We start from the raw sequence: 40,748 nt of genomic DNA on the forward strand, positions 1-40,748 counted from the left end.
CGAAAACCTCCCAGTCGGCATCTTCCAACGCCTGTAATGCGGCAATCCGATCAGTATTGAGGCGCTGACGCTGACGCTGGACCATTTTGCGATACGCCCCATTGGCCAGGAGACTGGCCAGCACCGCCTCGTTGAAGCTCGAGGAGCCCATGCTGCTGATCATCTTGACCCGCGCCAGACGCGCAATCAGCGAGGGTTCGGCGTACACGAACCCGACGCGCAGCGAGCTGCTGAGCGTCTTGGAAAAACTGCCGATATAGATCACTCGCTCATCGAGTGCCGCCAGGCGTGTGCCGTTACCATTGTGCAGGTCGGCGTAGACATCGTCTTCGATCACGCGCACATCGTGGGCGTTGCACAACTGCAGGATCTGTTGCGCCACGCCCAGTGTCAGACAGGAGCCGGTGGGATTGTGGTGATGGCTGTTGATGAACATCGCGACCGGCCGGAATTGCCTCAACAGCGTCTCCAGTGCCTGAGGATCAGGCCCGCTCGGGGTGCGACGCACTTCCAGCAATTGCACGCCATGCAGGCGCAACAGCTCGAACAACGGCGCGTACCCGGGGCTTTCGACTACGACGCAATCCCCGGACTTGAATAGCGTGCGTACGAGCAGATCAAGCGCGTGGCTGGCACCGGAAGTCGTCAGGGCCTGTTCTTCCCGGGCCTGGACGCCGATCAGCCTGAGGCGCTTGACGATCTGCTCGCGCAGCGCCGGCAGCCCCAGCGGGCTGCTGTAATTGAACAGGCTCGCCATGTCGGTACGGGCCACCTCACGGATCGCGTAACTCAGGTCATCGGACTCCCGCCAGCTTTGCGGCAAGCCACCTTCGCCGAGCTTCAAACAGTTTTCTGCCGGCCCGCAGTCAATTCCGAGCAACCCGCTGCCGTGCGCGGCCACCATGAATCCGGCGCCCTGGCGCGAGGCCAGAATGCCTTGCGCCACCAAGCGCTCGCAGGCCTCCGCCACACACGACTGACTGAGCAGATTGGCGCGCGCAATCTGCCTGACGGAGGGCAGCCGCGTGCTCGGCGCCACACCACTTCGCGAGATCCACTCGGTCATGCCATCAACAATCTGCTGTACGACCGGCACCATTGCCTGTCGGTCAATTCTCAATTCCATGAGCACGCAAACTCCTGTCCGTTTTGCTGGCGGCAGTAAATCACAGCCACGTCCTGCAGGCTGTGCGACAACGCCGTCAAAAGCGACCGTTCTAACCGCTTGATACAAATTGTTTAATGGTTTCACGGAACTGACAGGCAACAACGAGAAAACCCGCACGAAGGCGGGTTTTCCTGGGACTTGCGGCAAGACGTCAGAAAGCAGTGACGCCGCCATCCACGGCCAGGGAATGACCGGTGGTGAACGCCGCACCATCACTGCACAGATACAGCACGGCGCTGGCGATTTCCTCGACTTTGCCGATGCGTCCCACCGGGTGCATCGCATTGGCGAACTCGCCTTTCTTCGGGTCGGCCTCGTAGGCGCGGCGGAACATATCGGTGTCGATCACTGCCGGGCATACGGCGTTGACGCGAATTTTCTTCTTCGCATATTCGATCGCCGCCGATTTGGTCAGGCCGATCACTGCGTGTTTCGACGCCGCATAAATGCTCATCTTCGGCGCCGCACCAAGCCCCGCCACCGACGCGGTGTTGACGATCGCCCCGCCGCCCTGAGCGAGCAACAACGGCAACTGGTACTTCATGCACAACCACACACCTTTGACGTTGACGCCCATGATCGCGTCGAACTCGTCCATCGAGCCGTCGGCCAGTTTGCCTTGCTCGATTTCGATCCCGGCATTGTTGAAGGCGTAGTCCAGGCGACCGTAAGTATTGATCACCTCGTCCATCAGATTCTTCACTTCGCTTTCGACGGTAACGTTGCAGCGCACGAAGGTCGCTTCGCCACCGGCTGTACGAATCAGCGCCACCGTCCCCTCGCCCCCTGCCGCATCCAGATCGGCCACCACCACTTTCAAGCCTTCGGCGGCGAATGCCTGGGCGGTCGCCCGGCCGATACCGTTGGCCGCTCCGGTGACTACGACCACCTGGCCGGAAAACGTCATGCTCATTGTTATGTCCTCGAAGGGAGAGATGCAGGAGGTATTTGCAGAGTCGCAGCATAGCCACCGGGGCGCGCCCCACGTCAGCACTATCAGAAGGCTGTTTATGCCTTCATCCGTCGCAGTGATAAAACCTGTCGGGGGACTATCACTGCACTGGATCATTGCGCATTCGCCGCATCAGCCAACCTTGCAGCATTGGCGTCGAGGGTCTATCAACAAGGCTTCATTCAGTTCGAGTGCCTGCCATGACCAGCCAGACCAATCGCCAGTTCCTCCTCGCCAAACGCCCGGTGGGCGCGGCGACCCGTGAGACGTTTACTTATCAGGAAGTCCCGGTCGGCGAGCCGGGCGCAGGCCAGATACTGGTGAAAAACCAATACCTGTCCCTCGACCCGGCCATGCGCGGCTGGATGAACGAAGGCAAGTCCTACATCCCGCCGGTGGCGATTGGCGAAGTCATGCGCGCCTTGGGTGTAGGCCAGGTCATCGCTTCGAACAACCCGGGCTTTGCCGTCGGGGACTACGTCAACGGCGCCCTCGGCGTGCAGGATTATTTCCTTGGCGAACCCAGAGGTTTCTACAAAGTCGATCCGAAACTGGCGCCGCTGCCGGTGTATCTGTCGGCCCTTGGCATGACCGGCATGACCGCCTACTTCGCCCTGCTCGACGTGGGCGCACCGAAGGCTGGCGACACCGTGGTGCTGTCAGGGGCTGCGGGTGCGGTGGGCAGCATTGCCGGGCAGATCGCCAAGATCAAAGGTTGCCGGGTCGTCGGTATCGCCGGTGGTGCCGACAAGTGCAAATACCTGATCGATGAACTGGGCTTCGACGGCGCCATCGACTACAAGCACGAGGACGTACTGGCCGGACTCAAGCGCGAGTGCCCGAAAGGGGTGGACGTGTACTTCGATAACGTCGGTGGCGAAATCCTCGACGCAGTGCTCAGCCGCCTGGCCCCGAAAGCCCGGGTGGTGATCTGCGGCGCCATCAGCCAGTACAACAACAAGGAAGCCGTCAAAGGCCCGGCCAACTACCTGTCACTGCTGGTCAACCGCGCACGTATGGAAGGCTTTGTGGTGATGGACTACGCCGCACAGTACGCCAGCGCCGCACAGGAAATGGCCGGCTGGATGGCCAAGGGGCAGCTCAAGAGCAAGGAAGACATCGTCGAAGGTCTGCAGACCTTTCCGGAGACACTGATGAAGTTGTTCAGCGGGGAGAATTTCGGCAAGTTGGTGCTGAAGGTCTGAAACTTAACTCGACAACACCCTAAAACCATTGTGGGAGCGGGCTTGCTCGCGAAGAGGCCGTGTCAGTCGATATCAATTTCGACTGAACCACCGCATTCGCGAGCAAGCCCGCTCCCACATTGTTGGATCTTGCGTGTTTGATCAGGCCAGTTCGGCCACAACCGAAGCCAGTGCCTTGGCCGGATCCGCCGCTTGGCTGATCGGACGGCCGATCACCAGATAATCGGAACCGGCATCCAGCGCCTGACGTGGCGTCAGGATACGGCGCTGGTCATCTTGCGCACTGCCCGCCGGACGAATCCCCGGGGTCACCAATTGCAGCGACGGGTGCGCCGACTTCAATGCGGTGGCTTCCAGCGCCGAGCACACCAGACCGTCCATCCCGGCCTTCTCGGCCAGCGCCGCCAGACGCAGCACTTGCTCCTGCGGTTCGATATCCAGACCGATACCGGCCAGGTCTTCACGCTCCATGCTGGTCAGCACGGTCACGCCGATCAGCAGCGGTTGCGGGCCGCTGCGCTTGTCCAGCTCTTCACGGCAGGCCGCCATCATGCGCAGGCCACCGGAGCAATGCACGTTGACCATCCACACGCCCATCTCGGCCGCGGCTTTCACGGCCATCGCAGTGGTGTTGGGGATGTCATGGAATTTCAGGTCGAGGAACACCTCGAAGCCTTTGTCACGCAAGGTGCCGACGATTTCCGCGGCGCAACTGGTGAACAGCTCCTTGCCCACTTTGACCCGGCACAGTTTCGGGTCCAACTGGTCGGCCAGCTTCAGTGCGGCGTCACGGGTAGGGAAATCCAGGGCGACGATGATAGGAGTCTGGCAGGCGGACATGGATGGGCTCTCAGGCAAGTCGAAATCGGCGCGCATTGTAGCGGAACCGGCGGCGGCGCGGCACCCGATGATCGGTAAATCGTCGCCGCTGGCGTGATCAGCTTAGCCTGCGGCGTTATTGTGTCGAATGCGATACACAACCGACACGCCGCCAACAAGCGTGCGCGCTAGCCTCGCCAGCCGCAACACGTCCTTACATCAGCACTTCCCGCTTTACGGCCGGACGCCTATGCTGAAACCACCACCTCGCGCCCATCTTGTGGTTGGCGGGCCTACAGGCAGATGAACAGCCCCATGCACAACACCCAAACGACCGTGATTGATGAGCAGAAAGACGACAAGCGCTGGAGCATCCGCGCGCTGATCGTCGACGACGATGTGCCGATTCGCGAGCTGATGATCGACTACCTGGCCCGCTTCAACATCCACGCCAGCGGCGTCACCGACGGCGCGGCCATGCGCCAGGCGATGCAGGCCGAGCATTTCGACGTGGTGGTCCTCGACCTGATGTTGCCCGGCGAAGACGGCCTGTCGCTGTGCCGCTGGCTGCGCGCCGAATCGGACATCCCGATCCTGATGCTCACCGCCCGCTGCGAACCCACCGACCGCATCATCGGCCTCGAACTGGGCGCCGACGACTACATGGCCAAACCGTTCGAACCTCGGGAACTGGTGGCGCGGATTCAGACCATCCTGCGCCGGGTACGTGACGATCGCACCGAACAACGGGCCAACATCCGTTTCGACAACTGGCGCCTGAACAGCGTCCTGCGCCAGCTGATCGCCGACGATGGCCTGGTGGTGCCGCTGTCCAACGCCGAATTCCGCCTGCTCTGGGTCTTCATCGAACGCCCGCGCCGCGTTCTCAGCCGCGAACAACTGCTGGACGCCGCCCGTGGCCGCTCGATCGAAGCGTTCGACCGCAGCATCGATTTGCTGGTGTCGCGCCTGCGGCAAAAACTCGGCGACGACCCGAAAGCCCCACAGTTGATCAAAACCGTGCGCGGTGAAGGTTACCTGTTCGACGCACGAGACATCGGCTGATGCGAGGGCGCTTCGACACGCTGTTCGGCCGCCTGTTTGGCATGCTGTTCGTGGCGATCGTCCTGGCGCACCTGCTGGCCTTTGCCTGGTTTCATCACTATGGCCCCCCCCCACCGCCGCCCCCGCCGGAGTTTGCCGAGGGCGTCGACGGCCAACGGCCACCGCCGGATCCACGTTTCGCCCATCGCCCGCCGCGTCCGTGGTTCGGCGGCCCGCTGGTGCCGCTGACCTTCCAGTTCATCTCGTTGATGATCGCCGCGTGGTACGGCGCCAAACTGCTCAGCCGGCCGATCCAGCGCCTGAGCGACGCCGCCGAACGCCTCAGCGAAAACCTCGACAGCCCGCCGCTGGACGAGTCCGGCCCGCGTGAAGCCCGACAAGCCGCGAACACCTTCAACCTGATGCAACAACGCATTCGTGAACAGGTGCAGCAGCGAGCACGCATGCTCGGCGCCGTCTCCCACGACCTGCGCACGCCGCTGTCGCGGTTGAAGCTGCGCCTGGAACAGATCGACGACGAAAAACTGCAAGGCCAGATGCGCCAAGACCTCAACGACATGATCGGCATGCTCGACGCCACCCTCACCTACCTGCACGAACAGCGCACCAGCGAAGCGTTGCAGTTGATGGACGTGCAGGCGCTGGTCGAATCGCTGTGCGAAAACGCTCAGGATCAGGGCGCCGACGTTGACGTCAGCGGCCATTGCGCACCGCTGCAGGTGCAGCCGATGGCGCTGCGCTCGTGCATCAACAACCTGATGGACAACGCCCTGCGCTATGCAGGGCAGGCGCGCATCGAATTGCAGGATCAACGCGAGCAACTGCTGATCCGCGTGATCGACCACGGCCCGGGGATTGCCGAAGACAAACGCGAGGCGGTGTTCGAACCGTTCTATCGCCTGGAAGGCTCACGCAACCGCAACTCCGGCGGCGTCGGCCTGGGCATGACCATCGCCCGCGAGGCAGCGCAGCGTTTGGGTGGCCAGTTGAATCTGGAAGAAACCCCGGGTGGCGGCCTGACCGCAATCATCCGCCTGCCGCGCTCCTGAGAAACACACATATCCCCCGTGGGAGCGGGCTTGCTCGCGAAAGCGGTGTGTCAGTCGACTTCTGTGTTGAATGATCGGCCGCCTTCGCGAGCAAGCCCGCTCCCACAGGTTTCAGTGGTGTTCACTCCATCGTGTATACCCACCGGTACAAATCCCAAATACCCAGGACAACTTGCCCCTTGAGTCTGCACAAGCCGGTATGCGAACCGGTTTGACAGTCCAAGGAGTGAGCCCATGATCGGTAGCGTCAGCAACTACACGAGCTATACCAGCACCAGCAGCACCACCCAGAACGCCCGCAGCCAGCAATTGCAAAAGGAACTGTTCGCCAAACTCGACAGCAACGGCGACGGCGCGGTGGATCAGGACGAACTGAAAAGTGCCCTGTCGCAGAAATCCGACGATGGCGTGCTGATCAACCTAAGCAAGCAATTCGGCGATCTGGACAGCGACGATAGCGGCAGCCTCAGCGCCGAAGAAATGACCGCGATGGCACCCCCGCCGCCTCAGGATCAAGCCCCCAACACCGACCTCGCCGACGCCCTGATCAGCGCCCTCGACACCGATGGCGACGGCGCCATCAGCAGCGACGAACTGAGCACCGGCCTGACCAGCGCAGGCAGCAGCGCCGACAGCAACCAAATATTCTCGGCCCTGGACAAGAACAAGGACGGCACCGTCAGCCAGGACGAACTCTCCGCCAGCCTGACCCCACCTCCGCCCCCGCAACAAGCCTCCAGCGACGCACTGTTCAGCCAACTGGATGCCGATGGTGATGGCAACATCAGCGCTACCGAACTGAGCAGTGCCCTGCAGACCAGCGATAACACCTCGACAACCAGCACCGACACCAGCGCCGCGCTGCTCAAGGTGTTGGATAGCGACAGCAGCGGTGGCGTGAGCAGCGACGAACTGAAAGCGGCGCTACAGACAGGTCGGGAACGCCCGCCCGAAGAACATACCGCCAGCACCCAGACCACCAGCGAAGCGCTGAACCGGATGATTGCCAACTTGAGCAAACAATACTCGCTCGACAATGCCGCGCCGGTGGGCAAATACCTGAATGTGGCGACCTGAGATGATGTCGTGATGGATGATCGTTTCCATGCAGCGGTGTGGGAACGATCATTTGGGTGTGGCCGTGAGAGGCTGGTTGCCTGATATGCCTCTTCGCGAGCAGGCTCACTCCTACAATTGGATCGAGTACAGGCAGTTAGAGGTTGGTTGGCTGTAAGGCCGCCATCGCGAGCAGGCTCGCTCCCACAGTGGATTGGGTGCAGGCAGTTGGAGATTGGTCGGCTGTAAGGCCGCCATCGCTGGCAAGCCAGCTCCCACAGGGATTGAAGGCATTCAGTTGGAAATTGGTCGGCTGTAAGGCCGCCATCGCCAGCAGGCTGGCTCCTACAGAAAAGCAAAAGCCGACCACATGCTTTTCACCACTCAACAGGATGAGCGCAAGCTCGGCTGCAGCTCTTGATCTTGCCGTGCCGGCCCCTTCGGCAGGCTGAGTGGAGGGGTTCATCCGGGGGGTGGGAGCGCAGCGACCGTTTGGCGCAGCCAAACACATCGAGAGGAGGTGCAGCGAAGCAAACCGGAGGCGATGCCCCCGGATGAATCCCGCAACGAAGGAACCCGAGCCTAAGCGAGGGCCGTACGCCGGGGCCAAGCCTTTTGGTTACTTTTCGGCGTCTGGAAAAGTGACTCGCCGTAAGGGCGAAACCGCCAGCCGCCACACCCAAACCAACGGATATGCCCACAACCCCAAAAAAGCCAAGGCACCTAAACCCGAGCCTGACTCTTACTCCAATCCGTCAACAAACTATAGGCCACCGCCAACAACGTAGGCCCAATAAACAACCCGATAAACCCAAACGCAATCAACCCGCCAAACACCCCAAGCAACACAATCACCAACGGCAGATTCCCACCGCGGCTGATCAGATAAGGCTTCAACACGTTATCCACGCCACTGATGATGAACGTCCCCCAGATCCCGAGAAACACCGCCATCCCATACTCACCCTTCCACGCCAGCCAGGCTGTGGCCGGAATCCACACCAAGGGTGGCCCCATCGGAATCAGACTCAACAGAAAGGTCACGATCCCCAGCACCAGAGCCCCCGGAACCCCGGCAATCAGAAACCCGATCAACGCCAGAATCGCCTGCGCCGCCGCCGTACCGATCACCCCGTTGACCACCCGCTGCACCGTACCGGCCACTAACTCGATGTAGTACCCGGCCCGCTCACCGATCAGCCGCTGCAGCAGGCTGTGAACGAACGCCGCCAATCGCGGCCCGTCGCGATAGAAAAAGAACACGAAGACAATGCTCAGGGTCAGCTCAAGGATGCCGCCACCGATCTGTGCACTGCGCGCCAGCAACCAGTTACCCACCTGCCCCAGGTAGGGCTTGATCGATACCATCAGCGCCGCACCCTGCTCATCAATGCTGTTCCAGAGGCCCACCAGACGTTCGCCCACCAACGGGATAGTCCCGAGCCAGACCGGCGCCTCAGGCAGACCGTCGACCTGCACGTCCTTGATGAAGACCGTGGCGTCGCGTACGTGATCGGCCAGGTTGAACCCCAGCCACACCAGCGGCGCCGCCACCAGCAACATCCAGCCCAGAGTCAGAATGGCTGCGGCCAGCGATTCGCGGCCATTGAGCCAACGGGTCAACAGGCGCATCAGCGGCCAACTGGCAAAGGCCAGTACCGCGCCCCAGAACAGCGCCGACCAGAACGGCGCCATCACCCACAGGCTGGCACCGAACAGCACCAGCAGGAGGATTTGCACCAACAGCCGATCGTTATTGAGCATGTAAAGTCTCGAAGAATTCAGTTCGTCAAAGAGTAGGCGAACACGCCACGCGCGCACGCCCGGTGCAGCTTATCGCAACAGATCGATGCGCAGGCCAGAGCCGTCGGCGCTCCCCGTCTCCATCCGCGCCGCGCGCACACCCTGGCCGATCAGCGCCTGACGCCAGGCCTCGGCCTTGGGTCCGGCAATCGTCACGCGCTGGGTGGTGTCGAGGTTCAAGCCACGGGAAATCAGCCGTAGCCAGGTGTCATCCGGATCGCCGGTCAGCTTGGGAAAGTCCAGCTCACCGGTGCTTTTGAGCTGTCGCAGCAACGTGGCCGACGTCGGCAGCAACTCGCCCAACGGTGCGCCCGCTTCAAACTGTTCGACATGCAGGTAGGCTTTGCGATTGCCGCGGGTGATGCTGTAGAGCGCCACCAGGGTGTTGTCCTTCGGCGCGGCCAGACGCAACAGCAGATAGGCCTGTTGCTCATCGGCGCCGTACAGCTTGGAATTGCCGAACACTTCATTGGCCCACAGGCTGCTTTCGCCGCAGTCGCGGGCCTGACACCAGAACAACAACTCGGCGTCCTGCTTTTGCAGGGCTTCGCGAGCCGCGGTGAAGGCTTCGGTGGCGGAATGCTCCGGGGGTAACTCATAGGTGACCGAGGTGGTCTGGCCACGCGCCGTGACCTGGCCGTCAAAGCGTAACTGGCCGCTGATCTTGCGGATCGAGCCCAGCGGATAGATCCGCTCAAGCTCCACGGGAGGGCGATAGTCGACGATCTGCGCATCGGCCAGACGCGGCACGATCTGCAGATCCTGGCTGCCGGGCACGTCGGCGGCGAACGAAACGGAACTGAAGCAGCACAGCGCCAACAGACTGAGTGACCGCATAGTCAGGCTCATCGGATCGGCATGGCTTGGCGGGTCGGGTTCGCAGCGGTATAGAAATCCATCGTGGTTGTCTCCCATTTCAACCCGCCCAGCCTCGACAGTTGCCCGGTGCAAGTCAAGGAATGGCGAAGAAGCGATTGAAACAGTCTGCGACAAGGTCGGCACCGGACTCATCGTTCAGGTGCAAATGGTGCCCGCCCGCCAGCTGTTCCTGGCTAAAGGGTAGACGCTCCAGCAACTCCGGATGTTTGGCCAGCATGCCGTCGGCGGCCACCACCAGTTGCGCCGGGCAGGTGATGCGCTGGACGAAGGCCATTGCCTGCTCCTGAGTCAGGCGCAGCGGTGATGGCAGGGTCAGGCGATTGTCGGTGCGCCAGGTATAACCGCCGGGCACCGGCATCAGGCCGCGTTGCGCCAACAGTTCAGCGGCTTCGCGGCTGACCGCCACCAGGCCCTTCATCCGCGCTTCGATAGCACGATCGAGGGTGTTGTAGACCGGCTTGCGCTTCTCGCGCAGATCCAGCTGCGCTTGCAGGGCCATGCCCATGCGCTCGGCGGCATTTTCGCCTTTGTCCGTAGGAGGAATCACCCCGTCGATCAACGCCAGGTGAGTGATGCGCTCCGGCAACGAACCGGCCAGCACCAGCGAAACGATCGCGCCCATCGAATGCCCGAGCAGGCCGAAACGCTTCCAGCCCAGTTGCTCGGCGACCTGCAACACGTCGTGGGCGTAATCCCACAGCGCATAACCGGCGCCATTCGGTCGATGCCCGGAATGCCCATGCCCGGCCATGTCCAGCGCGATGATGCGCAAACCTTTGAGCTTGGGCGCCAGGCGCGCGAAGCTGTTGGCGTTGTCGAGCCAGCCATGCAGGGCAATCACCGGCAGGCCGTCCTCGGGACCGAACAAGTGCGCCGCCAGTTCGATATGCGGCAGGCTCAGGCGCACTTCTTCGAAGGTCGGGTTCATGCGCAATCCTTCTGTTGGCGGCGCTCCCAGCGCGTAAACAGCTCTTTGAGCAGGCGTGCCGTGTCTTGCGGACGCTCGAGCGGGAACATGTGCCCGCCGGGCATGCTCAGCGCTTCACCCTGCGGCAGGCGCCCGACGAATCGGGTGTGATGACGCATGACCACGCGGCTCTTGTGGCCACGCACCACGGCCAGCGGCACCTGCAATTGGCGCGTGCGGCCCGGACTGGTGTGCGGCACGCCGCGATAGATACTGATTTCGGTGGCGGGGTCGAAGCGCAGACGCAGCTTGTCGCCGACCGCATGCAGCCCGTGTTGCAGGTAGGCATCGAAACATTCCGGATCGAAACCGCGAAACAGCGTCTTGCCGGCAAAATAGCTGCGCGCACTGTCGAGGTCGGCGAATTCTTCGCGCCGGCCCAACGTACGTCCGGCCGGGGTCAGTTTGTCGATGAAGCCGAAACGCTTGGCAGCGCGGATCACCCACTGATCGGTGCGGGTCAGTACCGGCGAGTCGAGCATGACCACACCGCGATACAACTCAGGGCAGCGCAACGCCGCGTGCAGGTGCAACACGCCACCAAACGAATGGCCGACGCCCCACACCGGTTGATCCTGCTGCTGTAAATGGTGGATCAACTCGTCGACCAGGTTGTACCAGTTGTCGTCCGCCGGGAAACGCGGGTCATGGGCATGCTGTTCCAGATGCGCGACCCGATACTCGGGCGCCAGCGCCGCGAACAACTTGCCATAGGTGCCCGAGGGAAACCCGTTGGCGTGGGCGAAAAAGATCGGTTGCGACATGCCGGTAAATCCATGAGCGGAAAACATGCCGCTGATTGTCCGCAAGACCGCGCCCCACAGCAATGACCGTAACTGCCAGGAATGATGACAGTCCGGTCATGGCTATGGGCACATCGAACCTCAGCGCGCCGGCGGCTGCTCGCCCAATGGCACCACCGCCATGGTCAACCGCGACACACAACTGGCCTTGCCTTCATCACTGGTCAGGCGGATATCCCAGACGTGGGTGGTGCGACCGATGTGAATTGGCGTGGCCACTGCAGTCACCCGCCCGCTGCGCAAGCCGCGCAAATGGTTGGCGTTGATCTCCAGCCCCACGCAGTAGAACTTGCTCGCATCGATGCACAGGTAACTGGCCATCGAGCCAACGGTTTCCGCCAGCACCACCGAGGCGCCGCCATGCAGCAGACCGTAGGGTTGATGGGTGCGGTGGTCGATGACCATGCTCGCCGTCAGCGACGCTTCGTCGAAGGCTTCAAACCGGATATCCAGCACTTCGCCGATGGTGTTTTTCTGGATTGCATTCAACTGCTCGATGTTCGGAGTGGTGCGCCACAAGGTCATCGCAGGCTTCCTTTGTTGTTTTGATCGTCGCTCAATCCTGCCACAGCACCGCCTCACTGCGCGCGCTCCATTCCTCAAACCGCGCACCGTAGGTGTCTTCGATGACGTTGCGCTTGATCTTCAACGTCGGTGTAAGAAAGCCGTTCTCCACCGCCCAGCTGTCCTTGACCACCACCAGCCGCCGCAGACGCTCGTGCTTGTCGAGCCCGGCGTTGACCTCTTCCAGCAGCTTTTCCAGACTCGAATGCAGACTGCCCCGCGCTTCCTCCTGATTGACCACCGACAGTACACACAAGCCCAGCGGCGCACTCAGACCATCGCCAACCACGCAGACCTGCTCGATTCGCGAATGCACCGCCAGACGGTTTTCAATTGGCGCCGGGGCCACATATTTGCCTTTGCTGGTCTTGAAGATTTCCTTGAGTCGCCCGGTCAGGCGCAAGCGGCCCTCGGCATCCTGTTCGCCCTTGTCGCCAGTACGCAGAAAGCCGTCCTCGGTCAGGGTTTCGGCGGTTTTCTGCGGTTCCTTGAAATAGCCGAGCATGTTTGCCTGACTGCGCACCTGCACCTCTCCGGACTCGTCGATCCGCACCTCGACCTCCGGGCACGGCTTGCCGATCCAACCCTGTTTGTACTGGCCCGGCAGGCAGATGTGCGAGTAGCCACAACTCTCGGTCATGCCGTAGACCTCCAGCACATCGAGGCCGAGTTTCTGATACCAGTCGAGCAGGGTCTGCGGCACCGGTGCCGCGCCGGACAGCGCCACGCGCAAGGCATCCAGCCCCAGACCCGCCAACACCTTGCTCCCGACCCGTTTGCCAATGAATGGCAGACCAAGGAGGAAATCCAGGCGTTTAGCCGGAATCTTGCCGTACACCCCCATCTGGAATTTGGTCCAGATTCTCGGCACGCCGAACATCGCGGTAGGTCGTGCACGCTTGAGGTCGGTGATAAAGGTGTCGAGACTTTCGGCAAAGAACACGGTTTGCCCGGTGTAGATCGACGCCAGCTCGACGAACATCCGTTCGGCGACATGACACAGCGGCAGGTAGGACAGCAGCCGGTCATGCTCATTGAGCCCGAACAACCGGGTGCCGTGGGTCGTGGCGAAACCGAGATTGGCGAAGCTATGCATCACGCCTTTGGGCTGGCCGGTGGTGCCGGAGGTGTAAATGATCGTCGCCAGTTGCTCGGCAGCCGGGCGCGGATCGTCCTGGATCGGCGAGCTGCGTTGCAGGTCGTCCCAACTGAAAGCGAAGTCGCCCGGCGGATGCAGCGGCAGACTGATGGTTGGCAAATCCGCCGGTACACCGGTCGACATGCCCGGCCAGTCATCGAGTTTGCCGATGAACGCCAGCACGCTTTCCGAATGCGTCAGAACCTGATTCACCGAGTCTGCCGTGAGGTTGGGATACAGCGGCACCGAGACGTGCCCGGCCATCCAGATCGCCAGGTCGGCGATGATCCAGTGCGCGCAGTTTTTCGAGATCAGCGCGATGTGGCTGCCTTGCGGCAATTCCCGCGCGCGCAGCCAGTGCGCGGCGCAACGGGCCTGATGACCGACATCGGCCCAGGTCAGGGTCTCGACCTGCCCGCCGCCGATGGGCTGCACCAGAAAACGCTGGCGCGGGTGCCGGGCCTCACGCTCGTAAAACACGTCCAGCGGCAAACGGAATGCGGCAGACATGCGACTCGCTCCTGTTTTTTTGGTCTGGAGCAAGCGTAGTCAACCAAGCAAGTGCTTGGTTGGAAAATTCCAACAAATAATTTCAGCTGAAAATGAGGGCCCTGTGGGAGCGGGCTTGCTCGCGAATGCGGTCTATCAGTGACATTTACAGTGACTGACACAGCGCATTCGCGAGCAAGCCCGCTCCCACAAGGAATCAGCGTCAGGGATGCTTGAGGCTGTTGAGGGTCATCGAGCCGATCAGCAGTTCAGGGCTTTCCAGCTCAGCCAGACCAGCAGTGCCGACCTTCTCCGGCGGATACCCGGCGCCATGCTGCAGATAGCTCAGCAGATTGCCCACCAACGGGTTGTGACTGACCAGCAGCACATCACTCACCGACACCAGTTGATCCGCCACCTTGTCCGGATCGTTCTCCGGCGTCAGCCAGCCGACCGTGCGAATCTCCGGCTCGAAACCCAGGGCTTCGCGGACAATCTGTGCGGTCTGTTGCGCACGCAGGTAAGGACTGGCGTAGATCGCCGTGAGCGGCTGACCAATCAGCCGGGCCGCACTCTTCAAGGCTTCTTGACGACCGTGATCGGTCAGTTCCCGCTCGGAGTCAGGGCACGAGCCATAAGGCACCGCTTCACCGTGACGCAACACCCAGAGTTTCATAGCTTGGGTTCCTCATCGCGGGCCGGGTGCGGCGCTGGCGGCACGGCGTGCGGTGCTTCGCCTTCAGGAGTACGCGGGGTTGGCCAGTCGGCGAACGGCCAGGGTTTCTGGTCGCTGTGAAAGCTGCCGAAACGGCCGATCTGCGCCAAAAACTGACTCAGGCTGTCGCCGAAATTCATCAGGCCGGCGCTCGGCGCGCCATAAATCAAACGATAGATCAGTTGCACCAGCACCACGGCGCCGAGGATGAACTGCGCCACTTGCCAGACCAGCACATAGACGATCATCCACAGCACCCGCAGGAGAATGGATTCGTACTTGGCTTCGGTTTTCGGATCGTTCATGGCTCGCTTCCTGTTGAATCAGTTGAAACCGCTGGTGGAAATAAAGTCGACGTCGGTTTTCGGCTCGGCCCGCATCAGTAGACCGATCACCTGCTCCAGCGTGCGCCCCTCAAACAGGATCGCATGCAGCCCGGCGACCAGCGGCATGTACACGCCCACCTCCTGGGACTTGGCCTTGAGCACCTTCAGGGTGTTCACGCCTTCGGCCACTTCGCCCAGGCGCGACACTGCTTCGTCAAGGCTCAAGCCCTGACCGAGGGCAAACCCGACCTGATAGTTGCGGCTCTTCGGCGACGAGCAGGTCACGATCAAATCCCCTACCCCGGCCAGACCGAGGAAAGTCATCGGGTTGGCGCCCTGATTCACTGCAAAACGCGTCATCTCGGCCAGTGCGCGGGTGATCAGCATGCTCTTGGTGTTCTCGCCCATCTCCAGCGCCACCGCCATGCCGGCGATGATTGCGTAGACGTTTTTCAGTGCGCCGCCCAGCTCGACGCCGAATCGGTCAGCACTGGCGTAAACGCGGAAGGTGCGACCGTGCAGCGCCGCCTGCACCTGTTTGCACAAATCTTCGTCCTCGCTGGCGACCACGGTGGCGGTCAGCGCATGCTCGGCGATCTCCCGCGCCAGGTTCGGCCCGGACAGCACGCCAATGCGCGCCTGCGGGGCGATTTCTTCGAGGATCTGGCTCATCAGTTTGAAAGTGTGGGCTTCGATGCCCTTGGTCAGGCTGACCAGCATCTTGCCGCTCAGGCGCTCGGCGTGGGCGGCCAGTACCGTGCGCAATGCGCTCGAGGGCAGCGCAACGAAGCACAGCTCGCAGGCGTCGAGGGTTTCCTGCAGATCAGTGACGGCAGTCACCCCCGGCAGAATCTTGATGCCCTTGAGGTAACGCGGGTTCTCGCGGTTGACCCGGATGGCCTCGGCCTGCTCGGGGTCACGCATCCACTGCCGGACTTGATGGCCGTTCTCGGCCAAGAGATTAGCCACGGCGGTACCAAAACTTCCGCCTCCCAGGACCGCAATCGGGCGCTGTTCAGTCATATGCAATCCGTTAATCCATACCAGTGGCGATGCCGGCATTATACGGGGCGACCGAAGCGCGGCCAGCCCCTGCGTCAATTACCGGCACTTGTAGGAAGAAGACCAATAAAACCGAGGAAAATGCCCGCATCGTGACTGGAAAAGTCACTGTCCTCGGTTAACATGCGCGCCAATTCTTTGTGATCAAGGCTGTGTTGTGTCTTTTGCCTCTGCCCCTTCGCGTTCGTCGCTGTTGCTGGCGCTGTTGTTCAGCCCGGTGTTGCAGGCGGACGACCTGTTTGTCGACAGCGAAACGCTGCCGCAGGTGCTGACGGCCACGCGCCTGAAACAGACGCCGGCGGAAGTGCCGGGGAGCATGACCGTCATCGACAGTGAGCTGATCAGTGCCAGTGGCGCGCGGGACATCAGCGAGTTGCTGCGACTGGTGCCGGGGATGATGGTCGGCAACATCAGCGGCAATCAGGCGGCGGTCAACTATCACGGGACCAATGCCAGCGAAGCGCGGCGCATGCAGGTGCTGATCGATGGCCGCTCGGTGTACCGCGCAGGCCTGGCCACGGTGGATTGGAGCGACATTCCGGTGGCCATGGAAGACATCGAACGCATCGAGGTTTTTCGGGGGCCGAACACCGTCAGCTACGGCGCCAACGCGCTGATGGCGGTGGTCAACATCATCACCCGCAACCCGGCGGACAGCCACGGCACGCGCCTGAAGGTCACCCGAGGCCAGCGCGGCATCAACGACTTCTATGCCAGCCAGGGCACGGGGTGGAATGGCGGCGATCTGCGTCTGTCGCTGTCCGGCCAGGAAGACGATGGCTTCGACAGCGACCGCACCGGCGCCGATTACCGTGACAGCCGCCGCTTGAACCGCTTCAGCCTCGCCGTCAGCCAGACCTTGAGCGACAACCAGAGCCTCGACTGGCAGATCAACGCGAAGGACGGCAGTAACCAGCGGCCCTACACCTACCGCCCGGTGTTCTCGGGGATTACCGCTGCCGGGAACAATTCCGACGTGATCGCCAAGGACTACGCCGGCTCGCTGCGCTGGAATCTCGACATCAATCCCGAGCATAGCCTTTATATACAAGGTTCGGCCCAGCACTGGGATCGCCAGCAGGTGTGGCGCGCCTGTGATGCCGAAGTGTCGTTCAGCCCGCAGCTGACGCAGCTGTGGCAACTCAATCCGAACTACACCGAACGCCTGGCGCGCAACATCACCCGTTTCACCGGCCCCGGCCCGGAAGCCGGAACGCCACAGGAAATGGCCCTGGCCAATCAGGTGCTCGACCAATGGCGCAACGGTGCCAGCCAGACCCTGTGTGGCGACATCGACCAAAGTGCCCGCGAGTCGCGCTACGATCTGGAATTGCAGGACACCCTCAGCCTGTCCGACAGCCTGCGGCTGGTCAGCGGCATGAACTATCGTTATGACCGGGCCGATTCCGAAACCTACTTCAACGGCACACTGGACGACACCACCTGGCGCGCGTTCGGCCAACTGGAGTGGCGCGCCAGCGAACATTGGCTGTTGCAGGGCGGCGCAATGTTCGAAAACACCCAACTGATCGGCAGTTCGCTGACGCCCAGATTTGCGGTCAATTATCTGATCAACCCGCGCCATGGCCTGCGTGCGGTGTACTCGGAGGCGATCCGTTCGCCGGACATGTTCGAGAACAACGTCAACTGGAGCTATCAGGTGAGTAACCTGCGGCCCTCGGCCTACGGTCAGTCCTCGGCGCGCTACTTCGTCAAGACCCGTGGCCCGGGCGATCTCGATCAGGAACACATGCGCTCGCGCGAACTGGGCTACAACGGCTATTTCGCCGAGCTGGGGCTGGCCGTGGACGTGAAGCTGTTCTACGACGAAATCACCGGGATGATCAGCGAGCCGCTGCGCAACAACCAATACATCGCCAGCAACGCCAACAGCTCACGCTTTCGCGGCACCGAAACCCAGCTCGACTGGCGCCTGAGCATGATCGACCGCCTGCGCTTCACCTACGCCTTCGTCGACGCCGAAGCGAGCAATCCGCTGGATCAGCAATTCACCTCGCGCAACAGCGGTTCTGCCGGCTGGCTGCGCGATTGGGGCCACGGCTGGAACAGCGCCCTGTTCTATTACGGCGACAACGCGCTCAATGGCTACCGCTTCGAACGGGTCGACACGCGCATCGCCAAACGCCTCCCGCTGGGCAAGGCGCAACTGCAACTGGCCGGCGTGCTGCAACAACGGCTCGACAACGAACCGACCACTTTCGTCGACAACAATTACGACGAACGCCGGGTGCTGTACTTCAGCGCCGAGCTGGAGTTCTAAGGTGCGCTTCGGCACGGCAAACAAGACACCAACCCTGGGCCACTGGCTGGCCGGTGCGTGTCTGTTTTTGACCGCGTGGTTGCACGGGGTGGCGGTGCAGGCCGCCGACATTCTGTTGACCGGAGCCGAAGAAAGTCCGGGTGTGCAGGCCTTCGTCCAGGCGTTGAGCGAGCTGCGCCCCACCGACAACGTACGTTTCCAGCCCCTGGCCAGCCTGCCGGCACCGGGCAAGTTGCCGGCCAATCTGCGGATGATTCTGCTCGACCTGCCCAGCCTCGACTGGCGTCTGAAAGAGTCTCAGGGGCCGGCGACGCTGGTGTTGCGCATCAGTCGCCTGCAAGCCCGGCAACGCCTCGGTGCCGCACAACCGCCGCACTTGAGTCTGCTCTGGAGCGACCCGCCGCTGGGCCGCCAACTGCAATTGATTCGGCGGATTCTGCCGCAGGTGCGGCGGGTTGGCGTGCTGTTCGACCAGCACAGCGAATTTCTGCTCAAGGAGCTGCACCAGGCTGCTGCGCCGCTGAACCTGCAAATCGTCAGCCAGCGTTGGGACAACACCCAGGACAGTCGCCCGTTGCAAACCGTGCTGAGAAACAGTGACGTGTTGCTGGGCCTCGACGATCCCGATCTGTACAACCCGAAAACCGCGAAAAACCTGCTGCTCAGCAGCTACTCCCGGCAAGTGGCGCTGATCGGGCCGAACGCGGCGTTCGTGCGTGCCGGCAGCCTCGCCAGTACTTACAGCGATCAGCCCGACTGGCTGGCGATCCTTGACCGGTTGCTCGATCGCCCCCCGGCAACGTGGCCGCGCACGCTCTACCCCGATCGTTTCAAAGTCTCAAGTAATGTGCAGGTCGCTCGTTCCCTCGGTATCGAGCCAATCGATGAAGCGTCTGTTGCCCGCCAGTTGGCTGAAGGAGAAAGCCACCCATGAATCTGCGTCGCCGCTGGGACATCAACACCCGCACGCAATTGATCAGCCTCGGCCCGGCCCTGCTGCTCACGCTGCTGCTGATCAGTTTCTTTACCTTCGTGCGGATTCAGGATTTGCGTCAGGAGCTCAATCACACCGGGCAACTGATCGCCAATCAACTGGCGCCCGCCACCGAGTACGGGGTGATTTCCGGCAACAACGAAGTGCTGGAAAGCCTGCTCAAGGCGACTCTCGCAACACCGAACGTACGCTTTCTGGAAGTGCAGGACAGCGCCAACCGGATTCTGGCCTACGTTGAACAAGCCGCCGACGCGCACAACCGCCCGCATCAGGTCGAGGTGTTCCAGGCCCCGGTGCGCCTGCAACGAATCGCCCTCAACAGCGATTTTTTCCACGACGCCAAAGCCAGCAACAACGTGACCAGCGAGGATTACCTGGGCCGGGTAATCGTCGGTCTGTCCAACGATGCCTTCAGTCAGCGCCAACAGGAAATTCTGCTCAAGGCCGGGATTCTGGCGTTGTTCGCCCTGCTCTTCACCTTTGTTCTGGCGCGGCGTCTGGCCGGCAGTCTGTCGGCGCCGATCCGCGATATCGGCAACGCGGTCAAGGCGATTCAGCAAGGCGATTACAAGACCCCGCTGCCGATCGTCGATGACACCGAGTTGGGCGCCCTGTCGCAGCACATCAACAACCTCGCCCAGGCACTGGAGCAGGCCAGCCGCGAACAGCATCAGGCGATGGCGCAACTGATCCAGACCCGTGAAGAAGCGGAAAAGGCCAACAACGCCAAATCCGATTTTCTGGCGATGATGAGCCATGAACTGCGCACACCGATGAACGGAGTGCTGGGCATGTTGCAGTTGCTGGAAACCACCGACATGACCGAGGAGCAGATCGAGTACGCGGCGCTCGCATCCGAGTCCACCGAACACCTGCTGAAAGTCATCAACGACATTCTCGACTTCTCGCGGATCGAACGCTCGGAGCTGGAGCTTGAGCACATTCCGTTCAACCTCGCCGACCTGATCGGTGCTTGCGCCCAGTCGTTCCAGCACAGCGCGGTGCAACGTGGCCTCGCCCTGAACCTGCAGATTCCCGAGGACATGCGCGACTTGCAGGTGCAGGGCGACCCGACGCGGATCCGGCAGATTCTGGTCAATCTGGTGGGCAACGCCTTGAAGTTCACCGAGCGTGGCCGGGTCAGCATCGAGGCACAGTGGCAGTCGCTGGATCACGAGTTGCTGTGGTTCACCTGTTCGGTGCGCGACAGCGGCATCGGCATTTCGTCTGAGAGTCTGGAATTGATGTTCAACGCCTTCCAGCAGGCCGACAGTTCGATTTCCCGGCGCTATGGCGGCACCGGTCTCGGTTTGCCGATCGCCCGCACCCTGGCCGAACGCATGGGCGGCACGTTGCGGGCGCAAAGCGAAGAAGGCCTGGGTTCGGTGTTCACCCTGGAAATCCCTCTGGCGCTATATAAGCAGACGCTGCCGACACTGGCGGCGCCGCGCGCGGCCAATGGCAACGGGCATGGCGAGGGGCGCAATGTGTTGCTGGTGGAGGACAATCCGGTCAACCAGACCGTCATCGAAGCGATGCTGCGCAGCCTGGGCTTTACCGTCAGCGTCGCCACCGATGGCGCGCAAGCGGTGCGCAGCGCTGAAGGCAATGATTTCGAAGTGATTCTGATGGATTGCCGGCTGCCGATCATCGACGGCTACGAGGCGACCCGGCAGATCCGCCAACTGCCCGGACGCCGCGAGGTGCCGATCATCGCGCTGACCGCCAACGCGTTGCAGGGCGACCGCGAAACTTGCCTTTCGGCGGGCATGAACGATTATCTGGCCAAGCCGTTCAAACGCAATGACCTACAACAGATTCTGCAGCGCTGGGTGCAGTAGTGACGGTTTTTCGACCATCTGCGACTGGCGTGAAAAGCGAAAGTGCGGCAGTCTTAGGCACCCGAACGAGCCTCAAAAGAGGCTTGAATAAAAATTTCAGTGCACAAGTGTACATTCATGTCCTTGGTGCTGTGACTTTCACCACAACGCAATAGTCTATGAGTAGGCTGCCGGTACGAGGCATGAACGCGTCGATCGGCCGGGAAGATTTGCCCCACCTGCCGCATGGGATTATTGAGGAGCTCGCATGACCAAACAAAACGCCTTTACTCGGGAAGACCTGCTGCGCTGCAGTCGCGGTGAGCTGTTCGGCCCAGGTAACGCGCAACTGCCCGCCCCGAACATGCTGATGGTCGATCGCATCACCCTGATCAGCGAAGAAGGCGGCAAGTACGGCAAAGGTGAATTGGTCGCCGAGCTGGATATCAACCCTGACCTGTGGTTCTTCGCGTGCCACTTCGAGGGCGATCCGGTGATGCCGGGCTGCCTGGGTCTGGACGCCATGTGGCAACTGGTCGGCTTCTTCCTCGGCTGGCAAGGCCTGCCGGGCCGTGGTCGTGCGCTGGGTTCGGGCGAAGTGAAATTCTTCGGCCAGGTCCTGCCGACCGCCAAGAAAGTCACCTACAACATCCATATCAAACGCGTCCTCAAGGGCAAGCTGAACCTGGCCATCGCCGATGGTTCGGTGACTGTCGACGGTCGCGAAATCTACACCGCCGAAGGCCTTCGCGTCGGCGTTTTCACCTCCACTGACAACTTCTAAGGGTTATTCGCATGCGCCGCGTCGTTATCACTGGTCTGGGCATTGTTTCGTGCCTGGGCAATGACAAAGAGACCGTCTCCGCTAACCTGCGTGCAAGCCGCCCTGGCATCCGGTTCAACCCGGAATATGCTGAAATGGGTCTGCGTAGCCAGGTTTCCGGCTCCATCGACCTCAACCTTGAAGAACTGATCGATCGCAAGATCTATCGTTTCGTCGGCCACGCAGCGGCTTACGCCTACCTGGCCATGAAAGACGCCATTGCTGACTCCGGCCTGACCGAAGAGCAAGTGTCCAACCCGCGTACCGGCCTGATCGCCGGCTCCGGCGGCGCGTCGACCCTGAACCAGATGGAAGCGCTGGACATCCTGCGCGAGAAAGGCGTGAAGCGCGTCGGCCCATACCGTGTAACGCGGACCATGAGCAGCACCGTTTCCGCGTGCCTGGCCACACCGTTCAAGATCAAGGGCCTGAACTACTCCATCGCCTCTGCCTGCGCCACCAGTGCTCACTGCATCGGTACCGCCATGGAACAGATCCAGATGGGCAAGCAGGACATCGTCTTCGCCGGTGGCGGTGAAGAAGAGCACTGGAGCCAGTCGTTCCTGTTCGACGCGATGGGCGCCCTGTCCAGCAAGCGCAACGACACCCCGGAACAAGCTTCCCGCGCCTACGACGCCGACCGTGACGGTTTCGTCATCGCTGGCGGTGGCGGTATGGTCGTGGTTGAAGAGCTGGAACACGCGCTGGCCCGTGGCGCCAAGATCTACGCCGAAATCGTTGGCTACGGCGCAACGTCCGACGGCTACGACATGGTTGCCCCAAGTGGCGAAGGCGCGATCCGCTGCATGCAGATGGCAATGTCCACCGTCGACACCCCGATCGACTACCTGAACACCCACGGCACCTCGACTCCGGTCGGCGACGTCGCGGAAATGAAAGGTGTGCGTGAAGTGTTCGGCGACAAGGCGCCAGCGATCAGCTCGACCAAGAGCCTGTCCGGTCACTCCCTGGGCGCCGCCGGCGTTCACGAAGCGATCTACTGCATGCTGATGATGGAAGGCAACTTCATCGCCGGTTCCGCCAACATCGACGAGCTGGACCCTGAAGTGGCCGATCTGCCGGTGCTGACCAAGACCCGCGAGAACGCCACCATCAACACCGTGATGAGCAACAGCTTCGGCTTCGGCGGCACCAACGCCACGCTGGTGCTGAAGCGCTGGGAAGGCAAGTAATTCCCCGCTGCTGAGCTCCACATGAAAACGCCCCGACTGGTTCGGGGCGTTTTTTTTTGGCCGGTTTGAAACCAGCAGCCACAGCGCAAAACCCTGTGGGAGCGGGCTTGCTCGCGAAAGCGTCGTGTCAGTCGACATCAGTCTGTCTGACATACCGCCTTCGCGAGCAAGCCCGCTCCCACAGAGGATGTCAGTGCGCCTGAAAATGAAACTTCTGTCATGCAACTTCCCGCCCTGCGACCGAATGTCGCGGATTTAGCGGGCTGTAGCACTGTTGCAAAAACCGCAACAACACCTTGCACAAATCAAGCGTTTACTTAGCAAGCTAACAAATCATATAAAAGAGTCCTGCACACGCCTTGCTGCAGATAACTTGAGATTTGGAGCTAGCAGATGACTGTAAAAGTAACTGAACGCGACGATTCACACATGTCCCATGAAGGCGTAGCCGCCGGTGTACGGATCTGGGATGTGCATCAACAAGACTTGCTGGTCGGCATGTTCCACAACGAGATCGACGCCCACAACTACAAGGCCGAACTCGAACTGCAAGAACAGCAACGGGATCTGAAATCCGCTTAGGCGAATATTGAACCTGTGGCGAGGGAGCTTGCTCCCTCGCCACAGTTTGGGTTGTTACAGCTTTATCGGTTTACCACATCAGATCATCAGGGATCTGGTAGGCCGCGTACGGATCATCCTCGGCTGCGACCTCTTCGGTCTGCACGTTGAGCTGCACAATGCGCTGCGGATCACGCTCCTGGATCTTCAGGGCCGCTTCACGGGGGATCACTTCGTAGCCGCCGGCATGGTGCACGATCGCCAGCGAACCATTGCTGAGCTTGTTGCGCATCAGCGTGTTGACGCAAATGCGCTTGACCTTCTTGTCGTCAACGAAGTTGTAGTAGTCCTCGGTATTGAGCTTCGGCAGACGCGTCACTTCGATCAACTGCTTGACCTGCGCGGCACGGGCCTTGGCCTCGGCCTTCTCCTGCTGCTGACGGTTCAGCTCCTGGTCGCGCTTGACCTTCTCGGCCATGGCTTCCTGAGCGGCGCGTTGCTGCGAATCATCCAGCTCGGCCTGCCCCTTGTGGGCCAGACGCTGTTGCTTCTGCTTGTCTTTGCTGACCTGCTTGGCCTGCTTTTGGTTGACCAGGCCTGCTTTGAGCAACTGGTCGCGAAGGGAAAGGCTCATTAATGCTTACTCACTTGGGCAACGGCTCAGCCGCAGCTGGGCACATTCTTTTCCTGGCGTTTGGCTTCACCCCACAGGGCATCCAACTCTTCGAGGGTGCAATCTTCCATGGGACGACGGGTGTCGCGCAATGCCTGTTCGATAAATCGGAAACGTCGTTCGAACTTGGCGTTGGCACCGCGCAGTGCGGTTTCCGGATCGACCTTGAGATGCCGGGCCAGATTGACCACGGAAAACAGCAGATCACCGATCTCGTCAGCCACCGCGTCGGGATCGTTTTCGGACATGGCTTCGAGCACTTCATCGAGCTCTTCGCGCACCTTGTCCAATACCGGTAGCGCATCCGGCCAGTCGAAGCCGACCTGCCCGGCACGTTTTTGCAACTTGGCCGAACGCGACAGTGCCGGCAACGCGGCAGGCACGTCATCGAGCAGTGACAGCTGCTCGGGCGCGGCGGATTTCTCGGCGCGTTCTTCGGCCTTGATCTCTTCCCAGCGCTGCTTGACCTGTTCTTCATTCAGCCGTGGCACATCCAGCGGCGCGTACAGATCGCCGGTGGGGAACACGTGCGGATGACGGCGGATCAGCTTGCGAGTGATGCTGTCGATCACTCCGGCAAATTCGAAGCGCCCTTCTTCCCGGGCCAACTGGCTGTAATAGACCACCTGGAACAGAAGATCACCCAGCTCGCCCTGCAAGTGATCGAAGTCGCCGCGTTCAATGGCGTCAGCCACTTCATAGGCTTCTTCGAGGGTATGCGGGACGATGGTCGCGTAGGTTTGCTTGATGTCCCACGGGCAACCGAACTGCGGGTCGCGCAGGCGGTTCATCAGGTGGAGCAGGTCTTCAAGTGAATACATCTGTCATGCCTCTACACAAAACCAATGTGGGAGCGGGCTTGCTCGCGAATGCGGTGTGTCATTCAGCGTAAATATCGACTGACACGCCCTCTTCGCGAGCAAGCCCGCTCCCACATTCGAACGAAGCCATCTTCACGGAGTACGGTTACGCCGCGTCTCGATGATGTTCGGCAACTGCGAAATCCGTCCCAGCAAGCGCCCCAGCGCATCCAGCCCGGGAATCTCGATGGTCAGCGACATCAGCGCGGTGTTGTCTTCCTTGTTCGAGCGGGTGTTGACCGCCAGCACGTTGATCCGCTCGTTGAGCAGCACCTGCGAGACGTCACGCAGCAGACCGGAACGGTCGTAGGCGCGGATGACGATGTCCACCGGATAGGTGAGCACCGGCACCGGGCCCCAGCTGACCTGGATGATCCGCTCCGGCTCGCGCCCGGCCAGTTGCAGCACCGAGGCACAGTCCTGACGGTGAATGCTCACGCCGCGACCCTGAGTGATGTAGCCGACGATCGCGTCGCCCGGCAGCGGCTGGCAGCAGCCAGCCATTTGCGTCATCAGGTTGCCGACGCCCTGGATCTGGATATCGCCGCGCTTGCCCGGTTTGTAACCGGTGGCCTTGCGCGGGATCAGCTCCAGCTGTTCGTTGCCGCGTTCCGGCTCGACCAGTTGCTGCGCCAGGTTGACCAGTTGCGCCAGACGCAGGTCGCCGGCACCGAGGGCGGCGAACATGTCTTCGGCGGTTTTCATGTTGGCCTTTTCGGCCAGCTTGTCGAAATCCACCGCCGGCAGACCGAGGCGATTGAGTTCGCGTTCGATCAGGGTTTTACCGGCCGCAACGTTCTGGTCACGGGCCTGCAACTTGAACCAGTGAACGATCTTCGCCCGCGCCCGCGAGGTGGTGACGTAGCCCAGGTTCGGGTTCAGCCAGTCGCGGCTCGGCGTACCGTGCTTGCTGGTGATGATCTCGACCTGCTCACCGGTCTGCAGGCTGTAGTTGAGCGGCACAATGCGCCCATTGATCTTCGCGCCACGGCAGTTGTGACCGATTTCAGTGTGCACGCGGTAGGCGAAGTCCAGCGGCGTCGCGCCTTTCGGCAAATCGATGGCGTGACCGTCGGGGGTGAAGATGTACACCCGATCCGGTTCGATATCGACCCGCAACTGTTCGGCCAGGCCACCGATATCGCCCAGCTCTTCGTGCCACTCGAGCACCTGCCGCAGCCAGGAGATTTTCTCTTCGTAGTGGTTGGAACCGGACTTGACGTCAGTGCCCTTGTAGCGCCAGTGCGCGCAGACGCCGAGCTCGGCCTCTTCGTGCATCGAGTGCGTACGGATCTGCACTTCGAGGACCTTGCCTTCCGGGCCGATTACCGCCGTGTGCAGCGAGCGGTAGCCGTTCTCTTTCGGGTTGGCGATGTAGTCGTCGAATTCTTTCGGGATGTGCCGCCACAGGGTGTGGACGATACCGAGCGCGGTGTAGCAGTCGCGCATTTCCGGCACCAGCACGCGCACGGCGCGCACGTCGTAGATCTGGCTGAATTCCAGTCCCTTGCGCTGCATTTTGCGCCAGATCGAATAGATGTGCTTGGCGCGGCCGCTGATGTCGGCGTCGACGCCGGTGGCCTGCAATTCGTCCTTGAGCTGGGTCATCACGTCGGCGATGAACCGCTCACGGTCCAGCCGCCGCTCGTGGAGCAGCTTGGCGATCTGTTTGTATTGATCGGGTTCCAGGTAACGGAAGGACAAGTCCTCCAGTTCCCACTTGATATGACCGATGCCGAGTCGGTGCGCGAGCGGCGCATAGATGTCGAAGACTTCCCGGGCGACGCGGTTGCGCTTTTCGTCGTCAGCGGTTTTCACCGCGCGGATTGCGCAGGTACGTTCGGCCAGTTTGATCAGCGCGACGCGAACGTCGTCGACCATTGCCACCAGCATCTTGCGCAGGTTTTCCACCTGGCCCTGGGTGCCCATCACCATCGACTGGCGCGGGCTGAGGCTGGCACTGATTGCCGCCATGCGCTGCACGCCGTCGATCAGTTTGGCCACGACGGGACCGAAGCGCTGGCTGACCGCCGCGAGTTCGATCTGGCCTTCGCGGACGCCGCGATACAGCACCGCCGCGACCAGCGAGTCCTGGTCGAGCTTGAGGTCGGCGAGGATCTCGGCGATCTCAAGTCCCGTACTGAAACTGCCGCTGCCCTCGGCCCACAGATTCTTCGCGGCGTTGGACTGCTGTTCGGCCTCGCGAGCGAACTCGCAGGCTTCTTTCAAGGCTTCGCGATCCAGCGCCATGTCGACACTGACCGCGTGATCGAGCCAAGCCTCGAGATTGATACTGCCGTCAGTGTTGATCGGCTGGTGTGCTCTCACCTGTACCATGCTGCTTTACCTTCCCTACGACGCAGATTCAATGCGTCAAATCGCTGACCCCCAATGCCCGGATGCGCTCGCGGGGCTAAAGCGAGCGCCGCCCGGACAGGTCAGACGGATTCAGACGAGCCATCCTGGCTCGCTTCAAATAACGCCATGGCCTCGACATGCGCCGTCTGAGGAAACATATCGAGAATCCCGGCACGTTTTAACCGGTAGCCCTGCTTGATCAATTCGACCGTATCGCGCGCCAGAGTTGCAGGGTTGCACGACACATACACCAACCGTTTGGCACCCAGGGTCGCGAGCTTGCGCACCACCTCGAAAGCACCGTCACGCGGTGGGTCCAAGAGTACCGCAGAAAAGCCGTTTCCGATCCACTGAGCATCGGTCAAAGGCTGGGATAAATCGGCTTGAAAAAACTTTGTGTTATGCAAATTGTTACTAGCGGCGTTGGCAGCGGCACGGTCGACCATGGTCTGCACGCCCTCCACCGCCACCACTTCACGCACGCTTTTGGCCAGTGGCAAGGCGAAGTTGCCCAGACCGCAGAACAGGTCGAGCACGCGCTCGTCACCGGTCGGCTTCAGCCAGTCCAGCGCCTGCGCGACCATCGCCTCATTGACCCCGGCGTTGACCTGGATGAAATCCCCCGGCCGCCAGGCCAGATCCAGATCCCACTGCTCCAGGCGATAGCCCAGCGCCTGCGTGGCATCCACCGGCTGCGGCTCGCCTTCACCATGCAGCCACAGTTGTGCTGCATGGAACTGGCAGAAATCCTTGAGGATCGTCAGGTCGGCTTCGGACAGTGGCGCCATGTGTCGCAGCAACACCGCCAGCGATGAACCACTGAACAACTCGACATGCCCCAGCGCCTGCGGTTTGCTCAAACGACGGAGCATCTCCGGCAAACGGGTCATGATCGGTTGCAAGGGCTGTACCAGCACCGGGCATTCGTTGATGGCGACGATGTCCTGGCTGCCGGCGGCGCGGAAACCCACTTCGAGTTTCTTCGCCTTCATGTCCCAACGCACGGCGATCCGCGCGCGGCGGCGATAGCCGAACTCCGGGCCGGTCAAAGGCGCCGCCCATTCTTCAGGTTCGACCCCGGCGACCTTCGACAGTTGCTCGGCGAGCATGCGCTGTTTCAGGGCAAGCTGTTCGGCGTGGGGCAAGTGTTGAACACTGCAACCGCCGCAGCGACCGGCATGCTGACACGCTGCCGGGCGACGCAACTCGCTGGCCTTGAACACGCGTTCGGTGCGCGCCTCGACCACTTTGCCGTGGGTGCCGAGCACCCGCGCCTCGACTTCTTCACCCGCGAGGGCGCCGAGGACGAACCAGGTCTTGCCTTCGAAAAACGCGATGCCGCGACCGTCATTGGCCAGGCGCTCGATGTTCAAGCGCTGTTTTTTGCCGGTCGGGATTTGCGCGGCCTTGCTGCCGCCGGTGGGCTGGAAGCGCAGGCCTCTCTCGTGCTTGGCCATCAGTTGGGCGCGTCGAAAATGCCGGTCGACAGATAACGGTCGCCACGGTCGCAGATGATCGCGACGATCACCGCGTTTTCAACTTCCTTGGACAGGCGCAGCATCGCTGCCACCGCACCGCCCGAGGACACGCCACAAAAGATGCCTTCTTCGCGGGCCAGACGCCGGGTGACGTCCTCGGCTTCGCTTTGCGCCATGTCGACAATGCGGTCGACGCGGTCGGCCTGATAGATCTTCGGCAGGTATTCCTGCGGCCAGCGGCGGATGCCCGGAATGGCCGAGCCTTCCATCGGTTGCAGGCCGATGATCTGCACGCTGTCGCTCTGCTCTTTCAAGTAGCGCGAGACGCCCATGATGGTGCCGGTGGTGCCCATCGAACTGACGAAATGGGTGATGGTGCCCTGGGTCTGACGCCAGATTTCCGGGCCGGTGGTGGTGTAGTGCGCCTCGGGATTATCGCCGTTGGCGAACTGATCGAGCACCTTGCCACGGCCTTCGGCTTCCATGCGCTGGGCGAGATCACGAGCGCCTTCCATGCCCTCTTCCTGACTGACCAGAATCAGTTCGGCACCGTAAGCGGTCATCGCCGCCTTGCGCTCGGCGCTGGAGTTGTCCGGCATGATCAGGATCATCTTGTAACCCTTGATCGCGGCGGCCATGGCCAGGGCGATCCCGGTGTTGCCCGAGGTCGCTTCGATCAGCGTGTCACCCGCGTGGATCTGCCCGCGCAGTTCGGCACGGGTGATCATCGACAGCGCCGGACGATCCTTGACCGAACCCGCCGGGTTGTTCCCTTCGAGCTTGAGCAATAGGGTGTTGCTGGTGGCACCGGGCAGGCGCTGCAAACGCACCAGCGGAGTGTTGCCGACGCAATCGGCGATGGTTGGGTACTGCAGGGTCATGGCGTATTCGCAATCCAGACGTGCGGGGGCGCCTATCATACCGGCAAACGTTCGCAGGCCATATCACGCAAAGTATGGTGCTTATGGTTTCTGGGAATAAGCAGATGAATGTCGCACCGGTGGTGCGACTTTTGAGTTCAGCGGTGAATCGAAGGGCCCCTTCGCGAGCAAGCCCGCTCCCACAGAAGGTCACGGTGTTGGTTATACAATCTGCGGACGACACACATCCACTGTGGGAGCGGGCTTGCTCGCGAAGGCGTCAGCTGTCACGCCGCCGTCATCGGCAATCAGCCGAAAATTCAAGCGCAACCCTGCCCCACCATTCTCCGCCCACAACATCCCACCCTGCCTTTGCACCGCATTCCTCGCAATGCTCAACCCCAGCCCAAACCCGCCATCCCCCGGGCGCGAGCCGTCGAGGCGGGTGAACGGCGAGAAGATCCGTTCCAGATCCGCTTCCGCCACGCCGCCGCCCTGATCTTCCAGCCACAGATGCCAGTAATCGCCGTCACGCCGTCCATCGAGGCGCACGATGCCGCCCTCGGGCGAATGACGAATGGCGTTGCGCAGAATGTTCTCCAGCGCCTGCGCCAAACTATTGAGATTACCGCGCACCCAGCACGACGACGGCACCGCGCACTGCAATTGCAGGCTCGGCCAGCCGCTTTCATAACAGGCGTTGTCGGTGAGCATTTCCCACAGGGCCTGAATCTGGATCGCCTCGTCCGGCAGCGGTGCACGCTCGGTGTCGAGCCAGGCCAGTTGCAGGGTGTCCTCGACCAGCCGTTGCATGCCATCGACTTCACGGCCGATGCGCTCGCGCAGTTGCCGCAGATCCTGTTCGCTTTCACTGGCCACCCGCAATCGACTCAGTGGCGTACGCAGTTCATGGGACAGGTCGCGCAGCAGTTGCTGTTGCAGGGCGACAGTGGATTGCAGGCGCTCGGACATCGAGTCGAAAGCCCGCGCCAGCTCGCCGAGTTCGTCCGGGCGCTCGGTAATGCCGCTCGACAGGCGCACATTCAATTGATCGGCGCGCCAGGCATTGGCCTGTTCGCGCAGATTGTTCAGCGGCACCACCAGCAAGCGATACAGGCCGACGCACAGCAGCAAGGTGAACAGCCCCGGAATCACCCCGTTGGTGATCACCCTCCAGAACACCCGGTATTTACCCGGCAGAAAACGCTCGGGCAACTCGATCACCAGACTGCCGGCAGATGGATCCTGAGGAAACGGCACCCGCAGCCACGGCCGGCCCTGCTTGTGGATCGGCCAGTCGAGCCCGCGCAAAAAGGTCAGGTGCTGGATTTCCTGTTCACTCAGCGGATCGCTGCTCAACGACTGCAGATTGCGGTCTATCGCTCCGACCCAACCCGCCTCGCGCAGCTCCATGCTCTGCAACCAGTTATCGACCCCGTCACGCTCACCGCGCTGCCACGCTCGTTCGGCTTCAGCGGCATAGCGGCTCAGCGTGCCGCGCGCCTCGTCGGAGAGAAACTGGTTGCGCTCCTCCATGTAGCGGCCCCAGGACCAGCTCAGCCAGATCATCAGCAGACAGAACGCCACCAGCAGGCACGCCAGTTTCCAGAACAGCGAATGCCGCCCCGGCAGGTCAGAGATTTTCATCAGGCGCACTCAGCACGTAGCCCTTGCCCCACACCGTGCGCACTTCACGCTCGAGGTAACCGATGGCCTTGAGTTTGCGGCGGATCTGGCTGATGTGCATGTCGAGGCTGCGGTCGTGGGCCGCGTAACCGCGTTGCAGAACATGCTGATAAAGGAAGGCCTTGCTCAACACTTCTTCATCGTTGCGATTGAGGGTTTCCAGCAGGCGGTATTCGCTGCGGGTCAGGCCGGCGGCTTGCGCGTTATAGAAAACCTCGCACTGTTCATCGTCAAAGCGCAGCGTGCCACTGGCCACCGACGGAGTAACTGCCGCCGGGCGCCGATCAAGGGCCACCCGCCGCAGAATCGCCTCGATGCGCACGTGCAGCTCGGCCATGCTGAACGGCTTTGGCAGATAATCATCGGCCCCCAGGCGAAAGCCACTGATGCGATCGGCCTCGGCACCCAGGGCGGACATCAGCAGCACCGGCGTCGAATGGCTCTGGCGCAATTGGGTCAGCACATTCAGGCCATCGAGCCCCGGCAACAGTATGTCCATCAGCACCACATCGAACGGCTGGCGACGCGCGATGTTCAGCCCTTCCTGACCGTTCTGGCACCAGGTCACCTTAAAGCCGCTGCGCCCCAGATGTTCGTGAACATAGGCGCCCAGAACCGGGTCGTCCTCGATGGCAAGAATGCGTGGGTAATCGTTGGAGGCAAGCGTCATGAGTATCTGCAAATAATTCTCAGTTGGCCGATTATTCAAGATTGCCCGCTATCGGGCAACCCAAGGTTGACCTGGCGGACAAACGCGCCATGCGCTGTCGACCGAAGACGACATCATTTTTCCGAAGATTGCCTGCCTGCAAATCGCTACACTGCGCCAATGTCGCGTGCCGGATGCACGTAAGAGTCAACAGTTCAGCGGGATGCAGGAGATGGGTGTGCTCAAGAAACTGGGAATCAAAGGTCGCGTATTGTTGCTGACCCTGTTGCCGACCAGCCTGATGGCATTGGTTCTCGGTGGTTATTTCACCTGGATGCAACAGTCCGACCTGCAGACCCAACTGATGCAGCGCGGTGAAATGATCGCCGAGCAACTGGCGCCGCTGGTGGCGCCCGCCATGGGCCACGGCAACACCGATCTGCTGGAACGCATCGCCACCCAGTCTCTCGAACAACCCGACGTGCGCGCCGTCACCTTCCTCGCCCCCGACCGCACACCGCTGGCGCACGCCGGCCCGACCATGCTCAATCAGGCGCCCAGCGGCGACAGTGCGCAACTGCAACGGCGCAGCGGCAATGACGCCACCCGTTACCTCATGCCGGTGTTCGGCAAGCATCGCAATCTTGCCGGCGACGTGATTCCGCAAGAGTCCGACCGTCTGCTCGGCTGGGTCGAACTGGAGCTGTCGCACAACGGCATGCTGCTGCGCGGTTATCGCAGCCTGTTTGCCAGCCTGCTGTTGATTGCCGCTGGCCTTGCCGGTGCCGCCCTGCTCGCATTGCGCATGGGTCGCACCATCAACCGCCCGCTGAGCCAGATCAAACACGCGGTCGCCCAGCTCAAGGACGGTCATCTGGAAACCCGCCTGCCACCGCTCGGCAGTCAGGAACTGGACGAGCTCGCCTCGGGCATCAACCGCATGGCCGGCACGCTGCAGAACGCTCGCGAAGAACTGCAGCACAGCGTCGATCAGGCCACCGAAGACGTGCGCCAGAATCTGGAAACCATCGAGATCCAGAACATCGAACTGGATCTGGCACGCAAAGAGGCGCTGGAGGCGAGCCGGATCAAATCCGAGTTCCTTGCCAACATGAGCCACGAGATCCGCACGCCGCTCAACGGCATTCTCGGTTTCACGCATCTGTTGCAGAAAAGCGAGCTGACCCCTCGCCAGCTCGACTATCTGGGCACCATCGAAAAGTCCGCCGACAGCCTGCTCGGGATCATCAACGAGATCCTCGATTTCTCGAAGATCGAGGCCGGCAAACTGGTGCTCGACCATATTCCATTCAACCTTCGCGACCTGTTGCAGGACACCCTGACCATCCTGGCGCCGGCAGCCCACGCCAAGCAATTGGAGCTGGTCAGTCTGGTCTATCGCGACACGCCGCTGTCGCTGGTCGGTGACCCGCTGCGCCTGAAGCAGATCCTCACCAACTTGGTCAGCAATGCGATCAAGTTCACCCGCGAAGGCACTATCGTCGCCCGCGCCATGCTCGAAGAAGAACACGAAGACAGCGTGCAACTGCGCATCAGCATTCAGGACACCGGCATCGGTCTGTCGAGTCAGGATGTGCGCGCGTTGTTCCAGGCGTTCAGTCAGGCCGACAACTCGTTGTCGCGCCAGCCTGGCGGTACCGGTCTGGGTCTGGTGATTTCCAAGCGCCTGATCGAACAGATGGGCGGCGAAATCGGCGTCGACAGCACCCCAGGCGAAGGTTCGGAATTCTGGATCAGCCTGAGCCTGCCCAAAGCCCGCGACGACAGCGAAGACCTGCCGGCCCCGCCGCTGCTCGGACGCCGTGTGGCCGTACTGGAAAATCACGAACTGGCGCGCCAGGCCCTGCAGCATCAACTGGAAGACTGTGGCCTCGACGTCACGCCGTTCAATACGCTGGAGAGCCTGACCAACGGCGTCACCGGCGCGCACCAGACCGATCAGGCCATCGACCTTGCGGTGCTCGGCATCACCAGCAACGACATGCTCCCGGAGCGTCTGAACCAGCACATCTGGGATCTGGAGCACCTGGGCTGCAAAGTACTGGTGCTGTGCCCGACCACCGAACAGACGCTGTTCCATCTCTCGGTACCGAACCCACATAGCCAGTTGCAGGCCAAACCGGCCTGCACGCGCAAACTGCGCCGGGCGCTGGCGGATCTGGCCAACCCGCGCCAACCACGCAGCGAACCGGGCGAACCGCTGTCGAGCCGTGCGCCGAAAGTACTGTGCGTCGACGACAACCCGGCCAACCTGTTGCTGGTGCAGACCTTGCTCGAAGACATGGGCGCCAAGGTTCTGGCCGTAGAAAGCGGCTACGCGGCGGTCAAAGCGGTGCAGAGCGAATCCTTCGATCTGGTGCTGATGGACGTGCAGATGCCGGGGATGGACGGACGCCAGACCACCGAAACCATCCGCCAGTGGGAAAGCGAACGGCATTGCACGCCGTTGCCGATCGTGGCCCTCACCGCCCACGCCATGGCCAACGAAAAACGCGCCTTGCTGCAAAGCGGCATGGATGACTACCTGACCAAACCGATCAGCGAGCGGCAACTGGCGCAAGTGGTGCTGAAATGGACCGGTCTGGCCTTGCGTAATCAAGGCCCGGAGCGCGCCAGCGACAGCGCAGCAGGCAGCAATGAGCTGCCGGTGCTCGACCATGAGGAAGGCCTGCGCCTGGCCGCCGGCAAAGCGGACCTTGCCGCCGACATGCTGGCAATGCTGCTCGCCTCGCTGGAAGCCGACCGCGAAGCAATTCGTGCCGCCAGCGAAGCCCGTGATCAGAACGCATTGATTGAGCGCGTGCATCGCCTGCACGGTGCGACCCGATATTGTGGCGTGCCGCAATTGCGCGCGGCCTGTCAGCGCAGTGAAACCCTGCTCAAACAGGGCGATCCCAAAGCCGTGGCAGCGCTGGAAGAGCTGGAGCGGGCGATCAATCGCCTCGCCACTCAGGCCAGGATCAGCGCCTGATCCACGGCAATACCGGCAACGGCAATCGTCGTTAAAGTGGTGGCCGTCAACGCTGACTCGCCACCCCGTTCCAGGAGGAATTGATGCGCACGATCGTCTTCAGCAGCCAGACCTATGACCGCGACAGTTTCCTCGCCGTCGATTGCCCGACCGGAATAGAACTGCACTTTCAGCCGGCCCGGCTCAGTCTCGACACCGCCGCCCTGGCCGAACAGCACGAGGTGGTCTGCGCCTTCATCAATGACGATCTCAGCGCGCCGGTGCTGGAGCGGCTGGCGGCCGGCGGCACGCGGCTGATCGCGCTGCGCTCGGCGGGCTACAACCATGTCGATCTGGTCGCGGCGAAACGCCTCGGGCTGGCCGTGGTGCGGGTTCCAGCCTACTCGCCGCATGCGGTGGCCGAACATGCGGTGGCGTTGATCCTGGCGCTCAACCGGCGCCTGCACCGTGCCTACAACCGTACCCGCGAAGGCGACTTCACGCTGCACGGCCTGACCGGTTTCGATCTGGTGGGCAAGACCGTCGGCATCGTCGGCACCGGGCAGATCGGCGCGACCTTCGCGAAAATCATGCACGGCTTCGGTTGTGAGTTACTGGCGTACGACCCGTATCCAAACCCCGAGGTTGTGGCCTTGGGCGCGCGTTATCTGAGCCTGCCGGAATTGCTCGCGCAGTCGCGGATCATCAGCCTGCACTGCCCGCTCAACGCGCAGAGCAAACACTTGATCAACCGTGAGTCACTGGCACATTTGCAACCGGGGGCGATGCTGATCAACACCGGACGCGGCGGTCTGGTGGACACACCCGCGCTGATCGACGCCTTGAAGGACGGCCAACTGGGCTATCTGGGACTGGATGTGTATGAGGAAGAGGCGCAGTTGTTTTTCGAGGATCGCAGCGACTTGCCGTTGCAGGATGATGTACTGGCGCGGCTGTTGACCTTCCCGAATGTGATCATCACCGCGCATCAGGCGTTTCTGACCCACGAGGCGCTGGGCGCGATTGCCGCGACCACCCTGCACAACATCGCGACCTGGGCTGCAGGCGCGCCGCAGAACCAGGTCGAGGGCTGAGGATTACCGGCTTATTTCGGCGACAGCGACGAGGCCAGGATCAGCAGCGCCAGCCAGCCAAAACCGAAAAAACGCTGCTTCATCGAATGACCGTTACGCAGCAGGAACCAGACAAAGACCATCGGCAGCAGAAACACCATGATCTTCAACCAGCCTTCCACCGGACGCGAACCGTCGGCGTTGGGCTGAAGTTGAGGGGTTGGCTCGGGCTGCCGACGACGGCGACCGACTGCTGCCGGTGTCACTTTCGGCGCTGGCTCCGGGGCTGGCGGCGGGACGAAGGCTTCAGGCACGGACTTGTTGCGCGGCAGACTGCCAAATGAAATTGTCGTCGCGGCAGCGGCGACCGTCGGCTGCGGATTGTGCCCGTGTTGCTGAGCCATCGGAGCACCACAATGAATGCACGCCTTGACTTCAGAGCTGATGCTCCGCTTGCATTCATAACATTCGATCAGCGCCATGTTCCGTTCCCTCAGATTGAAGGGCGGCAGTTTGCCATGAGCGCCGAGCAATTTGAACCGGATCGAAGGTCGCACACGTACGCCATCCTGCAATCCAGCCCGTGCTAGCATGTCGCGCAGATTTGGAGGACCCATGGTCGAACACGATTTCCGCTACACCCTGATGAACCCGCAACACACCCTCACCGAATGCCGCGCCCTCGTACCGGGCCGCTATCAGGTCACCGGCAACGGTGGCTCGATCCGTAACGGTGACGTCCTGTTGGTCACCCTCAAAGGCAGCAAGGATTTGTCCATGCGCCTGACCGTCGACTCCGTACGCCACCTGATCAATCCGCCGGGCCAATGGACCGCGATGACCACGGGCCCGGTATTCGGCGAACTGGCAATCCACACCTGGCAGGTCAACTGCGACAGCTGCGCCAAAGAGCTGAGCTTCGAGTTCGCGGTGGACGCCAAGCTGGGCAAGACCGCCGAGAAACCGGCCGCCACGGCGCGCATCGCCGAGCTGGGCTGGAAAGCCGTTGGCGAAAAACACCTGTGCCCGAAATGCCAGGAGCCTGCGTGATGAAACGCCTTGCCCTGCCCCTGTTGGTCGGTGCCGGTCTGGTGGGCTGCGCCGCAGAGCCAGTGCAGTTGCAACAGAACCGCAGCTATATTCTGGAGTGGATCGGCGAGCGGCCATTGATGGATTACAGCCACCTGACCGTGACCCTCGGTGACGATGGCCGCGCGTATGGCAATGGCGGCTGCAACCACTGGTTCGCACCGTACACCCTCGAGGGTGACAAGCTGAGCTTCGGCCCGATCGGCAAGACCCGCAAACTCTGCGCGCCGGCGCTGATGGAGCAGGAACAACGCTTCCTGCAGGCGCTGCAAGGCGTGGAACGCTGGGACATCTCGCCGATCGAGCAGATGCGCTTCTGGCCGGCGGAAGGCAAGCCGTTGCGCTGGTGGCTGGAAGAGGGTTAACCCCCTTAGACGCACACTGAGGTTACTGTGGCGAGGGAGCTTGCTCCCGCTCGGCTGCGCAGCAGTCGCAAAACCGTTAACCGCGCGTTGCCGGAGACACCGAGTCAGCAGGGTTTGGGGCCGCTTCGCGGCCCAGCGGGAGCAAGCTCCCTCGCCACAAAAGCCCATTCAACTCACTTGGCAGCCTGCAACGCCTCCAGCTTGGCCATCACCCCCGCCGCCGTCTGCTCGCCCATCAGTTGCTCACGCACCTTGCCCTTGTTGTCGATGATGTAGGTCACCGGCAAGGCCTCACTGCGCGGCAGGTCGAACAGGTCCGCCGGATCCTGCGCCAGTACTGTGAACTTGATGCCCAGCTTCTCGCTGGCGCTCTTCAGGTCTTCACCCTGCACGTTGTCGAAGTTGACCCCGAACACACCGATGTTCTTGCCTTTCAACTCATCAGCCAGATGATTGAGCTCCGGAATTTCCGTGCGGCACGGGCCACACCATTCGGCCCAGTAATTGATGACTACCCATTGTTTATCCAGACGCTCGGACGCCACCTTCTGACCATTCTGGTCAATGCCGTAGTCATTTCCGCAGCCCCCCAGCATCAACGCCCCGATTATCGTCAATGCCGCTGCCAATCGCCGTGTCATGTCGTGTTCCCTGGTCAAAAATTGGATGCGCCTGCGACCCATCGCCTCTGAAGGTTCTGGATTGCGCGCTGCACAGTTAGAATAGCCGCCACTTTACGCCAGAAGCGACCCGCCATGACCGATCTGACGCTTTATCACAATCCGCGCTGCTCGAAATCCCGCGGCGCACTGGAACTTCTCGAGGCCCGTGGCCTGACCCCGAACGTGGTGCGTTACCTGGAAACGCCGCTGGACGCCGCGCAGATCAAGGCCTTGCTCGGCAAGCTCGGCATCAGCGCACGGCAACTGCTGCGCACGGGAGAAGATGAATACAAAATGCTTCAGCTGGCCGATACCAGCCTCAGCGAAGCGCAACTGATCGCCGCCATCGCCGAACACCCGAAACTGATGGAGCGGCCGATTCTCGAAGTCGGCGACAAGGCCGTGATCGGCCGTCCTCCGGAGCAGATCCTGGAGCTGTTGCCGTGAGCGCGCCATACATTCTGGTTCTGTATTACAGCCGCAACGGTTCGACCAACGAGATGGCCCGGCAGATCGCCCGCGGTGTCGAGCAGGCCGGCCTCGAAGCGCGCCTGCGTACCGTACCGGCGATTTCCACCGAGTGCGAAGCCGTGGCCCCGGGCATCCCTGACGAAGGTGCGCTCTACGCCACCCTCGACGATCTGAAGAACTGCGCTGGCCTCGCACTCGGGAGCCCGACGCGTTTCGGCAACATGGCCGCACCGCTCAAGTACTTCCTCGACGGCACCAGTAACCTGTGGCTGACCGGTGCACTGGTCGGTAAACCGGCCGGCGTGTTCACCTCCACCGCCAGCCTGCACGGCGGCCAGGAAACCACCCTGCTGTCGATGATGCTGCCGCTGTTGCACCACGGCATGCTGATCACCGGCCTGCCGTACAGCGAGTCAGCGCTGCTGGAAACCCAGGGCGGCGGCACGCCATATGGCGCCAGTCATCACGCTGGCGCCGATGGCAAGAAAGGTCTGGATCAGCACGAGATGGCGCTGTGTCGTGCACTCGGCGCACGCCTGGCGAAAACCGCGCAAAAACTGGAGGGCTGAGGGTGGCGAAGAAGGCGAAAATCCTGCCCTCGGTGGAGTGGCTCGAACCCCGCGTCAAGGCGATGCGGGCCCTCAGCCTGCTGTGCTTCTTCGGCCTCGCCGGGCTGCTCGCCGCTTACTACCTGGTATTCGCCGACCTGCATGGCGCCCGACCCTGGGTGATTCTGCTGGTCGAGCTGATCCCGTGGCTGATCCTCGCGCCGGGGATGCTGATGGGCAACGCACGCGCGCACTCGTGGATGTGTTTTGTGGTGAATCTGTATTTCATCAAAGGCGCACTGGCGGCGTATGACCCGAACCGGCAGCTGTTTGGCGTATTGGAGATGGTCGCGAGCCTGGCGTTGTTCTGCTCGGCGCTGCTGTATGTGCGGTGGCGGTATCAGTTGAATCGCAAGCTGGCTGGCGAGGGCGAGATTTCCGTCGCCTGAGCTGACGCCTTCGCGAGCAAGCCCGCTCCCACAGTTTTTGTGTCGATCACAATATTGTGTTTCAACAAGGATCCTGTGGGAGCGGGCTTGCTCGCGAATGGGGCGACGCGTTCTTAATGATTGACGGTGTAAGCCAGCATCATCGAAATCTGGCTCATCGGCCGTCCACCACTCTGTTCATGCCACTGGTTGAACGCGTTCTGCACAATCGCCAGATCGCGCAGACTGGTCGGCACTTTGTCGACGATCTTCTGCGCATTCAGTGCCGCGACCACGTCATAGCTCGGCACAAAGGTGTCCTTGCCAACCATTCGCAAGAAGCGTGGCGCCGACAGCCCGCCCAACTGATGGCCGTGCTTTTTCAGGTAGGTCCACAGACCGACGATATCGGTCACCGGCCAGTCGGCGATCAGTGCGCCGAAACTGCCCTTGTCCTTCTCCACATCGAGAATGAACTGCGCATTGCGCGGCACGCTCTTGAGCTTGCCCAGGTGGCGGATGATTCGCGCGTCCTGCATCAGCCGTTCGAGGTGCTCGGCGCTCATCAGCACGACTTTTTCCGGGTCGAATTTGAAGAACACTTCTTCGAAGGCCGGCCACTTGGCGTCCACCAGGCTGTGCTTGAGCCCGGCACGGAATACCCGCAGGGCCATGGTCGAGAGGTAACGATCGTCGCTGATCTTGCGCAATTGCGCGGGAGTCTTGGGAACGGGCAGATGGGCTTCCAGTTCAGCCGCCGAACCGAAGCGGTTCAGACAGTATTCGTGCAGCCACTTGTAATCGCGCATGCCCTCTCCTATTGAATGAAACGAAGAAACCCATGT

At 61.7% G+C, this 40,748-nt stretch carries 39 protein-coding genes (1 of these 39 only partly in view); 17 read left to right on the top strand and 22 right to left on the bottom strand.

Annotated elements, in window-relative coordinates:
* Positions 1-1,126, bottom strand: the 5' portion of a protein-coding gene (locus NTD85_RS05380; RefSeq protein WP_262141618.1) for a PLP-dependent aminotransferase family protein. 227 nt of this gene lie to the left of the window's left edge; the window shows 1,126 of its 1,353 coding nt (coding positions 1-1,126); it begins with the start codon at positions 1,124-1,126; its stop codon lies beyond the left edge, outside the window.
* A 193-nt stretch (positions 1,127-1,319) separates the two neighbouring features.
* Complete coding sequence (locus NTD85_RS05385) at positions 1,320-2,081, bottom strand: SDR family oxidoreductase (RefSeq protein WP_003227117.1); 762 nt, start codon at positions 2,079-2,081, stop codon at positions 1,320-1,322.
* A 239-nt stretch (positions 2,082-2,320) separates the two neighbouring features.
* On the opposite strand from NTD85_RS05385, the gene NTD85_RS05390 reads away from it, so the two are divergent.
* Positions 2,321-3,325: an NADP-dependent oxidoreductase gene (locus NTD85_RS05390; protein WP_262141619.1), complete on the top strand. Its 1,005-nt coding sequence runs from the start codon at positions 2,321-2,323 to the stop codon at positions 3,323-3,325.
* A 141-nt stretch (positions 3,326-3,466) separates the two neighbouring features.
* Here the strand turns inward: NTD85_RS05390 and pyrF are convergent, their stop codons facing one another.
* On the bottom strand, positions 3,467-4,165 hold the full coding sequence (gene pyrF / locus NTD85_RS05395; RefSeq protein WP_262141620.1) for an orotidine-5'-phosphate decarboxylase: 699 nt from the start codon (positions 4,163-4,165) through the stop codon (positions 3,467-3,469).
* 282 nt (positions 4,166-4,447) lie between these two features.
* On the opposite strand from pyrF, the gene NTD85_RS05400 reads away from it, so the two are divergent.
* The 3 genes from NTD85_RS05400 (at position 4,448) to xopAW (ending at position 7,335) form a co-directional block, all read left to right on the top strand.
* Complete coding sequence (locus NTD85_RS05400; RefSeq protein ID WP_400498052.1) at positions 4,448-5,209, top strand: response regulator; 762 nt, start codon at positions 4,448-4,450, stop codon at positions 5,207-5,209.
* Positions 5,209-6,258, top strand: a complete 1,050-nt coding sequence (locus NTD85_RS05405; protein WP_003227125.1) for a sensor histidine kinase — start codon at positions 5,209-5,211, stop codon at positions 6,256-6,258. The genes NTD85_RS05400 and NTD85_RS05405 overlap by 1 nt, the downstream gene beginning before the upstream one ends.
* Positions 6,259-6,492: 234 nt before the next feature.
* A complete protein-coding gene (xopAW, locus tag NTD85_RS05415; protein WP_262141621.1) occupies positions 6,493-7,335 on the top strand; it encodes an EF-hand domain-containing protein in 843 nt (280 codons plus the stop codon).
* Between the two features lie 702 nt (positions 7,336-8,037).
* Here the strand turns inward: xopAW and NTD85_RS05420 are convergent.
* The 9 genes from NTD85_RS05420 to NTD85_RS05460 form a co-directional block, all read right to left on the bottom strand.
* Positions 8,038-9,078 carry an AI-2E family transporter gene (locus NTD85_RS05420; protein WP_103485473.1) on the bottom strand — a complete coding sequence of 347 codons (1,041 nt, stop codon included), beginning with the start codon at positions 9,076-9,078 and terminating at the stop codon, positions 8,038-8,040.
* A gap of 69 nt (positions 9,079-9,147) precedes the next feature.
* Complete coding sequence (locus NTD85_RS05425; protein WP_262141622.1) at positions 9,148-9,954, bottom strand: DUF4892 domain-containing protein; 807 nt, start codon at positions 9,952-9,954, stop codon at positions 9,148-9,150.
* Between the two features lie 115 nt (positions 9,955-10,069).
* Positions 10,070-10,924, bottom strand: coding sequence for an alpha/beta hydrolase (locus NTD85_RS05430; protein WP_134787091.1), 855 nt, complete (start codon positions 10,922-10,924; stop codon positions 10,070-10,072).
* Positions 10,921-11,727, bottom strand: a complete 807-nt coding sequence (locus NTD85_RS05435; RefSeq protein WP_003227131.1) for an alpha/beta fold hydrolase — start codon at positions 11,725-11,727, stop codon at positions 10,921-10,923. Before NTD85_RS05435 ends, NTD85_RS05430 begins: the two co-directional genes overlap by 4 nt.
* Positions 11,728-11,847: 120 nt before the next feature.
* Entirely contained in the window at positions 11,848-12,291 is a 444-nt protein-coding gene (locus NTD85_RS05440) for a hotdog fold thioesterase (RefSeq protein WP_003227133.1), read from the bottom strand.
* Positions 12,292-12,322: 31 nt separating this feature from the next.
* Positions 12,323-13,978 carry an AMP-binding protein gene (locus tag NTD85_RS05445; protein WP_262141623.1) on the bottom strand — a complete coding sequence of 552 codons (1,656 nt, stop codon included), beginning with the start codon at positions 13,976-13,978 and terminating at the stop codon, positions 12,323-12,325.
* Positions 13,979-14,180: 202 nt separating this feature from the next.
* Complete coding sequence (gene sixA / locus NTD85_RS05450) at positions 14,181-14,633, bottom strand: phosphohistidine phosphatase SixA (protein WP_103522003.1); 453 nt, start codon at positions 14,631-14,633, stop codon at positions 14,181-14,183.
* Positions 14,630-14,977 (bottom strand): DUF4389 domain-containing protein, encoded by a 348-nt coding sequence (locus tag NTD85_RS05455; RefSeq protein WP_003227139.1) that lies wholly within the window; start codon positions 14,975-14,977, stop codon positions 14,630-14,632. The genes sixA and NTD85_RS05455 overlap by 4 nt, the downstream gene beginning before the upstream one ends.
* An 18-nt stretch (positions 14,978-14,995) precedes the next feature.
* The gene (locus tag NTD85_RS05460) at positions 14,996-16,021 is read right to left on the bottom strand and encodes an NAD(P)H-dependent glycerol-3-phosphate dehydrogenase (protein WP_103485468.1); all 1,026 of its coding nucleotides are present in this window, start codon (positions 16,019-16,021) and stop codon (positions 14,996-14,998) included.
* 196 nt (positions 16,022-16,217) lie between these two features.
* On the opposite strand from NTD85_RS05460, the gene NTD85_RS05465 reads away from it, so the two are divergent.
* The 6 genes from NTD85_RS05465 to NTD85_RS05490 all read left to right on the top strand — a co-directional run bounded on the left by NTD85_RS05465 (position 16,218) and on the right by NTD85_RS05490 (position 23,753).
* Positions 16,218-18,341 carry a TonB-dependent receptor plug domain-containing protein gene (locus NTD85_RS05465; RefSeq protein ID WP_262141624.1) on the top strand — a complete coding sequence of 708 codons (2,124 nt, stop codon included), beginning with the start codon at positions 16,218-16,220 and terminating at the stop codon, positions 18,339-18,341.
* 1 nt (position 18,342) lies between these two features.
* Positions 18,343-19,275, top strand: a complete 933-nt coding sequence (locus NTD85_RS05470) for an ABC transporter substrate-binding protein (protein WP_262141625.1) — start codon at positions 18,343-18,345, stop codon at positions 19,273-19,275.
* Positions 19,272-21,176, top strand: a complete 1,905-nt coding sequence (locus NTD85_RS05475) for a response regulator (RefSeq protein WP_003227145.1) — start codon at positions 19,272-19,274, stop codon at positions 21,174-21,176. The genes NTD85_RS05470 and NTD85_RS05475 overlap by 4 nt, the downstream gene beginning before the upstream one ends.
* A 247-nt stretch (positions 21,177-21,423) precedes the next feature.
* Positions 21,424-21,939 (top strand): 3-hydroxyacyl-[acyl-carrier-protein] dehydratase FabA, encoded by a 516-nt coding sequence (fabA, locus tag NTD85_RS05480; protein ID WP_003227150.1) that lies wholly within the window; start codon positions 21,424-21,426, stop codon positions 21,937-21,939.
* A gap of 11 nt (positions 21,940-21,950) precedes the next feature.
* Entirely contained in the window at positions 21,951-23,171 is a 1,221-nt protein-coding gene (fabB, locus tag NTD85_RS05485) for a beta-ketoacyl-ACP synthase I (RefSeq protein ID WP_003227152.1), read from the top strand.
* 393 nt (positions 23,172-23,564) lie between these two features.
* A complete protein-coding gene (locus NTD85_RS05490) occupies positions 23,565-23,753 on the top strand; it encodes a hypothetical protein (protein ID WP_003227153.1) in 189 nt (62 codons plus the stop codon).
* A gap of 70 nt (positions 23,754-23,823) precedes the next feature.
* On the opposite strand, the gene NTD85_RS05495 is transcribed toward NTD85_RS05490, so the two are convergent.
* The 7 genes from NTD85_RS05495 to NTD85_RS05525 form a co-directional block, all read right to left on the bottom strand.
* Positions 23,824-24,366: a DUF2058 domain-containing protein gene (locus NTD85_RS05495; RefSeq protein ID WP_003227155.1), complete on the bottom strand. Its 543-nt coding sequence runs from the start codon at positions 24,364-24,366 to the stop codon at positions 23,824-23,826.
* Between the two features lie 26 nt (positions 24,367-24,392).
* Positions 24,393-25,226: a nucleoside triphosphate pyrophosphohydrolase gene (mazG, locus tag NTD85_RS05500; protein WP_262141626.1), complete on the bottom strand. Its 834-nt coding sequence runs from the start codon at positions 25,224-25,226 to the stop codon at positions 24,393-24,395.
* Between the two features lie 132 nt (positions 25,227-25,358).
* Positions 25,359-27,602: a GTP diphosphokinase gene (gene relA / locus NTD85_RS05505; protein WP_003227159.1), complete on the bottom strand. Its 2,244-nt coding sequence runs from the start codon at positions 27,600-27,602 to the stop codon at positions 25,359-25,361.
* Between the two features lie 101 nt (positions 27,603-27,703).
* Positions 27,704-29,080, bottom strand: a complete 1,377-nt coding sequence (gene rlmD, locus NTD85_RS05510) for a 23S rRNA (uracil(1939)-C(5))-methyltransferase RlmD (RefSeq protein WP_262141627.1) — start codon at positions 29,078-29,080, stop codon at positions 27,704-27,706.
* Entirely contained in the window at positions 29,080-29,982 is a 903-nt protein-coding gene (cysM, locus tag NTD85_RS05515) for a cysteine synthase CysM (RefSeq protein ID WP_027612303.1), read from the bottom strand. Before cysM ends, rlmD begins: the two co-directional genes overlap by 1 nt.
* A 201-nt stretch (positions 29,983-30,183) precedes the next feature.
* The gene (locus tag NTD85_RS05520; protein WP_262141628.1) at positions 30,184-31,608 is read right to left on the bottom strand and encodes a sensor histidine kinase; all 1,425 of its coding nucleotides are present in this window, start codon (positions 31,606-31,608) and stop codon (positions 30,184-30,186) included.
* Positions 31,595-32,317, bottom strand: coding sequence for a response regulator transcription factor (locus tag NTD85_RS05525; protein WP_262141629.1), 723 nt, complete (start codon positions 32,315-32,317; stop codon positions 31,595-31,597). The genes NTD85_RS05520 and NTD85_RS05525 overlap by 14 nt, the downstream gene beginning before the upstream one ends.
* Positions 32,318-32,534: 217 nt before the next feature.
* Here NTD85_RS05525 and NTD85_RS05530 point away from each other — a divergent pair, with 217 nt between their 5' ends.
* Together NTD85_RS05530 and NTD85_RS05535 are read left to right on the top strand one after the other, a co-directional pair.
* On the top strand, positions 32,535-35,288 hold the full coding sequence (locus NTD85_RS05530; RefSeq protein ID WP_103521846.1) for a response regulator: 2,754 nt from the start codon (positions 32,535-32,537) through the stop codon (positions 35,286-35,288).
* 83 nt (positions 35,289-35,371) lie between these two features.
* Positions 35,372-36,361 (top strand): 2-hydroxyacid dehydrogenase, encoded by a 990-nt coding sequence (locus NTD85_RS05535; RefSeq protein ID WP_262141630.1) that lies wholly within the window; start codon positions 35,372-35,374, stop codon positions 36,359-36,361.
* 11 nt (positions 36,362-36,372) lie between these two features.
* Here the strand turns inward: NTD85_RS05535 and NTD85_RS05540 are convergent, their stop codons facing one another.
* Positions 36,373-36,822: a hypothetical protein gene (locus tag NTD85_RS05540; protein WP_262141631.1), complete on the bottom strand. Its 450-nt coding sequence runs from the start codon at positions 36,820-36,822 to the stop codon at positions 36,373-36,375.
* Between the two features lie 133 nt (positions 36,823-36,955).
* Between NTD85_RS05540 and NTD85_RS05545 the strand changes: the two genes are divergently transcribed.
* Positions 36,956-37,390, top strand: a complete 435-nt coding sequence (locus NTD85_RS05545; protein ID WP_262141633.1) for a hypothetical protein — start codon at positions 36,956-36,958, stop codon at positions 37,388-37,390.
* A complete protein-coding gene (locus NTD85_RS05550; protein WP_003227175.1) occupies positions 37,390-37,794 on the top strand; it encodes an META domain-containing protein in 405 nt (134 codons plus the stop codon). The genes NTD85_RS05545 and NTD85_RS05550 overlap by 1 nt, the downstream gene beginning before the upstream one ends.
* 173 nt (positions 37,795-37,967) lie before the next feature.
* Here the strand turns inward: NTD85_RS05550 and NTD85_RS05555 are convergent, their stop codons facing one another.
* Positions 37,968-38,435, bottom strand: a complete 468-nt coding sequence (locus NTD85_RS05555) for a TlpA family protein disulfide reductase (protein ID WP_262141634.1) — start codon at positions 38,433-38,435, stop codon at positions 37,968-37,970.
* A 114-nt stretch (positions 38,436-38,549) separates the two neighbouring features.
* Here NTD85_RS05555 and arsC point away from each other — a divergent pair, with 114 nt between their 5' ends.
* The 3 genes from arsC to NTD85_RS05570 are packed head-to-tail and all read left to right on the top strand — an operon-like array spanning position 38,550 to position 39,924.
* Positions 38,550-38,903: an arsenate reductase (glutaredoxin) gene (gene arsC / locus NTD85_RS05560; protein WP_201136851.1), complete on the top strand. Its 354-nt coding sequence runs from the start codon at positions 38,550-38,552 to the stop codon at positions 38,901-38,903.
* Complete coding sequence (wrbA, locus tag NTD85_RS05565; RefSeq protein WP_103485458.1) at positions 38,900-39,496, top strand: NAD(P)H:quinone oxidoreductase; 597 nt, start codon at positions 38,900-38,902, stop codon at positions 39,494-39,496. Before arsC ends, wrbA begins: the two co-directional genes overlap by 4 nt.
* Before the next feature lie 2 nt (positions 39,497-39,498).
* Positions 39,499-39,924, top strand: a complete 426-nt coding sequence (locus NTD85_RS05570; RefSeq protein ID WP_103520568.1) for a DUF2069 domain-containing protein — start codon at positions 39,499-39,501, stop codon at positions 39,922-39,924.
* Between the two features lie 113 nt (positions 39,925-40,037).
* On the opposite strand, the gene NTD85_RS05575 is transcribed toward NTD85_RS05570, so the two are convergent.
* Positions 40,038-40,712 carry a DNA-3-methyladenine glycosylase I gene (locus tag NTD85_RS05575; RefSeq protein ID WP_103485456.1) on the bottom strand — a complete coding sequence of 225 codons (675 nt, stop codon included), beginning with the start codon at positions 40,710-40,712 and terminating at the stop codon, positions 40,038-40,040.
* Positions 40,713-40,748 lie beyond the last annotated feature (36 nt).

The organism is Pseudomonas sp. 13B_3.2_Bac1 (assembly GCF_025466205.1).
GTDB lineage: Bacteria > Pseudomonadota > Gammaproteobacteria > Pseudomonadales > Pseudomonadaceae > Aquipseudomonas > Aquipseudomonas fluorescens_H.

Coding starts and splice junctions, on each gene's coding strand:
- NTD85_RS05385 (WP_003227117.1), bottom strand. CDS start 2,081: ATGAGCATGACGTTTTCCGGCCAGGTGGTCGTAGTCACCGGAGCGGCC.
- NTD85_RS05390 (WP_262141619.1), top strand. CDS start 2,321: ATGACCAGCCAGACCAATCGCCAGTTCCTCCTCGCCAAACGCCCGGTG.
- pyrF (WP_262141620.1), bottom strand. CDS start 4,165: ATGTCCGCCTGCCAGACTCCTATCATCGTCGCCCTGGATTTCCCTACC.
- NTD85_RS05400 (WP_400498052.1), top strand. CDS start 4,448: ATGAACAGCCCCATGCACAACACCCAAACGACCGTGATTGATGAGCAG.
- NTD85_RS05405 (WP_003227125.1), top strand. CDS start 5,209: ATGCGAGGGCGCTTCGACACGCTGTTCGGCCGCCTGTTTGGCATGCTG.
- xopAW (WP_262141621.1), top strand. CDS start 6,493: ATGATCGGTAGCGTCAGCAACTACACGAGCTATACCAGCACCAGCAGC.
- NTD85_RS05420 (WP_103485473.1), bottom strand. CDS start 9,078: ATGCTCAATAACGATCGGCTGTTGGTGCAAATCCTCCTGCTGGTGCTG.
- NTD85_RS05425 (WP_262141622.1), bottom strand. CDS start 9,954: ATGCGGTCACTCAGTCTGTTGGCGCTGTGCTGCTTCAGTTCCGTTTCG.
- NTD85_RS05430 (WP_134787091.1), bottom strand. CDS start 10,924: ATGAACCCGACCTTCGAAGAAGTGCGCCTGAGCCTGCCGCATATCGAA.
- NTD85_RS05435 (WP_003227131.1), bottom strand. CDS start 11,727: ATGTCGCAACCGATCTTTTTCGCCCACGCCAACGGGTTTCCCTCGGGC.
- NTD85_RS05440 (WP_003227133.1), bottom strand. CDS start 12,291: ATGACCTTGTGGCGCACCACTCCGAACATCGAGCAGTTGAATGCAATC.
- NTD85_RS05445 (WP_262141623.1), bottom strand. CDS start 13,978: ATGTCTGCCGCATTCCGTTTGCCGCTGGACGTGTTTTACGAGCGTGAG.
- sixA (WP_103522003.1), bottom strand. CDS start 14,633: ATGAAACTCTGGGTGTTGCGTCACGGTGAAGCGGTGCCTTATGGCTCG.
- NTD85_RS05455 (WP_003227139.1), bottom strand. CDS start 14,977: ATGAACGATCCGAAAACCGAAGCCAAGTACGAATCCATTCTCCTGCGG.
- NTD85_RS05460 (WP_103485468.1), bottom strand. CDS start 16,021: ATGACTGAACAGCGCCCGATTGCGGTCCTGGGAGGCGGAAGTTTTGGT.
- NTD85_RS05475 (WP_003227145.1), top strand. CDS start 19,272: ATGAATCTGCGTCGCCGCTGGGACATCAACACCCGCACGCAATTGATC.
- fabA (WP_003227150.1), top strand. CDS start 21,424: ATGACCAAACAAAACGCCTTTACTCGGGAAGACCTGCTGCGCTGCAGT.
- fabB (WP_003227152.1), top strand. CDS start 21,951: ATGCGCCGCGTCGTTATCACTGGTCTGGGCATTGTTTCGTGCCTGGGC.
- NTD85_RS05490 (WP_003227153.1), top strand. CDS start 23,565: ATGACTGTAAAAGTAACTGAACGCGACGATTCACACATGTCCCATGAA.
- NTD85_RS05495 (WP_003227155.1), bottom strand. CDS start 24,366: ATGAGCCTTTCCCTTCGCGACCAGTTGCTCAAAGCAGGCCTGGTCAAC.
- mazG (WP_262141626.1), bottom strand. CDS start 25,226: ATGTATTCACTTGAAGACCTGCTCCACCTGATGAACCGCCTGCGCGAC.
- relA (WP_003227159.1), bottom strand. CDS start 27,602: ATGGTACAGGTGAGAGCACACCAGCCGATCAACACTGACGGCAGTATC.
- rlmD (WP_262141627.1), bottom strand. CDS start 29,080: ATGGCCAAGCACGAGAGAGGCCTGCGCTTCCAGCCCACCGGCGGCAGC.
- cysM (WP_027612303.1), bottom strand. CDS start 29,982: ATGACCCTGCAGTACCCAACCATCGCCGATTGCGTCGGCAACACTCCG.
- NTD85_RS05520 (WP_262141628.1), bottom strand. CDS start 31,608: ATGAAAATCTCTGACCTGCCGGGGCGGCATTCGCTGTTCTGGAAACTG.
- NTD85_RS05525 (WP_262141629.1), bottom strand. CDS start 32,317: ATGACGCTTGCCTCCAACGATTACCCACGCATTCTTGCCATCGAGGAC.
- NTD85_RS05535 (WP_262141630.1), top strand. CDS start 35,372: ATGCGCACGATCGTCTTCAGCAGCCAGACCTATGACCGCGACAGTTTC.
- NTD85_RS05540 (WP_262141631.1), bottom strand. CDS start 36,822: ATGGCGCTGATCGAATGTTATGAATGCAAGCGGAGCATCAGCTCTGAA.
- NTD85_RS05545 (WP_262141633.1), top strand. CDS start 36,956: ATGGTCGAACACGATTTCCGCTACACCCTGATGAACCCGCAACACACC.
- NTD85_RS05550 (WP_003227175.1), top strand. CDS start 37,390: ATGAAACGCCTTGCCCTGCCCCTGTTGGTCGGTGCCGGTCTGGTGGGC.
- NTD85_RS05555 (WP_262141634.1), bottom strand. CDS start 38,435: ATGACACGGCGATTGGCAGCGGCATTGACGATAATCGGGGCGTTGATG.
- arsC (WP_201136851.1), top strand. CDS start 38,550: ATGACCGATCTGACGCTTTATCACAATCCGCGCTGCTCGAAATCCCGC.
- NTD85_RS05575 (WP_103485456.1), bottom strand. CDS start 40,712: ATGCGCGATTACAAGTGGCTGCACGAATACTGTCTGAACCGCTTCGGT.